The following is a 57,671-nucleotide window of genomic DNA, read 5'->3' on the forward strand; positions in this document are numbered from 1 at the left end:
CGCGACATAACCCAGCATGGTTGCCATATTCGGCTTGATCATGCCGGCACCTTTTGAGATACCGGTTATGGTCACCACTTTGCCCTGCAGATTGAGCTGTACGGAAGCGCCTTTTGCCCGGGTATCCGTGGTCATGATGCCAACCGCCGCATCAGCCCAACCGGACTCCGACAGCCTGTTGATGGCATCGGGTATGCCCGCAACCACGCGGTCCACAGGCAAGGGCTCACCAATGACGCCAGTGGAAAAAGGGAAAATGTGATTCACCGGAACGGAAACCTGCTCCGCTAAATGCTGGCATACCGATTCGGCGTTGGCCATTCCCTGCGTGCCGGTTCCTGCATTGGCATAGCCCGTGTTGGTGATCAGAAACACGTTTTGCTGCGCGGCGCCACCCAGTGACATTAAATTACGTTTGCAAACAGTAACCGGTGCTGCACAAAACGCATTGAGTGTGAACGTACCCGCGATGGTACTGCCTGCCAAGGCTTCCATCATCACTAGATCCCGTCGGTCCGGCTTTTTAATTCCAGCTTTGGTAGCGCCCAGGCGAAAGCCTTTTACCGGGTGCATTTCGGGAAACGTGTCTGCTCCGACCGCCATGATTGTTCTCCTGATGTGAATTGAAAAAGGGGCTGATACAGCCCCTTAATATTATTTTGAAAAGCCGGCTTGGTGCTTATTCTAACTGGCCGTGACAGTGTTTGTATTTCTTGCCAGAGCCACAGGGACAAGGCTCATTACGCCCTACTTTACGATCCTGGCGCTGAAACGGCGTATGGGAGGGATCAGCAACCTCTGGCGGTTCTTCCGTTGCCGAGGCGTCCGCATGCTGTAGCTTTATGTCACGTTCAGCAGCAGCGCGCCGTTGTCGCTCCAATTCTTCCACTTCTTCCTGACGCCGCAGTTCCACCGTGGTGAGGATACGTATCACCTCCAGCTTAACGTTCTCCAGAAACATCTGAAATAGCTCAAACGCTTCCCGCTTATACTCCTGTTTCGGATTCTTTTGTGCATAACCGCGCAGATGAATGCCCTGACGCAGGTGATCCATATTGGATAAGTGTTCTTTCCACAATCGATCCAGGGTCGCCAACATCACATGTTTTTCAAGCTGACGCATGACATGGGCTTCATCACCCAGATTGGCTTCTTTGGTCGCGTACGCCTGCTCCAGAATGTCGATAATTTTCTGGCGCAGGCTTTCTTCGTGTAGCGTCTTGTCTTCGTCAAGCCAACTTTGGATGGGCATTGGAACCCGGAAATCAGATTCCAGTGCTTTTTCCAGCTCAGCCACTTCCCACTGTTCTTCCATGCTCTGAGGCGGTATGTATCCACTGATAAAATCGTTGACGACATCCACCCGAATGGCTTTGATGTTTTCAGATAAATCCTCTGCATGCAGAATATCATTACGCTGTTCGTACACAACTCGGCGCTGATCGTTGGCAACATCGTCGTATTCAAGCAGCGATTTACGAATATCAAAATTGCGCCCTTCCACTTTCTTCTGCGCATTCTCGATAGATTTTGTCACCCAACGGTGCTCTATTGCTTCGCCTTTTTCCATTCCCAATGATTGCATCAGGCCTTTGACTTTGTCCGACGCGAAAATGCGCATCAGATTATCTTCCAGCGACAGGAAGAAGCGGGTGGACCCCGGGTCGCCCTGCCGACCGGAACGGCCGCGCAACTGGTTATCTATTCGGCGGGATTCATGACGCTCCGTGCCAATTATATGCAACCCCCCCGCGTCTTTTACTGCCTGGTTACGATCCTTCCAGGCCTGCTTGGCGGCCGCAATGTCCTGCTCGGTGGGAGACGCCATCGCGTCCACTTCTACCTGCCAGTTACCGCCCAGAACAATATCCGTTCCACGTCCGGCCATATTGGTTGCAATCGTAATCGACCCGGCACGACCTGCTTGCGAAATAATTTCGGCTTCCTGAGCATGAAATTTCGCGTTCAAAACCTTGTGGGGGATTTTTTGCTTGGTCAGAACCTTCGACAAATACTCAGAACTCTCAATTGACGCGGTACCCACCAGCACTGGTCGATTCTCCTCGACAACGCCTTTGATATCTTCAATGATCGCGTCGTATTTTTCTTCAACGCTCATATAGATCAAATCGTTCTCGTCCTTTCGCACCATGGGTTTATTGGTGGGAATAACGATCACATCCAAACCATAGATTTGGTGAAATTCAAATGCTTCGGTATCAGCAGTACCGGTCATACCCGATAGCTTGTTATACAAACGGAAGTAATTCTGGAAAGTGGTTGAAGCCAGCGTTTGATTTTCCGATTGAATATTCACGCCTTCTTTTGCTTCTACGGCCTGGTGGATACCATCAGACCAGCGGCGCCCCGCCATTGTGCGCCCAGTGTGTTCGTCCACAATGACGATCTGGTTATTCTGAACGATATAATCAACATCACGTTGAAACAAACTGTGTGCTTTTAATGCCGCGTGTACATGATGCAGTAGATTCAAATTATTGGGGGCATATAAACTTTCCCCGTCGTTCAATAAGTTGTATTCAATCAGCAAATCTTCTACATATTGATGGCCTTCTTCTGTCAGTTCTACCTGACGGTTTTTTTCATCAATAGTAAAATGCCCCGACGGGCCTTCTTCCGGATTGCCGTCCGGGTTCTCTTCATACCCGCGTTGCAGCTTAGGTATTAATACATTGATCTTCTTATAGAGCTCCGAGCTGTCTTCACTGGGCCCGGAGATGATCAATGGCGTACGTGCCTCATCTATGAGTATGGAGTCGACTTCGTCTACTACAGCGAACGCCAGTGGCCCCTGAGCCCGGTCCTCCAGGGTGAAGGCCATGTTGTCACGCAGGTAATCAAATCCAAATTCATTATTGGTACCGTAGGTAATATCACATGCGTAGGCTGCTCGCTTCGATTCTGAATCCTGCTGGGATAAGATCACCCCGACCGATAAGCCCAGAAACTCATACAACGGCCGCATCCAATCCGCATCCCGCTGAGCCAAATAATCGTTGACCGTTACAACGTGAACGCTGGTTTCAGGTAGCGCATTCAAATAAACAGCCAGGGTCGCAGTCAGGGTTTTACCCTCACCGGTGCGCATTTCAGCGATCTTGCCTTCGTGCAGCGTGATGCCCCCGATCATTTGACAATCAAAGTGACGCATCCCCATGACACGGCTACTCGCCTCTCTAACCGTGGCAAAGGCTTCAGGTAACAAAGCATCCAGGGTTTCGCCCTGCTCCAGACGGGCACGAAATTCCGTTGTTTTAGCCTTCAACTGCTCGTCGGAGAGGGTTTTTATCTCCTCCTCCAGGGCTGAGATCTCAACAACCAGTTTTCCCATGCGCTTGAGCTCACGCTCATTCTTGCTACCAAAAATCTTGCGAAACAGTGGTCGTAACATAGGTTTTCACTTCTTTGAACGGAGGCTTTGTTCCCTAACCTTACGGGTTGGGTCTAACCTAAACCAGCAGACCCAGCACTTTACAGGGAATAAAATTTAAGGCAGCAATTCTAACGTTATTTTCCCTGCAGGATAAAGCGTTTACATGGGGGAATAATGAAAAGGCGCACGTATTAGGTGCGCCTTCTTGACTATTTTAGCGGATTCGGGAGTATTTATGTGCGCTTCCGCAGCACGTAACGGGAGGGGTCAACCGCTTTGCCGTTTTTACGCACTTCAAAGTGCACATGAGGGCCTGTGGAACGGCCAGTGCTACCCATTTTTGCCAAAACCTGACCCTGCTTCACAATATCGCCAACTTGCACTTCAATTTCTTTTGCATGGGCGTAACGCGTGGCATAACCACCGCCGTGGCTGACTTCAACCATCAGGCCGTATCCGTATCTTTCACCCGCCCAGGTCACCACCCCACCACCGACGGAGACGATATCAGATCCATCTTTGCCAGCGAAATCCACGCCGGAATGCCAGGCTACCCGCCCGGTAAAAGGATCATTCCGACGCCCGAAACGTGATGACAACCAGCCCCAGGTAATAGGTCTGCCGGCAAGGGCGACTTCTTTTTGAATCTTGCGGTTTTCAAGCAAACTTTCCAGCACTTCCAGCTGACGTTCACGGGTTTCTACATCCGATGCCAATTGGTCCAGATCCTTCAGAAAGCTGGGCCGTTCCACTTCAATTCCCATTTCACCTTCTTCAGGCCCCCCGACTGCGGGGACCTCGGAAAACTCGAACTCCCCGCCCTTCAGGTTGGCGACATCAACCAAGCGCTCGCCCAGGGCATCCAGGCGCATCAGGCGCGCCTGCAGTTCAGCCATGCGCACCGTCATTGCTGATACATGACCTTCTGCCGATTGCTGTGCTTGTTTGATGCTTTCTGCGTTATTGGCGATATCCTGCTTCAACAAGATCGTCAAATCACCATCGGATGCAACAACATTCCCTTTCAGGAAGTAACCTGCTGCCACACCACCAGCGGCAGTGACAGCCAGTAAAAGGACCACTGCCAGCATCAACACAGCCGCAGGGAAACGAACGGGGCGAGAGTGACCCGTCTTCTGATCAAAAAGAATTACATTCATTACTACGTCTCTAGAGTTCAATGGCCTTTTGCTTCACAATTAGAAGAAATCAAAAGCCCTACTACTCAACTCTCTGAGCATTTTGTGATTTCTTATGGCAATGGATCAAACCATAAAAAATATAAGGGAAATCATGCGCCACAACAAGGACGTGATGTCACTTGCTGAAAACGCCGTCCAACTTCTTGAGCTGAATCACATTTTTAAACAATTACTACCCAGCAAGCTGGCTAATTTTTGTCAAATCCGCAGTTACCGCAACGGAGCGATGGTTTTAGAGACCAGCACTGGTTCCGCAGCAACGCAACTCCGGTTTATGCAACCTCAGCTACTCACAAAACTCAAAAAGAGCACTAAATTCAGCGCCGTGCAAACTATCGACATCAAAATTGCTGAGCAACCTATAAAGATGGATCGCAGTTATACCCGTACCGCAAAACCTGTATCAGCCGGAAACAGACAGGCTCTCAAGGATGCGGCGGCGGAGATAAAAGACGACGCTCTGGCGATGTCGATGATCAGGCTCGCTGACACTCTAGAGAAATATGGCAAAGATTAAGAAAATTGCCATTAAATCCGACTAAATTGTCGGATTTAATGGCAGAAAGGGGGGATTGTGTAACGGTTTTTTGACTACTCTGCTGCCAACACAGGATTGGTGTAGGAAATTGGCGCAGTTTTGGCGTCATCGAAGGTGACCATTTCCCAGGCATCTTCTTGTACCAATAACTCTCTCAAAAGCTGATTATTCAGGGCGTGTCCGGACTTATAACCCTGAAACTCGCCAATCAGGCTTTTGCCTAACAAATACAGGTCGCCAATTGCATCCAATACTTTGTGTTTTACGAACTCGTCGTCGTACCGAAGACCGTCTTCGTTCAGAATCCGGTAATCGTCTACCACGATTGCGTTTTCGACACTGCCACCAAGCGCTAGATTACGCTCACGCAGGTACTCAATATCGCGCATAAAACCAAAGGTACGGGCCCGGCTGACCTCACGCACAAACGATGTGCTGGAAAAATCCAGTGAAATTGTCTGACTACGCGCTTTAATCACAGGGTGATCGAAGTCGATCTCAAAACCCACTTTAAACCCGTTAAAAGGCAGGAATGTCGCTGACTTATCTCCGTCCGTCACAGTCACGCGGCGCTTGATGCGGATGAATTTCTTCAACGCACCTTGCTCTTCAATACCTGCGGATTGCAACAGAAACACGAAGGGACCGGCACTGCCATCCATGATCGGGACTTCAGAAGCACTCAAATCAACGTAAGCATTGTCGATACCAAGACCTGCAAACGCCGACATCAAATGCTCAACAGTGGACACTCGAACGTCCCCGTTCTCCAATGTAGTTGATAACGTAGTATCTCCTACATTAAGGGTGTCCGCGTGGATGGTTACCACGGGATCCAGGTCGGTTCGACAGAATACAATGCCTGTGTTTACCGGCGCAGGCCGCAAAGTGAGGTACACTTTATCGCCTGTATGCAGACCGATACCGGTTGCACGGATTGTATTTTTTAATGTGCGTTGTCTAATCATCTCATTCCACACAATTTAAGGTTTAAAATTCGGGGCACAAAGCGGAAATTTGGCGTAATACTAGCAGCATTCGTCAAGATCACCAAATAAATCACCGCAAACCGTATGTTTTTTGACCAAATTAATCGGCCTGGCGTCTCAAAAACGTTGGAATATCAAGATATTCCCGGTTCACATCCGTCTCCATTACTGGACGCCTGCGTGATTCGGACTGGGGTTGAGGCTGATGTCGCCGCACCCTTTCCACCGCTGGCTTATCAAAACGTCCATAGTCTGAGACCGCTTCCTGAGCAGACCGTTTAGTCACAGATTCAACTGAACGAACCGGCGTGGTTTGCTCACCCACCGCGCCGAGCCCCGTCGCCACCACAGTGACGCGAAGATCATCGCCCATGCTGGGATCAATTACTGTGCCCACAACAACGGTCGCATTGTCTGAAGCGAACTCTTCGACCGTGTCGCCTACTTCAGAGAACTCACCCAGCGACAAACTTTCGCCCGCAGTGATATTCACTAGAATACCGCGCGCACCTTCCAGGTTCACATCTTCCAGCAACGGACTGCGGATCGCTTTCTCTGCAGCTTCACGGGCACGACTTTCACCACTTGCGAAGCCGGTTCCCATCATCGCCATGCCCATCTCAGACATAACGGTGCGAACGTCTGCAAAGTCGACGTTGATCATACCGGGGCGGATAATCAGATCGGCTATCCCCTGCACCGCACCCAATAACACATCATTCGCCGCTTTAAATGCGTCGAGCAAACTGGTTTTGGGACCAAGTACTGCCAGCAGTTTTTCATTCGGAATCGTAATCAATGAATCCACGTTGTCGGACAGCTCTTTCATGCCCTCCAACGCAATTTGCATACGCTTACGACCTTCGAAAGGAAAGGGCTTAGTGACGACCGCGACGGTAAGAATGCCCATCTCTTTCGCTATTTCAGCCACGATAGGCGCACCACCTGTGCCTGTTCCGCCACCCATGCCTGCGGTAATAAAAACCATGTCAGCGCCTTCCAGCACTTCACGGATGCGTTCTCGATCTTCAAGAGCGGCATCCCGGCCTACATGAGGGTTCGCACCCGCACCCAAACCCTTAGTGACTGCCCCACCGAGTTGCAGCAGGGTTTTGGAGTTCATATTTTTCAACGCCTGGGCATCCGTGTTAGCGCAGATGAAATCCACACCGTCCACCTGATTTGAAAGCATGTGTTCAACGGCATTACCACCACCGCCTCCGACACCGACGACTTTTATTACTGCGTTCTGAGGTACGTTGTCAACGAGTTCAAACATATCTATCTCCCCTTTCCTTCCTTCGCTATGGTTTCTCTTGGTTGAGAACTGATTAAATAGTTATTTGTAACCTGTCAAAAATTGCCTTTTATCCAGGTTTTCATTTTCGATACAAAGCTTTCTTCTATGATCTGAGGTGTTGGGTGTTGTGCGATTCCCGCCTCTACTTGTTTTTGTCCATATTTCAGTAAACCGACTCCGGTGGCATATATTGGGTTTTTCACCATTTCAGTTAAACCCTGAATACTGTGAGGTGAAGCCAATCGCACCGGCATGTGGAAAATTTCTTCTGCCAACTCTACCGCACCTTCCATTTTCGATGAGCCTCCGGTAAGTACAATACCCGCCGCTATCAGATCTTCGTAACCTGAGCGACGAAGTTCCGCCTGCACCAGAGAAAACAATTCGTCGTAACGAGGCTCTACTACTTCGGCCAACGCCTGCCTGGAAAGTTCACGAGAAGGTCGATCACCAACACTTGCCACCCGAATTGTTTCCTGCGGGCCAGCCAACTGAGTCAAACAGCACGCGTACTTGATTTTAATCTCGTTGGCATGCTCTGTTGGCGTTCGCAACGCCATGGCGATGTCGTTTGTTACCTGATCGCCTGCTATTGGTATAACCGCTGTATGACGAATTGAGCCTTCAGTGAAAACCGCTATATCGGTTGTACCGCCACCGATATCCACCATACATACACCTAATTCTTTTTCATCGTCTGTCAGCACTGCATAGGCTGACGCCAGCTGCTCCAGAATAATATCTTCTACTTCTAATCCGCATCGGCGCACACAACGTTCAATATTCTGTGCTGCATTCACGGCACAGGTGACCAAATGAACTTTTGACTCCAGGCGCACACCGGACATGCCCATCGGCTCTTTGATGCCCTCCTGGGAATCAATGATGTATTCCTGCGGCAAAATATGCAGCACTTTCTGATCTGCCGGGATGGGCACAGCCTGAGCGGCATCAATGACCCGCTCCAGATCTGCCCGGTTCACCTCGCGATCTTTGATAGCGACGATCCCGTGACTGTTAAGGCTACGAATATGGCTACCGGCAATGCCTACATAGACCGAATGGATCTGACACCCGGCCATCAGCTCTGCTTCTTCGATCGCTCGTTGGATCGATTGCACTGTGGACTCAATATCGACCACCACGCCCTTTTTCAGACCACGTGAAGGGCATGATCCGATGCCGATAATTTCGATATGACCATCGCCTTTCAACTGGCCCACAATGGTAACTACTTTTGTGGTGCCTATATCGAGCCCTACTATCATCCGGCTACCCATATTACTCACAACTCCACTGGACCGTTCTTGTGTACTCACCGGATGGGAGTCCCCCAATCCGAACATATTACGCAGCGTCTGTGTCACCATCGTTCTTCTTCCACTTGATTGCCAGCCCGTTTTCGTAGCGCAAATCAACTTTTGAAAGCTGTTGCTTCTGTTGGTCGGTGAAAAGTGTGTACAGCTGAACAAAACGTTTTAATTTTTCCAAGCTGTTTTGTTCATCGACTACCAGAACCAATCCATTGTTAAGTTGCGCTTTCCAAGAGACCCTGTCTTCCAATTCAAGCTTTTTCACAGACAGCCCGATCTCACTTAAAATTTTCTGCATTTTTGTGAATCGTTCTGCAATAACGGGCGCTTGTTCTTGTCTGCCTATAAAAGTAGGCAAGTTTGGATCAGGCTGCACGTGTTCTGCAGAAAATATTTCACCTTTTTGACTTAAAAATTCATTACCACCCCAATTCGCTACCGGAATGCGTTCATGAAGCAATACAACCAACGTATCCGGCCATTCTTTTTTTGCATCGGCATAATCAATCCAGGCTAAAGATTCCGCTGTGCTTTTCACTTTTTCTAAATTAACAGTGAAGAAATTGTCCGCAACATAGGGAGCTAACGCGGCTTTTAACCTGTCCTGATCAACGTGGTGAAGATCGCCCACCACGTTAATTTGCTGAATCGGATTTTGCTCCAACCAATTATGCAATGATTGCCGCACCACCAAACCTGCCGCAATCAAAACCAGTAATAATACAATCAACAACAGACGAATCCGCCCCAACCCGGGCACTTGCGCAGCAGACTGCTGATTGCGCTGAGCTGATTTCACTGTTGCCTGGTTCTGTCCTTTCACTTATTCGCCCTTTTGTCCTAATACAATGGCTTCCACCAATGCGGCAAAATCCAAACCTTTCGCCTTTGCCGCCATGGGTACCAGGCTGTGGTCGGTCATACCCGGCACGGTATTCACCTCCAGCAACCAGAAATCCCCGTTCTTATCCATCATTGCGTCTACGCGCCCCCAGCCACTGCAGCCCAGGGCATCGAACGCTCTTAGCGACAGCGCTTGCAACGCCTGTTCCTGCTGAGGCTCCAGCCCTGCAGGAATCAAGTACTCGGTAGTATTTGACTCGTACTTTGCATCGAAGTCATAAAACTGGTGTGGCGTTTTGAGCCGGATTACCGGTAATGCCACACCATTTAATATTGCGCAGGTAAACTCCGCACCATTAATCCAACGTTCGATCAACACGTCCTTGTCGTGTTTCAACGCGATTTCAACTGCGGCCGTCAACTCTGTTTCAGTTTCAGCACGAGACATACCGATGCTGGAACCTTCGTGGGGCGGCTTCACAATGACGGCCCCACCCATATCCGACAACAACCCATCAAGCTCTTGAGTGCTTCTGACCGAACGAAACTCCGGTGTGGGCAATCCCAGTCCAGCCCAAAGCCATTTGCTTCGTAGCTTATCCATGGCGAGAGCCGATGCTGCGACCCCGCTTCCGGTATAGGGAATTTTCATGACTTCCAGCAATCCCTGGATAACGCCGTCCTCACCACCGCGTCCGTGCAGCGCAATGAATGCCATATCAATACCGGATAGCTGATCAAACAAGCGCTTATTAAATTGAACATCAATTCCAATCACTTCGGCCTGCCGATTCTGTAGTGCAGCCAATACGGCTTCACCACTGCGCAGCGAAATCACCCGCTCCGCAGATTCGCCGCCATATAGAACTCCGATTTTTCCTACACTCGATAGCTGGCTCATATTACTTTCACTTCACCTCGGTTAACCGGCTGCTGGCCAGTCCGGTGGCAATGGCACCCACATTGCCTGCCCCTTGAGTTACTAGAATATCGTTTGGTTTTAACACGTCTCGTAAAATCTGTGGCAAACGCTGAATATCGTCGACAAATACCGGGTCCACTGCGCCACGCTGACGAATGCTACGGGCCAAGCTGCGACCGTCAGCCCCGGAAATAACGTCTTCACCCGCTGAATACACATCCATCAACAGCAACATATCCACATCGGATAATACACTGACAAAATCTTCATAGAGGTCGCGTGTGCGGCTGTAACGGTGTGGCTGATACAGCATAACGACGCGCCGGTCCGGCCAAGCACCGCGGGCGGCATTGAGAGTGGCGGCTACTTCAGTGGGATGATGGCCATAATCATCAACCATTGTGACCGTCCCATCTTCAATCGGCAGATCCGGATACACTTCAAAGCGACGCCCTACACCCTGAAATTTTTCGAGCGCAGAGACGATAGCACTATCTTCTATTCCTTCATCGGTGGCGACCGCAATCGCAGCCAATGCATTCAAAACATTGTGGTGGCCCGGAATATTCAACTTTACTCGCAAAATATCCGAGTGATCTCGGCGCACCACATCGAAATGTGACTGCGTACCCTGCATCACTATATTTTGTGCCCGGATATCAGCCTCTTCCGACACACCATAAGTCACCAGCGGTCGCGACACCACCGGCAGCAACGAAACGACTACCGGGTCGTCCGCACACATGACCGCTAACCCATAAAAAGGCAAGTTGTGCAAAAACTGGATGAAGGTATCTTTAAGGCGGTTGAAATCGCCGCCGTAAGTTGCCATGTGATCAGCTTCAATATTGGTGATCACAGAGATCATCGGTTGCAGATGCAAAAAAGAAGCATCACTTTCATCGGCTTCCGCCACGAAGTAACGACTCGCACCCAAGCGTGCGTTGGTGCCCGCGCTATTCAACAGTCCGCCGATGACGAAAGTCGGGTCCAAACCGCCTTCTGCAAGGATTGAAGCAATCAGGCTGGTCGTGGTGGTCTTACCATGAGTGCCAGCAACGGCTATACCATGGCGGTACCGCATCAATTCACCCAACATCTCCGCTCTGGGCACCACCGGAATCCGTGATTCACCGGCTGCTACCAATTCCGGATTATCTTGTTTTACCGCAGACGACACGACAACCACACTCGCGGATTCTATATTCCCGGCGTCATGCCCGATATAGATGTGAGCACCCAGGGATTTCAGCCGGTCTGTCACCAACCCTGCTTTTATATCACTACCGGTCACCCGATAGCCCTGATTCAGTAGTACTTCCGCGATACCGCACATGCCTGCACCGCCGATACCGACAAAATGCACCGTTCGAATGCGGCGCATTTCCGGTATTTCAATCATTCTTGCAATGGATTTCTTAGTGTCCACCGGCCACCTCCATGCATCGCTGTACTAATTTTTCGGTGGCGCCCTGCATCGCAAGGGAGCGCGCTATACTAGCCATCGCAGATAAACTATCTCTATTCATTAATTTTTTTCTTAGTAACTCCGCCAGTCCTGTTTCGTTCAAATCTTTTTGCTGTACCAATAACGCCGCACCAGCCGAACTCAGGTATTCACCATTGCGGGTTTGATGATCATCCACCGCGAAGGGGTATGGAATCAGCAACGATGCTACACCCGCTGCAGCCAACTCACTTACTGTGAGCGCACCGGAACGACACACGACCAAGTCGGCCCACTCATATGCGGCCGCCATATCGTCAATAAACGGCAACACCTCGGCTTCCACTGCTTCAGCCCGATAGAGCTTTTGGGCATCACCCAGATTATTCGCGCCGGCTTGATGTTTTATCTGGAAATCAACGTCATTTCCGAGAATTGCCAGGGCCTTGGGAACGATCTGATTTAATGCCACCGCACCCTGACTACCCCCCAATATTAAAACCCGGATCGGGCCGCTACGTTGTGCGTACCTTTGGGCGGGATCACCTAACCCGACGATTTCAGCGCGGACCGGATTGCCGGTTGTTTCCACTTTAGCCGAAGCCTCGAACGCGCCGGGGAAGGCTTGAAACACCTTTTTCGCTATCCGAGCCAATAATTTGTTAGTGAATCCCGCAATTGCATTTTGTTCATGTACAAAGACGGGACGACGGCTCAACCACATGCCCAATCCGGTGGGTCCGGTAACAAAACCACCCATTCCTAACACCAGATCCGGATTAAACCGGCGCACCACTCCCATCACTTGCAGGACCGCTTTTGACACTTTGATGGGGGCTGTGATCAAGCGCATTACGCCCTGTCCACGCACACCGGCGATATCCAGATATTCGATATCAATTTCGTTGGCGGGAACAATTTTCGACTCAATGCCCTGGCGAGTGCCAACCCAGCGCACCTCAATACCTCGTTGCTGAAACACTTTCGCTGCGGCCAGAGCAGGAAATACATGACCGCCCGTTCCACCGGCTGTCACCAGCACGCGTTTGATCTGTTTAGGTTGACTCATACTGCGGCCCCCCTAAGTCTTGAGGGCTTATTTCGGGTGGATTTGGCGGCCTTGGCGGATGGCCGTTTTTTATCTTGCAATTCAGCGCTTGCATGATCATTTTCGTAATCCGCCCGCATCACCAATGCCATCATCAGAAATGTTATGATCAGGCTGCTTCCGCCGTAGCTTATAAAAGGTAACGTGAGGCCTTTAGTGGGCAGCAGCCCGCTACTGACACCAACATTAATCATCGCCTGCAAACCAATCAATATGCTAATGCCATAGACCAGATACGCGTTAAACGCTTTACCCAACAGCTCGGCCCTACGCCCGATACTCATGGCGATGAAGACCAACATGATATAAAGCGCAATCACAAATAAATTACCGACAAAACCAAACTCTTCTGCAAGGATGGCAAACACAAAATCGGTGTGCGCCTCGGGCAGATAGAACAGTTTTTGTATGCTATTGCCCAAACCGAGCCCAAACCACTCACCACGACCAAACGCGATCAGACTCTGAACCAGCTGATATCCGGAAGAGTATTGGTCAGCCCACGGGTCGAAATACCCGATCACCCGATTCATCCGATATTCTGAAGTGAACACCACCAGCGACGCGGCACCCACGCTGCCAAGAATCACCATCAGAAACTGCGATAATTTAACGCCTGCCAAAAACAGCATGGCGAACACGGAAGTCATGATAACCACGACAGCACCGAAGTCCGGTTGCTTCAGCAGTAGGAGAACCATCACGGAAAGCACGATGACCGGCTTCATGAACCCCCAAAAGCTCTTGCGGATTTCGTCGACTCGTCGCACCAGGTAACCCGCCACGTAAATCATGGCGCAGACCTTCACAATCTCCGAAATCTGGATATTGATAGGGCCGAAATTAATCCAGCGAGTGCTTCCGTTTACGGACTTACCGACACCTGGAATCAGCACCAGCACTAGCAACAAATAGGACACCACTAACAGCGCTCCGCCGCTACGCTCCCAGATTGCCATAGGCACCTGATAAACCAGTAGAGCCACTATCATGCCCGTGAGCATGAAGATGCCATGCCGTTTGGCATAGAAAAAGGGTGCCTCGTTATCGATCGAAGCAATATCCATCGAGGCGGAAGTCACGATGACAATTCCACAAAACGCCAGAGCGGCAATGATAATGAGAAGCCACTGGCGTGAGGCTAATGTGAAAGCCAGCTGTTGAGCGGGATTAAGGCTATTCATGGTCTGATGCCTCCCGCTTGACTAGCTTGATAAACTGCTCGCCACGATCTTCATAATTTTTAAATTGATCGAACGAAGCGCAGGCAGGTGACAGCAAAACCACATCACCTGCTTCCGCATGACGCTTGGCCAACAAGACAGCCTGCTGCAATGTTTCCACTTTTTCTACGGAGACCTCGCCTTGCAACGCGCTACTTAGGACCTCCGCATCTTTTCCATACAGGATGGCTAGCCCAACCGCCGCCGCAACGGGTTGCACCAATTCGCTGAAATCAGCACCTTTGCCTTCCCCTCCGGCCAGCCAGATTAGTTTGCCAGTCACCATACCGGCTAAACCCGTAATGGCAGAAATAGCAGCCCCTACATTGGTGCCCTTGGAATCGTTGTACCAATTTACACCGTGGATATTGGCAACCCATTGGCAGCGGTGTCGCAATCCCGGATACTGCTTGAGTGTTTCGAGGCAGCTTTGATAGTCCACTCCGAATTCAGTCAGGATGGCGAGCACCGCTGCAATATTGAGCCAATTATGAGCACCGCTGAGTTTGAGATCCTCAACACTCATTACCTTTTTGCTGCCATCCATAATGTAGTTCGTTTCGGGTACAGTCTGAAAGGTTTCTACATGGAACCGACCATGCACTACCTTACTGCCTCCGAACGGTCTCATAGCACCGATGGCATGAATGGGTTTAGTACGGTGATCATCAAGCCAATAAACCGCCGACTCACACCCCTCAAAAATTCGCTGTTTGGCCATGGCGTAATCGTCCAGCGAATCGTAGCGGTCCATATGGTCTTCGGAAACATTTAGATTCACTGCCACCTTGGCTCGCAGACTTTGGGTGGTTTCCAATTGAAAACTGGACAACTCTAATACCCAAACATCGACCTCTTCAGCCGATGACAAAGCATCCAGCACCGGCAACCCGATGTTGCCGGCGACGCAGACTTCGTAGCCCGCGGCTTCGAGCGCTTTACCCACCAGCGTGACCACGGTGCTTTTTCCGTTTGAGCCAGTTACGGCGATAACGGGCGCAGCCACTGAGCGGGCAAATAGTTCGACATCGCCCGCGATTGGGACGCCGGCATTAATGGCTTTTTTGATCGCGGCAGAACGAATAGAAATGCCGGGACTAACGATGAGTTCTTGCGCCGATGTCAGGTCAAATTGCTTTAAATCCCCAGTCAATAAGGGGACATGCGGCAACTCTGAGACAAGATCTGTTTTACCTGGCGGCTCATTCCGGGTGTCAATCACGACCACATCGCAACCCAATCTCGTCAAAAAGCGCGCACAGGATAGCCCGGTCTTCCCGAGTCCAATCACTACATGCTTGCCTTTCAATTGAGTCACTTTGCTTTCCTTTTCTGTGCTTAACGTAATTTCAGGGTGGCCAAACCGATCAACACCAGAATCACGGTGATAATCCAAAAACGAACAATCACTTTCGGTTCAGCCCAACCTTTAAGTTCAAAATGGTGGTGGATGGGCGCCATCCGGAAAATTCTGCGGCCGGTTAATTTATAGGAGCCAACCTGCAGAATCACCGACACCGTCTCCATGACAAAAACGCCGCCCATAATAAATAAAACTATTTCCTGCCGGGTTATAAGCGCAATAACACCGAGTACAGCACCCAGTGATAAGGCACCGACGTCACCCATAAAAACCTGCGCAGGATAGGTATTAAACCAAAGAAATCCAAGTCCTGCGCCGACCAGAGATCCGCAAATTATGATGAGTTCTCCGGCACCGGACAGATACGGATATTGGAGGTACTGCGCAAACTGAAAGTGTCCGGTCACATAAGCAAACACGCCCAACGCCCCCCCCACCATCACGGTAGGCAGAATGGCTAAGCCATCCAAACCATCAGTCAGATTCACCGCATTGGACGTACCAACAATCACAAAATAACCCAGCACAACATAGAACCAACCGAGGTCGATCTGAATGTCTTTAAAAAAAGGCACCATCAGTTGGGTCTCGGCCGGGGTTTCTGCTGTGCAATACAAAAATAATGCCGCGCCCAGGCCCCCCACTGATTGCCAGAAATATTTCCACTTGGCAGGCAACCCTTTGGAGTTGCGCCGCACGACCTTGCGGTAATCGTCTACCCAGCCGACAGCGCCAAAAATAAACGTCACAGCCATTACGACCCAAACATAACGGTTTGATAGATCAGCCCACAACAAAGTGCTGACAAAAATTGCGACCAGGATTAAGGCGCCTCCCATAGTTGGGGTACCAGCCTTGCTCAGGTGGGATTGGGGACCGTCATCCCGAACCGATTGGCCAATCTGGTGATAGCTGAGCCGTTCAATCATTTTTGGCCCTATTATAAAGGCTATCAACAGCGAAGTAAGGACGCCCAAAATCCCTCTTAATGTGAGATATTGGAACACATTAAATACGGATGCGTACTGCTGTAAATATTCAGCGACCCATAGCAACATTAATTTGAGCCCTCACTGGTTGCGTTGAGCTCTTTCATTTTCTGAATTACTTTTTCCATTGCAGAACTGCGTGACCCTTTTATTAGAATTGTCTCACCGGAATGACGTTCCATTAAATCCTGTGCTAGCAATTGGTGCGAGGTGCCCATCACAAACGCGCCCTGCTCAGGTAAATTACTCAAGTACCCTTCACGGTAGTAGGCTGCTAGATCGCCCAATCCATAAACGGTTTCAATGCCCTTTTCTGCGGCATAGGCACCAACTTGCTTGTGCATTCTGGGGGCGTCCTGGCCTAACTCCGCCATCACACCCAATACCAGGCAACGCTTTCCGTTCAGCTCACTCAACACGTCAATCGCAGAACATACTGAATCCGGGTTGGCGTTGTAGCTATCATCAATAACAACATGAGAGTGGATGGCTTCGACTGGAAACAATCGCCCGGGTATGGTTTTCAATGAAGCCAAGCCCTTTGCAATTACCTCATGACTACAACCCAGCTCGTGGCAAATTGCTATCGCGGCCAGCGCATTCGTCACATTATGAGAACCGATTAACTTCAACTCCACGCTAACTTCATCGCGGTCCACGGCCGCAACGAAAGAATACTGGCCCTTATTGTTGGCTTCAGCAGAAATCAAATGCACAGTCGCCTGGGCATTCGCTCTTGAAAACGTGACTTGTTTGCAATGCGCTGTTTGTTCCAGAAATTGTCCGGCATAAGCGTCATCCAAATTGACAACGGCGGTTCCACCGGCAACCAACCCGCTGTAGATTTCAGACTTGGCTAACGCAATATTATCGACAGACCCAAAGCCCTCGAGATGCGCGGAGCCTACATTGTTGACCAGCGCAATATCGGGCTCTACCAGCCCGCTGGTATACGCAATCTCACCGACATGGTTTGCTCCCATTTCAATCACAGCGAAACGATGCTCTTGGCGCACCCGGCACAGGGTCAGTGGCACTCCGATATCATTATTGAAGTTGCCTTTGGTGGCTAAGGTCGGGCCTTGCAGCGTCAAAATGGCAGCCACCATTTCCTTGACCGATGTTTTGCCGCTACTACCGGTAATTGCTACTTTTTTAACAGGGAATTGATTCAACCAGCACTTTGCCAATGCACCCAGCCCGAGACGGGTATCTCGCACATGCAGCAGGGGAAAATCAACCGCCACCGGATCTGCCACCATCGCGGCGATTGCACCTTGCTCAAACGCTTTGTCTAAAAAGCGATGTGCGTCATAGTTATCGCCTTTTAGCGCAATAAAAAAATCACCGGGGGCAATAGCGCGAGTATCTGTGGATATTTTTTGGAAACTGACATCGGCCCCGGTATGGCGTGCACCGATTTCCCTGGCCAACTGGGATATCATCATGGGTTTCCCTCCATCGCGGGTCCAGCACGCATAGACAGAGCTTGTTCGGCGCACGCCATGTCGCTGTGAGGGTATTTAACGCCCATCACGTCCTGATAGTTTTCGTGCCCTTTACCTGCCACCACCACTACATCCTCGCTTGTGGCATTTCGTACAGCGTGCATCACCGCCTGACGTCGATCCTCGATTAATACGTACGCTTTCTCGTCAGGAATACCTTTTACCATTGTCGAAAAAATATCGCTCAATTTCTCGCTGCGGGGGTTATCTGCCGTAAGCACAATCTCGTCAGCAAATTGGCTCGCCATCGCCGCCATCAACGGTCTTTTGCCCGCATCTCGATCACCGCCACAACCGAACACGCACCACAATTTTCCAACGCAATGTCGGCGTGCCGCAAGCAACGCTTTTTCTAGCGCGTCCGGCGTATGCGCAAAGTCAACGATAACGAGGGGACTATTGGATACAGAGGGCACTTTTTGCATCCGCCCGGGTACCGCTGCAACCGTGCTTAACCCGGCACACACGCGATCCAAAGAAACCCCCATCGCGACCAGCGTGGTCGCGGCTGCGAGTAAATTCGATGCGTTAAAATCACCGACCATAGGGCTTTTGATCTCGCCCGACGCGCCCTGACAAGTCAGTTTTATATCGATACCAGCTTGGTGAAATTGAATCGCTTCAGCACAAACATCTGCGCGGGTTGCGCTTTTCGTCGAAAACGTTAGAACCTGAGTTGAAGGTGAAGCCATCGAGGCCATACTCAACACTTGATTATCGTCCGCGTTTAATACCAAACCCCGAAGGCGTGCGTTTTTGGCCAACAACGCTTTCGCTTCACGATAAGCTTCCATTGAACCGTGATAATCCAAGTGATCCCGGCTGATATTCGTAATGACGCCGAACGCCACATTGAGTCCATCAAGCCGACCTTGAACCAGCCCGTGGGACGATGCTTCCATCACCGCATATTCTGCACCGGCATCCAGCATTTCCTTTAACAGTCGATTGTTTTCCACTACACCGGGTGTCGTATTGCCGGTTTCATTTAAAACTTGGCCAGGAAATCCGCTGCCTAATGTGCCAATTACACCACAGCGATGGCCTGCGTTTTCCAACCCTTGTGCAATCAACTGGCTAACACTGGTCTTTCCATTGGTGCCCGTAACCGCGCACAAACTAAGCATCTCCGAAGGCGCCTGATAAAATGCCGAAGCAATCTGGCCAAGGTGCTGACGCAGCCCTTTGACCTTGACGACCGGAATGGCCAACTCCGCTGGCCCCTGTTGATTGTCGACGTCACCATCAAAATCAATCAAGGCGCAGCTGGCACCTGCGTTTTCCGCAGACAACAGAAAAGCGCGTCCATCCGCATGGTCGCCCCGGTAGGCAATAAAGCAATCGCCTGCCCTTACTTTTCTGCTATCAACTGCCAACCCTGTAACCATTGTTTGCTGCCATTGCGCATCAAGATTTAAAAACGGGACAATATCTTTTAAATAGCGCCCCTTCGAAATTGAACTGTTCATGTGTTGGGTGGAACCGGTTTCGGCAAACCCACCAGCGTTTCCACCGCTTTATCAGGTGGAATATTTTTCACCCTCAACAAGCCGGCCATGACCCTTGAAAAAACCGGTGCTGCAACCTGGCCACCGTAGTACACACCACCTTTGGGATCGTCGATCACCACTACCAATGCAATGGCAGGATCCTCCACCGGTGCAACCCCGGCGAACATAGCCAGATACTGATGATCCTGGTATCCATTGCTACTAACTTTATGCACGGTGCCGGTTTTGCCCGCCACACGGTAGCCCGGAACACGGGCTTTGCGTGCAGTGCCACGCTCGTCAACAACCCCTTCCATCATGTGCAACACCGCATTCGCCACGGTTTCATCCAGCACCCGCTCACCCTTAACGTCGCCGTCTACTTTCAGCAAACTAATCTGTCGTTTGATGCCCCCAGAACCTAGCACTGCATAAGCTTGCGCCATCTGTAAAGCGGTAACGGAAAGTCCATAACCATACGACAATGTAGCGACCTCAATCGGACGCCAACGCGAACGCGCCGGAAGCATTCCGACGCTTTCACCGGGGAAACCGACCCCTGTCGCTTCACCCAGGCCAATCCGGTGGAAAAACGCGCTTAGCGCACCGGACTCCATGGACAGTGCAAGCTTGCTGGCACCTACATTGCTGGACTTTGCGATGACTTTTCCCAGGTCAATCACCCCGTAATTCGCCATGTCGCGGATGGATTTACTACCAACCCGCAAATATCCGGGGGACGTATCTAATTTACTGTGCACCTGCCATTTGCCACTTTCCAGCGCCGCAGCCACGGTGAACGGTTTTACTGTCGATCCCGGCTCAAAAACATCTGTAACGGCTCGATTACGAAAGTTTTCAACGTCCTTACGGGTGCGATTGTTCGGGTTATACGACGGGTGATTCACCAGCGCCAAGACTTCACCGGTCTTAATATCGATAGCTACGGCACTCCCGGAGGTTGCCTTATATTCCGTAACAGCGGAAAGCAATTCGCGGTAGGCCAGATACTGCGCTCGCAAATCGATACTCAGGGTAATATTGCTGCCCGGTGCAGGAGCGTTGATTAATCCGACATCTTTGATGATACGATGTCGCAAGTCTTTGATTACGCGTTTCTTGCCCGCCTCTCCCTGCAAATATTGATCAAAAGACAATTCAATGCCTTCCTGACCTTCTTCATCTATATTAGAAAAACCAACCAGATGACTGGTCACTTCTCCAGCGGGATAATAGCGACGGTGCTCCTCAACTCCGTAAACACCCGGGATGCTCAGGCTGAGAATGCTTTCCGCCTTGGAAGGATTCATGTGACGGCGCAAATAAATGAACTGTTTATTTTGATTTCTCAAAATACGATCGCGCAATCTGGCTTCTGTGTAACCGGTTTTTTCTGCCAGAAAACCCCAGGCGTACTGGGCATCAATCAATTCTTTGGGATTCGCCCAAATGGATTTAACGGGCGTACTAACCGCTAAAGGTTCACCGTTCCGATCCTCAATTATGCCGCGATAGGCCGGGATTTTTTCTATGCGAACCACACGACGGTCACCCTGGTCCTGTAAAAAGCCCTGTGATTCAATCTGCAAATATAACAATCGGCCAACAACAGTCATAGCAAGCAGCACGAAAAGCACCAGTACAGCACCATAGCGCCAACTGAACGCCAGTTTTCCCTGAGCCGTACTCATCGTTCCACCATGATTATCTCGCTGGGCGAAGGCACCCGCATCCTTAATTTTGAACCTGCCAGTTGCTCGACGCGGTTATAGGAACCCCAAGTGCTCTGCTCCAGCAATAACTGCCCCCACTCCACTTGCATGGAATTGTTTTTCTTCTGCAAAAATTGGTGCTTGGCTACCAGGCGCCGGGTTTCAAAACTGGAATAAATGACCGCTATACAGGATACAAGCACGGCCATAAACGCGATCACTACTAGCATCCATGCTTTACTGGAATTGGCCGGACAGGCAATCATGATAACTTCTCCGCGACTCGCATAATGGCGCTTCGTGCGCGAACATTCCGGGCCACTTCCTCGTCACTGGCTTTAATCGCTTTGCCCAGACTGCGTAATTCCCGCTGCACCATCTCATCACGAACCGGCAGATGCCGGGGGAGCGGTTCGCCTTTTTCTTTGCGTTGAATAAACCTTTTAACAATCCGGTCTTCTAGCGAATGGAAACTGATAACGACTAAGTGGCCACCCTGCTTTAACACAGCCAGGCATTGATCCAGCGTGTCGGCCAAGTCGTCAAGTTCACGATTGATATAAATCCGGATAGCCTGAAAAGATCGGGTTGCCGGATGCTTGCCTTTTTCTCGGGAAGGGCTCGCCTTGGCAATAACTCCAGCTAACTGAGCTGTGGTCGTCAGTGGCTGCTGGTCTCGGTATTCGACAATGGCCCGGGCAATCCGCCTAGAGAAACGCTCCTCACCGAACTCTTTCAATATTGTGGCGATCTCGTCAGCGCCTGCTACGTTCAACCAGTCCGCCGCTGTTCTTCCGGCCTGGTTATTCATGCGCATATCCAGCGGGCCGTCGTTCATAAAGCTAAAACCACGCTCCGGATCATCCAACTGCGGCGAGGAAACGCCCAGGTCCAACAAAACGCCGTCAATCTGTCCCGTCAACCCGCGCTGAGCAATGACCTGCTCCAGATCAGCAAAAGAGGTGTGGACGATATTAAAACGGGCATCCGATTCGGCCAGTTTCGTACCGGCCCGAATGGCCTCGGGATCTTTATCCAAACCAATAAGACCACCGTCTGCGGACAAGCGTGCCAACACCTGAAATGAGTGGCCGCCTCGACCGAAAGTTGCGTCAATGTATACACCAGACAGGTTTGTCACTAGAGCCTCTACCGCTTCGTCAAGGAGTACGGTTTCGTGTTTCAATTCTCGGACTTCCATCACAGCACCAAAGATTGTGCGAATTCGGGAAGTTCCTCAAGATTGACAGGACCTTCATCCACCCAGCCCTGATAACTATCTGACCATTTGTTTTCAGACCAGATTTCGAATTTTTTACCTACGCCCACAAGCATGATTTTTTTATCCAGATCGACTTTATCCCGCAGTAATTGCGGCAGGCTGACGCGGCCATTACTATCCATTTCAACTTCGGTGGCATAGCCGAATATTAAGCGCTGCAAACGACGGGTCGATGAGTTTAGCGAGGGCATAGATAGAAGCTTTTGTTCGATTTCCTGCCAATCCGGCAGGGGATGCATGGTGAGGCAGTGACCTTCGAAATCCACGGTGACGACCAGCTTTCCTTCACAATATTCAGACAACGCTTCACGAAAGCGGCTTGGCATCACCATCCGGCCTTTCGCATCAACACTTAGCGCGCTTGGTCCTCTGAATAACACGTCTTATATTACCTATATGAAGCTAGACGTTCCGTAGCTTTCGACACCCATCGACATGGAGGCTCAGAACCGACCCGAACACACCATTTTAAACCACTACATCCCACAAACTTCCACAATGTGACACCTTAAGCACACTATAGGGAGCGGTACGGGTTATTGTCAAGCCGAAAGGACAGTCAAAAACGTGAATTTGATACGGAAAAACAAAGACTTAGGACGACAAGGATATCCTGCAGTGCGCACAAAGCGAACAAAAAAATAAGTCAAAACAGTCAGATAGAAGCCACTCTTAATGTGGCTTCAAGCGACAGAGAACATTTCGAGATATAAGGCAGGGAATTTTTAGAACAATGGTTATTACACCGGGGGCGGATTGAGCGTCAGGGGCTCAATCCGGGCAAAAAATATAGAGTCAGCCGATAAGCCGGGTTCTGTCGTGGACAGTCATTCCTCTGGGACGCGCGTCACCGTGCGCCTCTAGCAACCTACCCGAATCCAGCGCGGGTCACGCCAATGGATTCCTATTTGGTCTTGCTCCGGGTGGGGTTTTCCATCGCCACGATCTGTTACCAGTCGCGCGGTGCGCTCTTACCGCACCTTTTCAACCTTACCGGCCAGCGAACTGGCTTAGGCGGTATACTTTCTGCTGCACTTTCCGTCGGTTTTCACCGCCCAGGCGTTACCTGGCACCTTACCCTATGGAGCCCGGACTTTCCTCCCCCGACCAGGACAAACCTGATCAAGAGCGACTGCCTGGCTGACTCTAGTTGAGCAAAATACGCCTAAGGGGTTAAGGAATCAAGCAATTATTCATTGCTGTTTGCAATTGCGGCCTCATAAAGCGCGTTTTTTGCCACTCCACTTAATTCGGAAACCAAAGCACAGGCTTTCTTCAAGGGCATACTTTGATGTGCCAGGTTCAACGCCCGCAATACAGAAGGGTCAATACTAGGCACCCGCCCTGCATCCTGCACCCCCTCTATTAAAACCACGAATTCGCCTTTACGGTGGGCATCACTTTCAAGCAGCCAATCCCTCAATTGTCGACCCGTACCCGTCCTGACTGTTTCAAAGGTTTTCGTGATTTCTTTTACCAGCGCCATCGTCCTGTCTTCACCCAAAACCAGCTCGGCATCCGCGATACAATCTAAAATGCGCTTGGGTGATTCATATAAAACCAACGTCGCCCGCTCATTAACAAATTGCTCCAGCTGTGCCCGGCGCGCCTGCTGCTTTGCCGACAAAAAGCCGACAAACAGAAACCGGTCGGTGGGCAACCCCGCAATAGAAAGTGCCGCTATTGCAGCACAAGGCCCTGGAATAGCTACAACGCTGCCCCCCTGCTCACGCACACCGCGAACCAGACGATAACCCGGGTCACTGATCAAGGGAGTACCCGCATCCGAGATTAACGCTATCGACTGTCCTTGATTGAGCACATCGAGCAACGCGGTTATTTTGTCTGCTTCATTATGATCGTGCACGGCCATCATTTTCGTAGCGATCCCGTAATGATCAAGCAACTTACGACTATGGCGTGTGTCTTCCGCTGCAATTATGTCGACTTGTTTCAAAACATCCACAGCGCGATACGTGATATCCTTGAGATTCCCTATGGGTGTTGCGACAATATACAAACTTCCAGTCGACATAGCGTTACGAGCCTAATACCAGTATGAATTCACGTCATTTAACACAGCTTACCACAGTTGCGCTAACCCTTTGGTGCTTGCTACTGGCGGCTTGTACACCTAGCCCCCCAATCGGTCAACAAGATCCTGTAACAGAAACATCGCAAACGAACGCTATCAATCAAATGCTCAAACGAGCAAAAACGCTTTCATCACCAGAATCGGAAAAGCTGTTAATCGAAGCCTCCTCCTTGTTACTGGAACAAAGTAAAACTGCAAAGGCCAAACGCATACTCAGCACCATCAATCCAGCTAACCTGGATGACTCCAGCAAAGCCAGGCTGGTGCTGGCTCTGTCCAAGGTCGCAATTGCTGAAGGCGATTACCCGCTTGCAGAAGAACTGCTCACGACCGATAAGCTGGGCCTGATTACCGCTTCCAACCACCTGGACACAGAGCTTCTAAACGAGATCAGCCTACTCCGCGCCCAAACCTGGGAGCTGACCGGTAACTTTCTTGCCGCGGCCAGAGAACGAATTTTTGTCAGCCCCATGCTCGCGGAAGTTGAAATTGCAGAACAAAACCACGAGCAAATCTGGAGCGACCTTGTCAATGTTCCAGTAGAAACGCTTGAACAACTATCGAAAACCGTCGCAGTGCCTGAAATTCAAGGCTGGCTGGAGTTAGCGTGGGTATACAAAGGCCTGCAGGACGACCTTGACCGCCAACTCGATGCATTGAATTCCTGGCAACAACGATATCCGGTTCACCCCGCTGCTACCAACCTCCCGGGCGCCTTGAAAGTTGTCCAGGAGCTGAGCGCTAATCGCCCTACGCAAGTGGCCATTTTGCTACCGATGCAAGGAAAATATCGTTTAGCGGCAGAGGCAATACTTAACGGATTTATGACCGCTCACTTCCGCAACCGGCCCAGCAGTCCGGAGAGCAAACAGGACTTAACCATTCGTGTCTATGACACTCACGATGTGAATCAATTTTCCCAAATTTACCAGCGCGCGGTTTCTGAAGGTGCCGACATTATTCTGGGGCCGCTACAAAAAGAAAACCTACGCACACTAACGCAAAGCCCGGATGAGTTACCGATTACCACCATCGCACTGAATCAGGAGCTGGGGAATGCAGAAACACCTCATAACCTTTACCAGTTTGGCCTTTCGCCTGAGGACGACGCAGTACAGGTCGCCGATCATGCAAGAAAATACAATTTCAGCCGTGCGGCCGTCTTATACCAGGACAACCCCTGGTGGAGTCGAGCCTACGCCGCCTTTACAAAACAATGGATGACGGCTGAGGGTGAAATTACAAGCGCAGCCAGCTTTGAAAGCCAGGACAAAATGGCAAACGCAATCAAGCAAATGCTACTGGTTCATCAAAGTGAGTTGCGGGCGCAACAACTGAAGCGAATGATAGGCAAAGATTTTGAGTTTCAACCACGAAGACGCCAGGATATTGATTTCATTTTCCTGATCGCCTCTCCGGAGCAAGCGCGCCAGATACGACCGCTGCTCGACTTCTACTACGCACAAGATATCCCCGTCATAGCCGGCTCACAGATTTACAGCGGGGAGCCCTCCCCCCAAAATGATCGCGACTTAAATGGCATTGAATTTTGCGACATTCCCTGGTTACTTGAAAAACCAGACGCTTTGCATACGGCGATGTACAAAGCCTGGCCAAAAGCGGATCACCGTTACTTCAGGCTGAACGCGATGGGGGTGGACGCCTACAGACTGCAATCCAGACTGCAACTTCTCACGCAGATACCGGATGCCGGCTTGTTCGGCGCGACCGGAAACTTAACGGTAGGCCTTGATAAACGAGTACACAGGGAGTTAAGTTGGGCCGTTATAAAAAAGGGTCGACCACAACTTCTTCCTAAAATCGTTGATACGGAAGTTATGGAAAGCACGCCGGTCATACCAAGAGCACAAGGACGATATGCCCCGACCAGTCAAAACACCCCCACTGCCGAAGCCTCTGACAGAGAAAAAGCGCACGGGAAACCAAGCTGAAAATCTAGCCCGTCAACACCTCACCAAAGCCGGGCTGAATTTTTGCGTCGCAAACTTTCAGTGCAAAACCGGCGAAATTGATCTGGTAATGAAGGATGACTCAACACTGGTGTTCGTCGAGGTCCGTTATCGTGCGGATACGGAACTGGGCTCTCCGCTGGAAACAGTGACCTCGAGTAAGCAACGCAAACTGATACGCACAGCCAGTTTTTTCCTACAACAACACTTTGGGGACCGGTGGCCATCTTGCCGGTTTGATGTAGTAGGAATAAGCGGCCCTCTGGATGGCGCCCCCACCATAGACTGGGTTAAAGCTGCGTTTTATGGTTAACACACAGAATTAAGGAACTCGCAATGACGCTTGTTGATCGCATACACGATCTATTTGATGACAACATCAACACTCAACTCAAATGCCGGGACGAACTCCCCCCCCTCATTGCCAGCGCCAGTGAAACCATAGTTCAATGCTTACTAAGCGATCACAAAGTGCTGGCGTGCGGGAACGGAGGCTCCGCCAATATAGCCCAGCAATTTTCCACTAAGATGCTGAACCGCTTCGAACGAGAACGTCCTGCACTGCCAGCTATCGCCCTGTCAACGGACTCCTCGACGATCACATCCATATCCAACGACTATAGCTACAACGAAATATTCTCCAAACAAATCCGCGCCATCGGCCATGAAGGCGACATCCTGTTAGCGCTCACTAGTAGTGGAAATTCAGCTAATATCGTTCAGGCGATACAAGCCGCCCACGACCGGGGCATGCTCGTTATTTCATTGACAGGAAAGGATGGGGGGGATTGCGCGCGACTCATGCAGCGAGATGATATTGAGATTCGTGTGCCCTCAAATTCAACACCCCGCATACAAGAAAGCCACCTGTTTGCGATACACCTATTTTGTGACCTGATTGATCGCGAAATATTCGGGACCGATATTTAACAGAGAATTATTTAACCACCTTGAGGGAGGGCTTTCCGCTTGGTTTGGTGGAGTCCTCATCTTTAGATTTAGTGCGCTCCCGTCGATTCTCCGGGGGCGGAATTTCGTCTTCATCAAAGAACATGCCTTTGCCATTTTCTTTGGCATAAATGGCGAGAATAGAACCAATCGGGACGTAAAGGTTGCGCGCTTTGCCACCGAAGCGGGCCGAAAACTCAACCTCTTCATTGCCCATGTGCAAATTTCTGATAGCCGTAGGGGCCAGATTCAGAATGATCCGGCCTTCGCTTATGAACTCACTGGGCACTTGAACCAGGGGATAACCTGCATTCACCAACAGATAAGGAGTGAATTCGTTATCCAGAATCCACTCGTAAACTGCACGTATAAAATAAGGGCGACTTGGTGTCATTGTACACTCATAGAAGCACCCGTCACACTGCCGGAGAAACAGCAGCATGGCAGATGTATAGCTTTAGAGACGCAATTCCCGCTCAGCATCAGACAAACTAGCCTGGAACGATTCGCGAGCAAACAAACGATCCGCGTACGTAATTAGATTACCCGCCTTAGACTTCTGCAGCTCAATTCCCATGGAAGGCAGGCGCCATAAAATAGGAGCCACACAACAATCAACCAGCGTGAAGTCATCACTCATAAAGAACGGCTTTTCCGAGAATATCCCGTCTATGGCAACCAAATTATCCGTCAGTTCCTTGCGGTGCTTGTTAAGAACAGCTTCTTTTTCAGAACCGGCAATCAGAGCATCCACAGAATCACACCAATCACGATGAATTCGATGCATCAGCAAGCGGCTGCGGGCTCGCTCGACCGGATACACTGGCAGTAACGGAGGATGAGGAAAACGCTCATCCAGGTACTCCATCATGATATTCGGCTCATAGAGCGTCAGCTCCCGGTCCACGAGTGTAGGCAGCTCGTTATAAGGATTCAGAGACGCCAAATCCTCCGGTTTTTCTGCGGGATCCACGTCTAAAACATCTACCGCCACCCCTTTTTCAGCCAAAACGATGCGCACCCGGTGACAATAATGGTCGCTACCATCCGAGAAAAAAGTCATCGAAGAACGTTTTGCAATGACACCCATTTATATTCACTCCAACGCTTGTATCAGTTTGATCATGAGCCACAAGCCCGTCATGCCGCTTGCAACCCATTGAAGGGACAGAAAAGGAGAAGGGGCGGAAGCCTTTCGACTTAACCGCCCCACTCCCGAGTTTTCTTAATTAGTGTATATCTTTCCAATATTCCCGATTCAGGAAATAGACCGGAATAAATAATATTGCCAGAAAAATCAGCACATACACACCAATGCGTTCACGATCCGCTCGAGCCGGTTCAGCCATATAAACCATGTAGTTAGTCAGATCAGCCATCGACGATTTGAAAGCCTTTTCGCCTAACTCTTCTTCCATGCGCGACAGCACATGGGGCATGCCGACATCCGGAAACACGTGGTTATTAACATTCCACGGACGTGATTCATCGGGATAAAAGTTTGTCAGGTAAGAATACACCCAATCCGCGCCGCGCACACGTGCTATCAGCGTCAGATCCGGCGGTACCGTTCCAAACCATTTCTTCGACAAATCCTTGGGAATCGCAGAGTGCATTACTTCACCAATACGATCCGTGGTGAACATCAGGTTTGCCATCATGATATCTGAAGGAATTTCCAAATCCTCAGACACCCGCTCATAACGCATATACTGAGCAGAGTGACAGCCCAGGCAATTATTGACAAAAATCTGGGCTCCACGCTGGAGAGACACCTTGTCATCCATATTGATTGGCGCTGCAACAATATGCTCGTTATGACCACCACCGGCAGCCATCACCGTCACAGGCATACACAAAACGATAATAAGACAAATTAACTTATTCATTAGTGTGTCATCCTCACTCGCTCAGGCACAGGTTTGCATTTTTCCATCGTCGTCCAAAAGGGCATCAATATGAAATACGCAAAGTAAAATGCAGTAGTTATTTGCCCCATGACCCGATAAGTCATTTCAAAGGGAACAAACTCTACATGAGCATCCGGCGATTTCACTCCACACACGCCCAGAATAATGAAGGTGATTACGAACAGGGTCATCATGATCTTACTGATTGAACCCTTGTAACGGATAGACTTAACTGGACTACGATCCAGCCACGGAAGCACGAACAGCACTGCAATGGAGGCGCCCATTGCGACAACGCCCAGCAATTTATCCGGTATCGCCCTCAAAATGGCGTAGAACGGCGTGAAGTACCAGACTGGAGCAATGTGATCCGGTGTTTTCAATGGATTAGCGGGTTCAAAGTTTGGCTTTTCGAGGAAGTAGCCTCCACCATCGGGGAAAAAGAACACAATAGTGAGAAACACAAAGAGAAAGACCACCACACCCACCAGATCATGGACACTGTAGTAGGGGTGGAAAGGTATGCCGTCTAACGGAACGCCGTTTTCGTCTTTCAGTTTCTTGATTTCAATGCCGTCCGGGTTATTGGACCCCACTTCATGCAGCGCAATAATATGCAACACAACCAGCGCCAAAATAACAATAGGCAAAGCAACCACGTGCAGAGCGAAGAAGCGGTTCAGAGTGATGCCTGAGATCAGATAGTCACCGCGAATCCATTCGGTCAGTGCATCACCTACCCAGGGAATAGCACCAAACAAGGAAATGATGACCTGCGCACCCCAATAGGACATTTGCCCCCAGGGTAGCAAATAGCCCATAAAACCTTCTGCCATAAGTGCAAGATAGATGGTCATACCGAATATCCACACCAGCTCACGCGGCGCACGGTACGAGCCATACATCATACCCCGGAACATATGCAAATAGACCACGACAAAAAATGCCGATGCGCCGGTAGAATGCAGATAACGCAGCATCCAGCCGTAATCCACATCTCGCATCATATTCAACTCAACCGAGGTAAACGCGCCTTCACCACTGGGGTTATAGAGCATGGTTAACCAGATGCCTGTCAGCAGCTGGTTAACCAGCACCAACATCGCAAGGGAGCCAAAGAAATACCAGACATTGAAGTTCTTGGGAGCATAATATTTGCTCATGTGATCTTCGAACATTTTGGTCGCCGGGAAACGGGCGTCAACCCACCCCATTAGGCTTTGAAACATACTCATCAGGCAGCCTCCCCATCTTCACCAATTTTAATGAGTGACTCGCTCATGTAGTAATACGGCGGCACTTCCAGGTTGAGTGGTGCAGGCACCGACTTGAACACCCGACCAGACAAGTCGAATTTTGAACCATGGCAGGGGCAGAAGAATCCGCCATACCAGTCAGGCCCAAGATCCTCAGGCGCAACTTCAGGCCGATAAAGAGGGGCGCACCCCAAATGCGTGCAAAGCCCGACCAGCACAATGATATTTTCATGGTCCTGGCGTGCGCGGCTGACTCCGGCCACATATTCCGGTTGCTTGGATTCGGCTGATTCAGGGTCACGCAAATTGTCTTTATGAGTCTCCAAGCCTTCCATTACTTCAGGTGAGCGGCGTAATATCCAAACGGGTTTCCCCCGCCACTCCACAGTCATACGTTGCCCCACTTCAAGCTTGCTGATATCTGCGACTACAGGTGCACCCGCAGTTTTTGCCTTCGCGCTAGGTTGCCAAGACCGCACAAAGGGTACGGCGGCGCCGACGGCTCCCACTGCACCAACTGCTGAAGTAGCTCCAATCAGGAAGCGTCTCCGCCCCTCATTTACGCCCTCAGTACTCATTCAGTTTATCTCCCCGATTACTATTACCGAAGCCGGCTAGCCTTTTTGAAGACACACCGACCCCTAGCCCATATTTTTAATCGCGGAAATAGTAATTAAATTGCTGTTGAGTTACAAGGAAAGCTTTAAAAAGCGCGCATACAGATTCGAGACAAGCATAGGAAATATAAAACAAAAAACGCCTGACTTCTCAGCCAGGCGTTTTTTGTAAACGAATCTGGAATACAGATTAACGTTTCGAGAATTGCGGACGCTTACGTGCTTTACGCAGACCCACTTTCTTACGCTCAACCTCACGGGCGTCACGTGTAACAAAGCCCGCTTTTCGCAATGAAGCACGCAATGTTTCATCGTATTCCATCAACGCCCGGGTAATACCATGTCGAATTGCGCCGGCCTGACCGCTTCCGCCGCCACCTTTCACCGTCACAAACACATCAAACTTATCTACCGCTTCCACCAGCTCAAGCGGCTGACGCACTACCATACGGGCAGTCTCGCGACCAAAATAAGTATCCAATGTACGACCATTAATATTGATATTGCCAGAGCCTGGCTTCAAAAAGACCCGGGCTGCTGCCGTTTTACGTCGGCCTGTACCGTAGTTCATATCCACTAGCATGCCTTCCTATTACAGTGCCAATTCTTTGGGTTGTTGTGCTGTATGAGGATGTTCGGCACCAGCATATACTTTCAGCTTACCAAACATAGCCCGCCCTAAAGGGTTTCGGGGCAACATACCTTTCACTGCACCTTGAATCACCATTTCCGGCTTACGGGCAATCAACTTATCGAAGCTGATTTCCTTGATACCACCGGGGTATTCGGTATGGCGATAGTACATTTTGTCCGTTCGTTTGTTACCTGTTACATGCACTTTCTCTGCATTGATAACAACGATGTAATCCCCAGTATCAACGTGAGGAGTATAAGTTGGTTTGTGTTTGCCACGCAGACGAAGGGCGATTTCTGTCGCCAGACGACCTAAAGTCTTGCCGGTTGCATCCACAACGTACCAGTCACGTTCTACCGATTCTGGTTTTGCGCTAAACGTTTTCATTGAATCTGCCCTAGAACACTAATCCGAGGTGTGCCCGTCAAAATTTAAAGAGCGCGAATACTACCCAAGCCGTCTCCGGTTTACAAGCGTTTTCGGAGACACTCCTTGTGCAGCGCCCCTATTTTGCGAGCTCTGTATAAGTTTTCAGCAGTGCAGCCATCATTGTTTGCATCTTAACAATGTTGAGCCTTTTGCTACGACAGTAACGGGGTGAAGAACTATAACAGATAATTAATAATAGGCCAGCCCGACAGTGTCGTTTATTTGCTATCAGCGCCGGGTTAGTAATGCCTGCCTCCGGACCCGCCTGCTCCCATCTTCGACCAGAAGGCATAAACTCAATCAATATCAATAATTTATATTGAAAAGTCAGGGTTTATGAGGGCGCGACAGATATTCTACGCTCTGCATTTCCAAAAGCCGGCTCCGAGTACGCTGAAACTCAAAATCCAAGCGCCCACCACTGTATAAAGCATCAATCGGTGCAGCACCAGACATAATCAACTTAACGTTACGGTCGTAAAATTCATCGACCATATTCACAAAACGGCGGGCCATATCGTCCTGTGCAGCCCCCATCACCGGCACGCCGGAAACCACCACTGCGTGATAAATCCGGGCCAATTCAATATAGTCATTCTGGCTACGCGGACCATCGCACAGTGCCATAAAATCACACCAGATAACGTCATCAGCCTCAAAGCGTGCTGCAATCATCCTGCCGTTTATATCCACCTGAACATCCGCCTTGGCCAGCTCAGGCGCCAGAGAGTCAAAGCTGCTTTTCAAGCTGGCTTCCGCTTTCTCCCCTAATGGGCTATGGAAAATTTCTGCTTGCTCCAGCGCTCTTAAGCGATAATCAATACCGCTGTCCACATTCACAATATGGGTATATTTGTTGATGAGCTCAATGGCGGGCAGGAAGCGCGCCCGCTGCAGCCCATCCTTATATAGTTGATCGGGCACTATGTTGGAAGTCGCCACCAGTGTGACACCTTTGGCAAAAAGCTTCTCCATCAGCCCACCCAGGATCATCGCATCGGTAATATCGGTAACGAAAAACTCGTCGAAACACAGCACCCGCGCCTCTTCAGAAAGCGTTTCGGCTACCGTATCCAGTGGATTTTTTTCGCCCTGCAAAGCGCGAAGTTCGGTATGTACACGCTGCATAAAGCGATGAAAGTGAATACGTAATTTACGGCGGAACGGCAGGCATTCGAAAAATGTATCGACCATATAGGTCTTACCACGACCCACGCCGCCCCAGAAATACAGCCCCATGCATGGTTCTTTTTCCTGAGCTCGCACTCCCGGAGCAATTCGCGCCCAGAGGCTTTTGGGCCGATTTTCATAGCGATCAATCAGATCGTGATAAAGCCGGTCCAACTGTTCAATGGCAAATTGTTGGGCCGGGTCAAAACTAAAATCTTCTCGCGTCAGGTCTTGGCGATACTTCTCTAAGGGGGTCATAACGGTCTCACCATTCGCTTAATGCTGACAGGTAGCGGATTGAACGGGCCACACTCTAATACAGCGCTCCACAATCTGTCCATGGCCTGCACCCTGCTCTTGCTTAGACGCCGGCCTCGTTACTGAGGATGGATTTCACTTCCGTTAAGCGCCCGTGAAAAAAGTGACCTGCACCAGGCAGACAGTAAATTTGCTTCGGTGACTGCACATTGCCAGCCCACTGCGCCATCGCTTCGCTACTTACCACCTCATCCGCATCACCGTAAACCACCGATAATGGGCACGGGAATCGGTTCAATATATCAAAAGCAAAATTTTCGACCGCTGGCGCAATCAAGAGCAAATGCCGAATGGGGTCACCTCGCTTAACTGCTCGCAGGCAGCCGGCCGCCGCGACATAGGAACCGAAAGAAAATCCGGATAGATAGATATTGTCATCCGGGCGCACTTGGCGCACCCAATCAATCACCGCCAGCAAATCCTCTTGTTCGCCCACTCCGTTAGCAAACGCACCCTGACTTTTTTCCACTCCCCGAAAATTGAATCTAATCACTCGATGCCCCATATCCCGACGTGCACGTGCGACGGTATGCACTACCTTGTTGTTCATCGTGCCTCCCATCAATGAATGGGGATGACAAGCGATCGTGACGTTTCCCGGGCCATCCGGATCGCTTTTCGGACCAGTCGTTACAGCCTCGAGGTCGCCCTCCGGTCCGGGAATGATAAGTGCGCTTTCACCCTCAGGGAAATGGTCCATAGTCTGCTCCGAAATCGTATTAACCGATATTTTACTTGTCTTTATTCCAGTTGTAATTTCATGTGACGCTAAACACTGTCATCCGCGCCCGGTTCCTTGTAGTATCAAGGCATAGTATCAACATATTGAAAAAGATAAATTTGTTTGGAGAGCGAGTATGGAATCCGTTACGTTAATTGCATTTCTGGCCGGGCTGGTATTAGGCGCGCTTGGTTGCTTCCTGATAATGAATAAAGCTAAAGCACAATCCAATATCGAACAACAATTGCGGGAATTGCAGGAAGAATTCACTGCCTATCGGGAAAATGTGAATACCCATTTCAATTCCACAGCGGAAATGGTTAATACGCTCACGCAAAATTACCTCGCAGTGCAAAAACACCTGGAAACCGCGGCCGATTCATTTGCCGAGCCCCCCAAAAGCTTTAAGCTGGACACACCCAATAAGTTGCCGCGTAAGAAAACCGAGTTCATTTCCCTGGAAGCAAAACCCAAAGAATCCCTACCGGAAGAAGCTGACGCCGAGTTTAATGCTGAAGATACCGTCCAAGCCCCCAGGGATTATGCCCCGAAGAGCAACACGGCCGATAAAGGCACCCTTTCCGAAGACTACGGTCTACACGATTCTCAAGCAAAAACAACGCCTTAAGCCCAGCTTGAATTCCCAAAAAATGAACCCAGTTGGGGCTTGCCCTGATGGGTTCAAGCCAAGGCAAAATATACTTTTTTTTCTCTTGAAACCGCCTTCCCTGCTCCCAATTTATTAATCAACGGGCACTAACGCCCCGACACAACATAAACTGGGAGAACCCACAATGAGCATCGCAACTCTTAACCCTTGGCAAGTATTAGATCAACTGCATAATGACAACCTACGTCGATATGGCAAACGCAATTGGCAACCAGTGGTCGACATTGCAGAAAGTGCAAACGACTATCAGATAAGCCTTGAACTTCCGGGCGTTAAGCCGGAACAGGTCCAGGTAGAGCTTGAGAACAAAGTCCTGAAAATTTCGGGCGATAAAAACCGCCTCGAACAGGAAGGCACAGCTTACCGGTACCGTGAACGTGCAGTCGGCACATTTAGCCGAAGCTTCCGTTTACCGGAAGATGCCGATAAAAACAGCGTTCAGGCCAAATTTGAACTCGGTTTATTGAATGTCACCATCCAGAAGCAAGAACAACTTCAGCCACGCAAAATTGAGATTCAGGTTCAATCGTAATAGGTAGCATCGCCTTCAGGCACTGAAACAAATGCTTGCAAAAAAGCAAGCTACAACTAGAGAACATAAAGCCGGCCTGCTTTTGCGAAGCCGGCTTTATGTTTTACCCAATGCCCTGCATTGGGTTTAGCCTAAAAGTCGGGGAATTCTGTTTCTACTTTTCAAGATCTTCCAGGCTCTTCCAGGACCGAATAACAAGCCTGTGCGGTTCCATCCCCTGGGGCCGGTTGATGCTGATCAGCCTGAACCTGACCAACGTAAAGCGTCAATCTTTGAAGGGGATACACCCTGTATACAAAAATCGGAATAAGTAAACTAAGTTTAATTGGAGAGTCATTAATTTCGAACGCATAGGCGGGCTCAGTTGGTTCACCAGCAAAATGAATAGCCTGCCTAATAGTTAAATCCCCAAATTAAGAGCACCAATCAATTGCAAAAATTGGTATTATGGTCATATCAAACCTAGCCCAAAGAACCAAATTGACTTTAGAGAAACACAATGATTAAACCTCATGGATCCGACCAGTTAACCCCCCTGTTTGTTTACGATGACGAAAAACGCAGCGCGCTGCTTGCAAAAGCGGAAAGCCTGCCTTCAATCTTGATCAGCTCTGCCGCGGCGGCAAACGCCGTGATGCTCGGGGCTGGATACTTCACCCCGTTAACTGGCTATATGAATTTGGCGGATGCTCGCAGCGTGTCCAAAGAATTGAAAACGACTGATGGATTGTTTTGGCCTGTCCCCATTGTGAATGTTGTTCCCAGTGCGGACGGTGTTGAAGTGGGTCAGCGCATCGCGCTGAAAGACCCCAACGTGGAAGGCAACCCGGTCATCGCAGTAATGGATGTAGAGGGTATTGATGTTGCTAGTGATGATGAAATCTCCGAGATGGCCGAGCAAATATTCGGAACTCTCGATAAGGAGCATCCCGGCGTAGCAGCTTTTTATGCTTTGGGTAACGTGTTTTTATCCGGGCCTATTCAAGTCTTGAACTTTTCTTACTTCGAAAAGGATTTTCCGGATACTTTCCGCACTGCAGTTGAGATTCGTGATTCGATAGCCGAAAGCGGCTGGGAAAAAGTGGTTGCGTTCCAAACCCGTAATCCTATGCACCGAGCACATGAAGAACTGTGCCGTATGGCGATGAAGGATTTAAATGCAGATGGCATCCTTATCCATATGCTGCTAGGCAAGCTGAAGCCAGGCGATATACCTGCGCACGTACGTGATGCGTCGATTCGTAAGATGGTAGACGCCTATTTCCCGCCCAACACCGTTAAAATCACTGGATACGGCTTCGATATGTTATATGCTGGCCCCCGCGAAGCTGTGCTTCACGCGGTGTTCAGACAGAATTGTGGATGCACTCACCTAATCGTTGGCCGGGATCATGCTGGTGTTGGCGATTACTATGGTGCTTTTGATGCGCAAACCATTTTTGATACAAGTGTTCCTAAAGGTGCGCTGGAAATACAAATTTATCGCGCAGATCATACCGCCTGGTCAAACAAACTTAATCGTGTCGTCATGATGCGAGATGCACCAGACCATACACCGGAAGATTTCGTTTTGTTGTCAGGAACCAAGGTCCGCAAGATGCTTGGTGAGGGGATTGCTCCACCGCCCGAGTTTTCTCGCCCTGAAGTCGCACAAATCTTAATGGACTACTATCAAAGCCTGGATGGCTAGAGCCCTTATAAATTTAAGCGCTTGTATAACTTAACAAAACCCGCATTTGCGGGTTTTGTCTTTTAAAAACCGCCTCTCACTCAAGTGCTACGATTCCTCAAAACGGATTTTGCGGACATTTAATTTGAGGTAGACATTCCACATTTGCCCGCAAATTCAAGCCGGGTTACCAATATCAATAAATTTATGATTTAACTGGAATTTTGCTTCCAGGTGCTCACCAACCGCTTTTGCCCCATAGCGTTCGGTCGCATGATGACCTGCACTGTAATAATGAATCCCGCACTCACGGGCAATGTGGGTGGTCTGCTCTGAAATCTCACCGCTGATATAGGCATCGACGCCTTGCGCCACTGCCTTTTCAATGTAACCCTGTGCCCCTCCGGTACACCAGGCCACCCGTTTGACCGGGTGGGTACCGCCGCTAACCAGAATAGGCTTTCTATTTAGTGCAGTTTTGATTGAATCGGCAAATTGCTGCGCCGTGCACGCGTGCTGCAAATAACCCACATTGCCTATCGGGTGTTTTTCGGAAGTATCCAGCCCCCCATCCACGGTTATACCAAGACGGGCAGCAAGCTGGGCATTGTTGCCCAGCTCAGAGTGGGCATCCAATGGCAAATGGTAAGCAAACAAATTGATCCCGTTCTCGATCAATGCACGAACTCTCTGGTATTTCATTCCGGTCAGACTGGGGTCTTCCCCCCGCCAAAAGTAGCCGTGGTGTACAAACAGGGCGTCGGCGTCCAGCTCAATAGCCGCATCAATCAATGCCTTAGTCGCGCTTACCCCGCTGACCAGGGTTCGAATCTCCTGCCTGCCTTCTACCTGCAGCCCATTAGGGGCATAATCCCGAAACAACTCCGGTTGTAACAGGGTGTTCAGATACTCTAATAATGCCTGTCGGCCGGTCATATTCTTACTGCTCCCCTGGTTTTTGCGGTGGTGGTTCGATTCTATCCATGCTAAGTTTCGGGGTTTTGCTATACCGATCCCGCCTGGTGCCTAGCGGCGACTATTTTAGCGCGGATTATTTTAAAAACTGCAATGGGTTTTCCAGTCTCATTATGATTTCAGTCTTCCGCTCCCTGGCATTACCTGTTCTTTTTGGCTTGGTCATCGCATTGGGCTATATCGTTCTGGCTGACGGTAATCCTACCCGCATCCGGCATGAAGTAGTCATGCTTGAAAAACAAGTGATGCCTGAGCAGCAACAGAGCACTGTCACTATTTCCGATCCGATATCTTACGCGGATGCGGTTAGTAAAACACAACCAGCGGTTGTGAACATCTCCGCAGATAAATTAGTCACTGAGAGAGCCCACCCGCTCTACGAGGACCCGGTATTTCGACGTTTTTTCGGCATGCATCAGCCCAAATTACGGCAGCGCATGCTGAAAAGCCGGGGCTCCGGCGTCATAATCAGCCCGTCTGGCTATATCCTGACAAACAACCATGTGATAGCTCAGGCGGACACGGTCCGTGTGGCCCTGGCGGATGGCCGCAATACCGTCGCCACCGTGGTAGGCACTGACCCTGAAACCGATCTTGCCTTACTCTATGTAGAGCTCCCGGACCTGCCCACCATCACCTTAGCCAATACCGACAACCTGAGGGTGGGGGATGTGGTACTGGCCATGGGCAACCCCTTTAATGTGGGCCAGACCGTGACAAAAGGCATAGTCAGTGCCATCGGCCGCCATCAATCCGATCTTGCGACATTCGTGGATTTCATTCAGACCGACGCCGCGATCAATCCCGGCAATTCCGGTGGCGCTTTAGTAAACGCCTATGGCGACCTGGTGGGTATCAACACTGCCATGTTGTCCGGTTCCGGTGGTTCCCAAGGCATCGGCTTCGCTATTCCAATTACAACGGCCAAGGAAGTGGTAAAACAGCTTTTGGAGCATGGCCAGGTCATTCGCGGATGGGTCGGCATTGAACCGCAGGCACTTAACACCGCGTTATCCACTGCGCTGGACCTTCCCAATGTCAACGGACTTTTGGTGATGGGGGTAGTGCGTGATGGTCCTGCGCACCGCTCCGGTATCAGCCCCGGCGACATTATCACGCACATGAACGGCAACCCGATCAGCGACCCGAAATTCGCAATGGATATGATCACTGATATGTCACCAGGGGCGAAGGTTACCATTCGTGTGATCAGGAAAAACCAGCCTCTGGATATCCTGGTGGTCGTTGGTGCACGACCCACTCCGAACGCATCTTGAGATCTGTGGTCAATACCTATACAGATTAACTTCCATCCGATGAGGCCACGCTATGTTAAAAAGCCTTTTAGACTGGTTCAATCCGAACGAAAATCCGGAACAGCAAGCCATTTCCCCCAATCTGGCCGCAGCGGCGTTGTTGGTTGAAGTCATGGCGGCAGACGATAATTGGAAAAGCGAAGAAGAAGAGACCATCAAAACATTGTTGGTGGACTCTTTGACGACCAGCTCAGCCGAAGCTGATGACCTTATGCAGACCGCGAAGCAACAGCAAAAAAACGCGACTGACCTGTATGAAATGACCAAACAGCTCAATAGCCACTATTCCATGGAACAAAAATATAAGCTGATATTTGCCATGTGGAAGGTGGCTTTTGCGGACGGTGAGCTGGATCGCTATGAAGACCATATTATCCGCAAAGTATCGGAGCTTTTATACCTACCGCATGAGCAATTCATTCACGCCAAACTACAGGCGAAGCCGGACTAACCGACGCTATTCGCTCATCGCTGCGTGCAGTGCCTGTAACATAAGCCGGTTTTCATCTGCGGTTCCTACAGTAAAGCGCAGACAATCTTTTAATTGCGGGTGGGCGCCGTCCGCGCACTTAATCAGAACACCCGCGTCCCGCAATTGATCCGCGATGAAGCGGGCCTTTCCTGGCGGAGTTCGCGCGAGGATAAAGTTGGCCTGACTCGGCCAGATTTTCTCAAAGGGAAGTTGATGCAGGGCCTTAACCAACTGAGTGCGGTTCTCTTTGATTTCCTGGGTCTGCGCCTTCATTACATCGAAGTGCATAAGGGCAAACTTGGCGGACGCTTCGGTCAATACATTAATGTTGTAGGGCAAGCGTACTTTTTCAAACTGTTCCACCCAGGCTTTGGATCCAAACAGCATACCTAACCGCAGCCCAGCCAGACCCATTTTAGACAGTGTGCGCATGATTACGACATTATCGAATTCATCCATTAAAGCCAGGTGGTGACGATCTGAAAACGCCAGGTAGGCTTCATCAATAACCACCAAACCTGGCGCCTGTTGGCAAACGCTTCTGACAGGCTCTAACTCAAATAAATTGCCGGTGGGATTGTTTGGCTGCGCAAGAAAAACCAGTGCGGGTTGGTGCTCTTCAATAGCCGCCAGCATTGCATCCAAATCCAGTACAAAATCTTCACCCAGGGGCACTCCCACGTAATCCATACCGCAAAACGTCGCTATCATCTTGTACATCACAAAACTGGGCTCCGGTGCCATCACCACTCGCCCGGGCATCGCCAATGCCATCGCCACTATTTGTATCAGCTCATCAGAACCATTACCCAATATCACCTGGTATTTAGGGTCAACGTCCATCAGCAGCTTTAGGTCTTCTTTTAATTCTGCAGACACCGGATCAGGATAGCGATTAACGTGAATATCACGCAGTATACCCAGCCACTCCTCTACCATGGCTTTCGGCCAGTGATAGGGGTTTTCCATTGCATCCAACTTCACCATGCCAGCTGAAGGTGCGACATGGTACGCACTGAGCGCCTGGATTTCAGGTCGTATCCATTGCTTAACTGGGTTGGTCATTCTATTGCTCGCTTATTCCATCTCAATCTTTAATGCGGTATTCAGCAGAACGGGCATGGGCAGTGAGGCTTTCACCTCTTGCTAACACAGACGCTACCTTGCCCAGCTCTGATGCCTTTTCGGCGGTACACATAATTAACGAACTGCGCTTTTGGAAGTCGTATACACCCAATGGTGACGAGTAACGTGCCGTGCCGGAGGTCGGCAACACATGATTAGGACCTGCGCAATAATCACCTAACGCCTCGGCAGTGTATCGCCCCATGAAAATCGCTCCAGCATGACGAACTTTTTCGATTATGGCTTCCGGGTCGTCCACTGATAATTCAAGATGCTCTGGAGCGATTCGGTTAATCACTTCCACCGCCTGATCTAGATCTGACACTTTAATCAATGCGCCACGATTTGCCAGTGAGACCTGTGCAATCGCAGAGCGTTCCAGTGTCGGCAGTAATGTTTCCAGGGAGGCCCGCACCCGTTCCAGAAAATCGGCGTCAGGCGACACCAGAATGGATTGGGCATCTTCATCGTGCTCGGCTTGAGAGAACATATCCATCGCCACCCAGTCAGGGTCTGTTTTGCCATCACAAACGACCAGGATCTCGGAAGGGCCAGCGATCATATCGATTCCCACCTGACCAAAGACCATCCGCTTCGCTGTCGCAACATAGATATTGCCCGGCCCGACGATCTTATCTACCCGGGGCACCGTTTCAGTACCATAAGCCAGAGCGGCAATGGCCTGTGCCCCACCGATGGTAATTACCGTGTCGACACCTGCAATGTGAGCTGCAGCCAAGACCATCTCGTTCAACTCGCCGCCGGGAGTAGGTACCACCATCACCACCTCGGCAACGCCGGCAACCTTGGCAGGAATGGCATTCATCAACACCGATGAGGGATAGGTTGCCTTGCCCCCTGGCACATAGAGTCCGGCCCGGTCCAGCGGCGTTACCTTTTGCCCGAGTAATGAGCCGTCTGCTTCCCGATAAGACCAGGATTCCGTTTTCTGGTGCTGGTGATAACTGCGCACCCTGTCTGCTGCAACCTGCAGAGCCTCACGCTGCGCCGCCGGTATGGTATTCCAGGCATGCTCCAAGCGATCTGCACTGACCACAAGATCAGCAACAGACGCCGCATCCACCCGATCAAAGCGCCGGGTGTATTCAAGCACAGCGGCATCCCCACGCTGCCGTACGCTTGTCACGATTTCCGCTACTGCTGTTTGCACACCCTGATCGGACACACTGTCCCACGCCAGCAGACCATTCAGGCGCTGCTCAAAATCACTTTGGTTTGCATCGAGCTGAGCAATTTCCAGAGTCATCTGTCATCTTCCTCAAATTGGGTAACCGGTTTCAGTTTAAACGGCCTTCATGCCTTGCGGTTTTGCTCAACGGCCTCTGACAATTGATCGATTAGATTCTGAATCAGGCTATGCTTCATTTTCATAGACGCTTTGTTCACGATCATTCGGGAACTGATGGTTGCGATTAACTCCGTTGGCTCTAATCCATTCGCACGCAACGTGTTGCCGGTATCGACAATATCGACAATACGATCGGCTAACCCCACCAGAGGCGCCAGCTCCATGGAGCCGTACAGCTTGATAATATCTACCTGCTCGCCTTTTTCCGCGTAGTAGCGTTTAGTCAAATTAACGAACTTCGTTGCTACCCGTAACCGGCCTTGCACGGGTTCAGCCTGGGACTTGGCCGCCACCATCAATTTACAACGGGAGATATCGAGATCAAGTGGTTCATAGACCCCTCTAGCACCGTGCTCCATCAGCACATCCTTACCCGCAACCCCCACATCCGCAGCGCCATGTTCAACAAATGTGGGCACATCCGTGGCACGAATAATAATGATTTCAACATTGGGATGACTGGTGGGAAAAATCAGTTTGCGACTTTTGGAAGGCTCTTCCAGAAGCTCAATTCCGGCTTTTTTCAGCAGCGGCAATGTCTCGTCCAGTATGCGCCCTTTTGATAAGGCAATGCGGATGTTAGCTGTCATGACTGTCTCTATCTTATGAGGGAATGCGGTGGATGGTAGCACCCAGCATTTGTAGCTTTTCTTCGATGCATTCATAACCGCGATCAATATGATAAATGCGGTCAACCAGAGTGTCACCATTTGCCACCAGCCCTGCCAGGACCAATCCGGCGGACGCCCTCAAATCCGTGGCCATGACCGGCGCTCCGGTTAATTGCTCGACGCCTTTGATAATCGCTGTGTTGCCTTCCAAAGAAATCTGCGCGCCCATCCGGTTCAGCTCAGACACATGCATAAAACGATTTTCGAACACCGTTTCGATTATCGTACCGGTCCCTTCAGCGACGGCATTCAAAGCAGTAAATTGCGCTTGCATGTCAGTCGGAAACGCCGGATAAGGTGCTGTGCGGACATTCACCGATCTGGGGCGATTGCCTTTCATATCCAGTTCTACCCAATCGTCGCCTGTCGCAATATGTGCACCGGCTTCTTCCAGCTTCAACAGCACCGCATCCAGAATATCGGGCCGGGTTTGCTTTAGCTTCACCTTACCCCGACTAATGGCACCCGCAACCAGGTAGGTACCCGTTTCGATGCGGTCAGGAATTACATTGTAATCGCAGCCGTGCAATCGATCCCGACCATTTATCACGATAGTATCGGTACCGGCCCCCTTTACATCCGCCCCCATTCGATTCAGGCATTCAGCGAGGTCTACCACCTCCGGCTCACGGGCCGCATTCTCCAGAATGGTCTGGCCTTCGGCTAATGCGGCCGCCATCATCAGGTTTTCTGTACCGGTTACCGTGACTGTTTCCAGTACAATTCTGGCACCTTTCAAGCGTCCCTTTACACTGGCGTGTATATAGCCGTTTTCAACTTCAATATCCGCTCCCATGGCCCGCAGCCCGTGAATATGCAAATCCACTGGCCGACTGCCAATAGCACAGCCCCCTGGTAACGAAACGTGGGCTTCCCCGAAGTGCGCCAGCATTGGCCCGAGCACGAGAATCGACGCCCGCATGGTTTTAACCAACTCATAGGGGGCGTGCAATTCTTTAATAGTATTCGCTTCTACCTCCAGATTGAGTTTGTCGTCGATGATGAGGTCCACCCCCATCTGCCCCAACAATTCAATCATGGTGGTAATGTCCTGAAGATGCGGCAGATTGCACACCCTCATTTTCTCGTCACACAACAAAGTCGCAGCCAACACCGGCAGTGCTGAGTTTTTTGACCCGGAAATGCGAATTTCACCGTTAAGGCTTGCACCCCCGGTGATAATCAGTTTATCCATGGTGAAGCCTCTAGAATCCGGGGATACCCAGCTTTTTCTGGGAGTCCCATTCGGACGGGGTGTAGGTATGCATGCTGACGGCATGTAGCTCGCCGCTGGAGATCATCTCATTTAGGCAGGCGTATACCATCTGTTGCTTTTTGATGGTGCGTAAACCTTCAAATTCCGTCGAGGCGACGGCTACCAGGCACTTGTTACCATCCAAACGAACCAATACTTCGGCAGTATCGATCCCACTCTCAATTTGCTGCTTGATATCTTCAGCCGTGATCATTGGGGTTTCTCATTAATATCGGAAGTGCGCTATTGTAAACAAGTTCGACACCAAAATCAGGAGGCAAAAGGAATTACTGAATCCAGACTGCTGACGCGGCTCACATCCAGCATATCGTCAGGTGCATTAACATACTGAAGCTCTTTTCCCAGCACCTGTGCCATACGCATCCAGCACAGCAATACCGAAATACCCACACTGCCGACTCTACCTACCTGAGCCAGGTCCACCACAATCCGGTCACCCATACCCGGTAGCAGCTTCTCGCCTTCACTACGCAACCAGGTTGCGGACGCAAATACCATATCACCGCTGATTTCCAGCTTATGGTCACTCACGCGGATGAGGCTCACGCCCAACGCAGAGATTTGATCAGGGCTCATCAGACGATACCCTGCCAACCAGAAACTTAGCGATCAAGTCTTCTAGCACCAGCGCAGACTGGGTGTTATATATCTCACTGCCATCTGCAAGATTGTCCAGTTCAGCACCCTGGATGATACCAATGTACTTTTCCCCCAGAATGCCGGCGGTTAGGATTGCAGCGCTGGAGTCGGACGAGAGATTATTCACATTTTTATATATCTCCATTTCCACTACCCCCACGAAATCTTCTCGATCCAGATAGATTCTGGTCACCCGACCAATGGTCACACCCGCCATCGTGACCTTCGCTCGTGCCGTGAGGCCGCCGATATTTTCGAATTTGGCCGTCACCCGATAGGTCTCCTCGCCGGATTTCAGAGATAACCCGCTGACCCGTAGGGCAAGAAAAATCAATGCCATAAGCCCTATTAATATAAATACACCCACCGTTAATTCCTGGGTACGCACTCGCATCAAATTTCTCCAAACATGACCGCAGTTAAAATAAAGTCCAAACCGAGCACCGCCAGCGACGCATAAACCACCGTACGGGTAGTCGCACGACTGATACCCTCCGAGGTCGGGACGGTGTCGTATCCCTGAAACACCGCAATCCACGTAACCACCACGCCAAACACAATGCTTTTAATGACACCATTCATAACATCGTCTGACCATTGCACGCTACTTTGCATATTGGCCCAGAACGAGCCTCCATCCACGCCCAGCCACACCACGCCAACCAAAAAGCCACCTAAAATGCCGACAGCAGAAAAAATCACAGCCAGCGTCGGCAAACAGATCAACCCGGCCCAGAAACGGGGAGCAATGATTCGGCGCAGCGGGTCAACCCCAATCATTTCCATACTCGCTAACTGCTCTGTGGTTTTCATCAGACCAATTTCCGCCGTTAACGCGGAGCCGGCGCGCCCGGCAAATAGCAACGCAGTGACCACCGGCCCCAGCTCACGTAACAGAGTCAATGCGACCATCTGTCCTAGCGCCTGCTCGCTGCCGTAGGTATTCAGAATGGTGTAACCCTGCAAAGCCAACACCATTCCGATGAAGGTACCCGAGACAATTATAATCACCATAGACAATACGCCCACGGAGTAAATTTGCTTGATTAGCAAAGGGAAATTGGTACGGAGATTGGGTAGCGCCCACAACGAATGGAACAGAAAAATTCCGGAACGTCCGAGTGCGCCTACTAATTCGAGGCCAAAGCGGCCCAGACCACTGATTCTATCCAGCACTACATGCTTCCCCGCAGAAAGTCTTCCTGTAATTCCATGGCCGGGAAATGGAACGGCACCGGCCCGTCCGGCAACCCCTGCATAAACTGGCGCACCCGCGGCAGATCCGAATTCAGCACTTCATCGGACTTGCCCTGGCCGATCACTACGCCATCGGCAATAACATAAATATAATCAGCAATGCTGGCAGTTTCCTGCACATCATGAGACACCACGACGCTGGTATGACCCAAGGCGTCGTTCAATAACCGGATCAACTGCACCACGACGCCCATTGCCATCGGGTCTTGCCCGGCAAAGGGCTCATCGTACAGCACTAATTCCGGGTCCAGGGCGATCGCACGAGCTAACGCTGCACGGCGTGCCATACCTCCGGACAGTTCGCTGGGCATCAGGTTTTTCGCCCCCCTCAGCCCCACCGCCTGTAACTTCATCAGGACAACATCCCGAATCATGTCTTCCGGTAGTTCGGTATGCACTCGCAGGGGGAATGCGACATTCTCAAAAACAGACAGATCCGTGAATAAAGCGCCACTTTGGAACAGCATCCCCATTTTGCTACGAACCTGGAATAACTCACTCCGGCCCAGCTCAGGAATATTATGGCCATCGACCAGGATGCTGCCGCTGTCGGGCTTCAATTGGCCACCGATGAGACGTAGCAAGGTGGTTTTACCGGTCCCGCTCGGGCCCATTATTGCCGTCACTTTACCTTTCGGGATAACCAAGTTGATATTGTCATAGATTACCCGGTTGCCGCGATTAAACGACAGGCCGGCGATTTCGACGTAATTCTGAGAGTCTGCTGACATGAAAGGCCTTTTTGGTTGCTCCCGGCAATTCCAAAAACAAGAGCTGAACTATATCATCTTGTGATTAAAAGGAAAAACTGGCCAATGCGCAAGCCCCTGGCTTGCATAGGGACAAGATAGCCATTACATTGCAGTGCTTGTTTTAATGTGGAATTGACACATGCTGGTTGCCCTCCTGGCCATTGTGGCCGGCTTAATTTTGCTGGTCTGGAGCTCAGACAAATTTGTCGACGGTGCAGTCGGCCTCGCTAGCGCCCTGGGCATGTCAAAAGCGATGATCGGGCTGACTATCGTTGCCCTCGGCACATCCGCCCCGGAAATCGTTGTTTCCATCATGTCAGCTTTGTCCGGAGCACCAGAGCTCGCCCTTGGCAACGCTATTGGCTCCAATATTGCCAATATTGGTTTGGTTCTGGGGGTAACAGCAATAATCGCTGCCCTTCCCATTCAATCCGGACTCCTTAAAGAAGACTTACCTGCCCTCATCGCCGTCACCGCAGGCGTCGGCTTCCTGTGTAGCGACAACCAGCTTACCCAAACCGATGCTTTTGTCATGATTGTCATGCTGATACTCCTGATGTATCTGTTATTTCGCTATAAAAGCGAACATCAGGACGAACTGATTGAGCAGACAACGCAAGACGACATCCAAGGCCCCAGCAAGGGGAAATCGACCTTTTGGTTTATTGTCGGCACTGTGGTTCTCATCGGATCTTCACGCTTATTGGTGTGGGGAGCAATTGAAATAGCCCGAGCCATGCAGATAAGCGAAGTGATCATCGGTCTTACGATTGTTGCTATCGGCACCAGCCTGCCGGAATTAGCCGCATCCATCGCCAGCGCGCTGCGAAAGCATCATGATATCGCGCTCGGAAACATCGTCGGTTCCAATATCCTGAATCTGCTGGCAGTGCTGTCCGCTGCGGCCGTGATCCATCCGATTGAAATCAGCTCTACCACGCTGATTCGTGATTATGGGGTTATGTGCGGTGTTACGCTGTTGCTGGCCTTGTTTATGTTTCTGCCAAGAAAAGCAAGGCAGCTCTCCAGAATCAAGGGCGGCATTCTACTGGCAGCCTATTTAGCCTATCTGGCGATACTCTATCAACAGACCATTACGGCCTCGGCTTGATTTGGTTTACACTGTGCCACATTGAAACTTCGAATTTAAGGCGATTGCTGAAATGAATACCAGACAAGACGGCGACGAGTTTATTCAATCCGGTCGCAGGGTTATAGAAATTGAGACAGCCGCCACCCATGCACTTCTGGCCAGGATCGATAAGAATTTTCAAAATGCCTGCGAGATTCTGATGCAATGCAAAGGCCGGGTCATCATCACAGGAATGGGGAAGTCCGGCCATATCGGCAACAAAATTGCGGCAACACTGGCCAGCACAGGCACCCCGTCTTTTTTTGTTCATCCGGGTGAAGCCAGTCACGGCGACCTGGGCATGATTACCGGCGAAGATGTAGTGATCGCCATTTCTAACTCGGGTAAAACCGAAGAAATTGTCAATATCGTACCGTTGATAAAGCGCAAAGGCGCCCCGCTCATCAGTATGGCAGGCGACAACCAATCACCGCTTGCAACCCAGGCCGATGTCCATCTTGATATCAGTGTTAAAGAAGAAGCCTGTCCGCTTGGACTGGCCCCCACAGCCAGCACTACCGCTACCCTGGTGATGGGCGATGCCATCGCAGTAGCGCTGCTGGAAGCCCGGGGATTTACCGCTGACGATTTTGCACTTTCTCACCCCGGCGGAAGTCTGGGAAGACGCCTACTACTATTAGTGGAAAACATTATGCACAGCGGTGATAAAATCCCGCTGGTTGCGAAAGCAGTGACCATCAGCGATGCACTGCTTGAAATGAGTAGCAAAGGGCTCGGCATGACCGGCATCGTCGATCACAATAATAAGTTGATCGGCGTATTTACTGACGGTGACTTACGCCGGATGCTGGATCAGGGGTTGAACACAAAAACCACCAGTATTGAAAAAGTGATGACCGCGAACCCTAAAACCATCAGCCCCCACATTCTGGCTGTGGAAGCGCTGAACATGATGGACAAAAGCAAAATCACCGCACTGATGGTCGTGGATAAAAGCGGCACCCCGATCGGCGCACTGAATATGCATGACCTGCTGCGTGCAGGGGTAATGTGAACGGAGTTTTTACCCGAGACCATAATGACTGAAGAATTACAAAGCAAAGCACGGAAAATAAAGTTGGTTGCGTTCGATGTCGATGGCGTGATGACCGATGGCAGGCTCTATTTCACTAGTCTCGGCGATGAGATAAAAGCCTTCAACGTGAAGGACGGTCTGGGTTTAAACCTGTTGCGCGAGACCGGCGTTGAAGTCGCCATCATTACCGGACGCACATCTGAACTGGTGCTCCGCCGAGCCAAAGACCTGAAAATTGACAACGTCATACAAGGCCGAGAGGACAAGCGACGCGCTTTGGCAGAGCTGCTATCTGAGCTGAACCTGACAGCAGAACAAGTGGCCTATATGGGGGACGATCTGCCAGACCTAGCTGCGATACAATTTGCCGGTATTGGCGTCACCGTGGCAGATGCATTGCCCATCATACGCCAGCATGCAGACATCATCACAGAGAAGAACGGGGGCGAAGGTGCGGTCAGAGAGCTTTGTGAGTGGTTGATGTCAGCTCAAGGTCACCTGGATGCGGTACAGCAACGCTTCTTGCTCGATAGTTCTGATCCTAAATCATGAAAAACCGCCAGCAAATTTTTATTTTTAATACCCTGCTTACGCTTGCAGTACTCGCGCTCTACACCTATCACAAATGGGACGCGTGGTTCGCGCCGCAAGATGTCATCAGTTCCGACGTTGACCTGCCCGACCTTACCGCCATCACGGTGAAGCAGGACAATTTCGACCAGGACGGGAACAAGGAATACGAGCTCAGGGCGGAATCGATGCTCCAGTATCTTGCGACTGACCGCAACTTAATGATCCGCCCTGATATCACCTTATTTCAGGAAACGGTCGCAACCTGGCAAACCAGTTCCGCCGAGGCCGTTTCAGATAACGAAGGTGAAGAACTGCACCTCACCGGCAATGTCGTAATTAAACAAATCAATTTTGCGGAAAAAGGGCTTAAAGAAGCCCCCACCCTGGAAACAGAGACGCTGCTGTTGAAACCGAAAGAGTCCTTCGCCACCACCGACGACCGCGTTATCATCCGGCAAAGTGGTATTTACATTGAAGCAACCGGATTGGAAGCAGATCTGAACACCAACCGCATTACCTTAAGAGAAAAAGTAACCAGCATTTATGAACCAGATAAATCTTAACCGTCTTCTGTGCCTACTTTGCCTGTGGCTATCCGCTCCCGCAATGGCACTGGACAGTGACCGCAATAAACCGCTAAAGATCGTTGCTGACACAGCACTGATTGATGAGAAAAGTGGCATGGCTGTCTACACCGGCAGCGTTGTCCTGATTCAGGGTACCCTCAAAATAGTCGCGGATAAATTAAGCATCCAGACCATTGAAGGTAAAGTGGATAAGGTCATGGCAGACGGTGCGCCGGCCCTCTTTTCCCAGGTGCCCGAACCCAACCAATCGGAAGTGATTGCCAAAGCAAAACGCATTGATTACATGGTGATCGATCAAAAATTACTGCTAAAAAGAAGCGCATCCATTGTCCAGGAAGATAATATTTTCCGCGGGGAGGAAATTCTTTACGAAATTCAAAGCCAGCGTTTGCAGGCGCAAGGCGAAACCAAAGACCACAAACCCGGTGATATAAAGCGTCGCGTTGAAATGATATTACCTGCTGCAGCCGAACCAACACCGGAAAAGAAATAAAGTAATGAGTAGATTAACCGCATCCAATCTGGCAAAAAGTTACAAAGGCCGTGCCGTAGTCGAAGATGTTTCGATCTCAATAGAAAGTGGACAAATTGTTGGTTTGCTAGGTCCAAATGGGGCCGGAAAAACCACCTGCTTTTATATGATTATCGGTATCGTGCCGCAAGACAAAGGGCGCATCGTAATAGACGACACCGAAATCACACATCTACCCATGCACGGCAGAGCGTCGAAAGGCATCGGCTATCTGCCTCAGGAAGCCTCCATTTTCCGGCGGCTTAAAGTAAAAGAAAACATCATGGCTATTCTGGAAACCCGCAAGGATTTGTCCCGAGCGGAACGAAAACAAAAGCTCGATCAGCTATTAAAAGAATTCCACATTGGCCATATCGCCGACTCTCTGGGCATGTCATTATCCGGTGGAGAAAGACGCCGTGTTGAAATTGCCCGAGCACTAGCAACCGACCCGGCTTTTATTCTGTTGGACGAGCCCTTCGCCGGTGTTGACCCCATTTCCGTGGCGGATATCAAACAGATCATAAGCCAATTGAGGGATCGTGGTCTCGGGGTCCTGATAACAGACCATAACGTGCGTGACACTCTGGATATTTGTGAGAATGCGTTCATAGTGAGTGAAGGACATATTATTGCCGAGGGAGAGCCCTCTCTCATTCTTCAAAACCAAAAAGTCAGAGAGGTTTATCTGGGAAATCAATTTCAGATGTAAATGTTCTAAGCATTTTCAGGCATGTAAATTGCTTTGCTGCGCGACACCTCTTACAATTAGTTAGAAGGACCTACAGTGCAATCCAGCTAAGCAATTGATATTTATAGCAATAATGATTGATAGCAGAATCCGGGTGAAAGCGCATTGGATGGTGGCTTTTCATCGTTCAAGCAGTTGATAGAAGTCGAAACGGGTATCAATGAAGCCAACTTTACAGCTAAAAATTGGTCAACACCTTACCATGACGCCGCAATTGCAGCAGGCTATCCGCTTGCTGCAATTGTCTACTCTTGACCTTCAGGCAGAAATCCAAGAAGCACTGGAAGCCAACCCACTGCTGGACGTCGAAGAATCCGGTGACGACAACAGCAATACTGAGACCGATAACAAGACAGAGAAAACCGACAACCTGGCTGAATCCGACAGCGTGCCGGATTTCACCCAGGCGAGCGAAGTCAAAAGCGAAAACAGCACTCAATCCGCTGAAGACGCATCCGTCGATCTCGAAGGTAAACAAATATCAGATGAGCTTCCTGTCGACAGCGACTGGGATACCATGTACGACAGTTCGGGCTCCACCCTCAGCGGCAGCAGCGGCAGTGGTGGAGACGACGATGATTTTGACTATGAAAGCCGAAACAGCGCACCGGAATCCATCTACGATTCACTAATGTGGCAACTCAATCTGACTACCATGTCCGATGTTGACCAGATGATAGCAATGGCGGTAATAGAAGCTGTAGACAACAAAGGCTACCTGACGCAATCCGTTGAAGATATCAGGGAAAGCGTGCTGGCACAAAAAGACGTTATATCCGACCTGATCCGCTTACAGCAGGAAGAACTCGACAACCTGGGCATTGTCTTGCAACCGGACGAAGACGACGAAGGCCAGCCGATATCGCTGGAAGAAGTTGTCGCCGTGTTACACCGTATCCAACAGTTTGATCCCCCGGGTGTGGCCGCGCGGGACCTACGTGAATGCCTGTTAATCCAGCTGAAGCAAATGGACAAATCCGAGCCCTCCCGGGATGACGCCATCCTGGTGGTTGATACTTACCTGGAAACCCTCGGCTCCAGGGACTTTGCAACCATCATGCGCAAAGGGAAGCTGTCTGAGGCGCGGTTGAAATCAGCGATCTCCCTGATTCAGTCACTCAACCCCTATCCTGGCAGCAGCATCGAAACCGATGATACGCAATACGTCATTCCCGATGTTATTGTCAGCAAGGACAAAGGACGCTGGCGGGTGGAACTCAACCCCGATGCCACTCCCCGGCTCAGGGTCAACGGCAACTATGCCTCCCTGATACAACGAGCCGATAACAGCAGCGATAACACCTTCCTTAAAAACAATCTGCAGGAAGCCCGCTGGTTTATCAAAAGCTTACAGAGCCGCAACGAAACATTGCTCAAGGTATCCACCAAAATAGTGGAACATCAGATCGGCTTCCTGGAGCAAGGCGAAGAAGCCATGAAGCCGCTAGTGCTACACGACATTGCCGAAGCCGTGGGCATGCATGAATCAACGATTTCCCGTGTGACCACGCAAAAGTTTATGCATACCCCCCGGGGTATTTTCGAGCTGAAATACTTTTTCTCCAGCCATTTGAGCACGAATTCCGGCGGTGAATGCTCGTCCACAGCAATCCGCGCTATTATCAAGAAACTGATTGCAGCCGAAAACCCCAAAAAACCGTTGAGTGATAGCAAAATTGCCAACATACTGGAAGAACAGGATATTAAGGTAGCACGGCGCACCATAGCGAAATACCGTGAGGCCATGATGATTCCGCCCTCCAACGAAAGGAAACGATTGGTCTGACCGCGTGTCGAAGTTTACAGGTTTTCCAAGCGATGTTTCGACGAAACACCGCTTAGTCCGAAACCGGATGCAACGGGAAAAGCCGCAACTAGGTGAGTTCAGTTCATACGGTTGTAGTAAAATCTAACCACGATAAAGGAGTGGCCTATGCAAATTAACATCAGCGGACATCACGTAGACGTAACGGATTCATTGAAAGACTACGTATCCGATAAAATGCAGAAACTCGAGCGCCATACCGACGACATTACTAGCATCCAAGCCATACTCAGTGTGGAAAAAAACCGACAAAAAGCAGAAGCGCGAATTCACGTGAAAGGTGCTGATTTGTTTGCCAACGCCGAATCTGAAGATATGTACGCGGCCATAGACATGCTGACAGATAAACTTGATCGTCAGGTGGTCAAGCATAAGGAAAAGATGAAAAGTTGGTAATTCTTTAACCTGGAATAAAGACTTAAATATGGAACTGGCTGAAATTATTAACCCGCAAAGAGTCTTTGAAGACGTCTCCGGCGGAAGTAAAAAGAAAGTTCTGGAAACCGCTGCCGGGCTAATCGCCCAGCAGTGCCCCGAGCTGGACCCGAACGAATTATTCGACAAATTAATTTCACGAGAAAAACTGGGCAGCACAGGATTGGGAAAAGGTATAGCCATTCCCCATTGCCGGGCGAGCCACTGCAACAACGCCATCGGCGCATTCATCAAACTGGAGTCCGGTGTTGATTTTGACTCCGTCGACCGGGAGCCGGTGGATATGCTTTTTTTTCTGCTGGTACCCGAAGATGCCCATGATGAGCATCTGAATTTACTCTCCAAAATCGCCACCTTGTTTAATGATGACAGCCGACGCCGTGAAATTCGTACCGCGCATTCCTCACAGTCTATTTACGATGCTCTGGTAACGCCGGTATGAAACTAGTGGTAATCAGTGGTCGCTCCGGCTCCGGAAAAACCACTGCATTACACGTACTGGAGGATATTGGTTATTACTGTGTGGATAATCTTCCCGTGACTTTATTGCGGGACCTGATCGTCGAACTGTCCTCCCGCAAATCCCCACAAATTAAAGAAGTGGCTATCGGTATCGATGCCCGCAACAGCGTCACACAACTTGAAATGTTGCCCAATGTTTTACGTGACCTCAGCGCGGAGGGCATCGACAGCGAAGTGATTTATCTGGACGCGATGGACTCTGTTTTAGTAAAGCGTTTCAGTGAAACCCGCCGCCGGCACCCCATCAGTAACGATACCAATACGCTCAATGAAGCTATCGAGCGCGAACGCGATATGCTGCATCCGGTCGCTTCCAGTGCCAGCCTGATTATCAATACCAGCAAGCTCAACCTTCACGAGCTACGTGACCTGATAAAAAAACGGGTCGGTGCAGGTAACGAAGGCATGGCCTTGCTGTTTCAATCCTTCGGCTTTAAGAACGGCGTTCCGGGTGATGCAGACCTGGTATTTGATGTCCGCTGTCTACCCAACCCCCACTGGATTCCTAATTTGCGCAGCCAAACCGGGCGCGATCCGGACGTCCAAACCTTTCTGCAGGGGCATGAGCAGGTTCAGGAAATGCTGGACGATATCAGCGCTTTTCTCGTTGCGTGGTTACCACGATTTGTTGCCAACAACCGCAGCTACATGACCATTGCTATCGGTTGTACCGGTGGACAGCACCGCTCGGTTTACATTACCGAAAAACTAACCGAACAATTCAAACCAGATTTCCCTAATGTGCAGGCTAGACACAGGGAGTTATAAGCTGGTTTAATCCTCTGGGTAAAGCCTATCACTACGCTAAATGTTTCCACCCGATTGCGACCCCGGACGTTGAGCCCTAATCCGGCTTTTTGTAACAAAACCCATTGGCCCAGTCACTTATTTCGTCTGCAAGCCTTTAACATTTATCTGGGTGTGTTTGAGCTGGATCAAGTGCGGTAATTTAGTATGGACCTGGAAAAAAAGATAACGATCATCAACAAATTGGGACTGCACGCCAGAGCAGCATCAAAACTGGTCGCCACGGCCTCCCGCTATGAAAGCCGCATTACGCTTAACCGCAACGGTCAGGAAGCCGATGCTAAAAGTATTATGTCGGTGCTCATGCTGGCGGCCAGCAAAGGCAGCGAACTCAAAGTTCAGGTATCCGGCAAAGACGCCGAAGACGCCCTGTCAGACATTGAATCACTGATCAACAACCGTTTCGACGAAGCCGAATAATTCGACCAGTAACGCCAAGGCACATTCCGATGCTGGTCAATTCACCGGGCATTCATTAGAATGTCGCCGCACCCCCACTGCAAACCTAACGATTCTTGAATTGTCACACTAGACTTGTAAAAAGAGCAGGCCCCCTATTCCACCACAGGAGATGATCAATGGCGATAAATCATTCCAGCCTTGAAATTCAAGATCATCTTCACACCTTTCTGGACGCCCTTGAAAGCGGTACGTTTGATGATGTCCGACGCATGTTACGGGGTATGTCTCCGGCAGAAATCGCCAAGCTCATCGAATCCTCTCCACCGCGGGAGCGGAATTTGCTGTGGCAGCTCATTGATAAAGATGATGAAGGGGAAATACTTCAGTATCTTAACGAAGAGATCGCAGCCTATTTCCTGCGACACCGAAATACAGAAGATATTATCAGTGCCGTAGAAGGTTTCGATACCGATGATTTCGCCGATCTGTTGCAGGAACTTCCGAAAACAGTAATGCGACGGATTCTCGAATCGCTCGACGATCAGAATCGCCACAGAATCGAAACTATTTTGTCTTACGCCGACGACACCGCCGGCGGCTTGATGAACATCGACATTATCACCATCCGGCCGGACATCACCCTCGATGTTGTTTTACGTTATTTACGCAGGCACGAAACTCTGCCGGATACCACCGACAATCTGCATGTCGTCAACCGCGCCGGTCAGTTCGTTGGTTTATTGCCATTAACCAAGTTATTGATCAAAGATCCCGGCATGCTGGTTCGCGAAGCCATGGATGAAGCCAAAGCAATAACCGCCGTAACCCCGGCAAAAGAAGTGGCGGCCATGTTTGAACGGGAAGATTGGGTAACGGCTCCGGTGGTCGATGACAATGGCGTGCTCTTGGGCCGGATCACCATCGATGACGTTGTTGACGTTATTCTGGAAGGTGCAGACCACTCCTTCATGAGTATGGCGGGGATGGATGAGTATGAAGACACGTTTGCACCTGTTTTAAAAACCGCCCGCCGTCGCGCCATCTGGCTGGGAATAAATTTGCTGACCGCCTTTCTCGCGTCCTGGGTCATCGGTCTCTTTGAAGGCACGCTGGAGAAAGTCGTCGCGCTGGCGGTTTTGATGCCCATTGTCGCCAGTATGGGTGGCATCGCCGGCAGCCAGACCCTCACCCTGGTGATCCGCGGTATGGCGTTGGGGCATGTCGGTTCGGCCAACGCCCGCTGGCTGTTGACCAAAGAAATGGCGGTGGGCTTTCTGAATGGCGTCACCTGGTCCGTCGTGGTGGGAGTAGTGGCCACGATCTGGTTCGACGATATGATGCTGGGGGCAGTGCTCAGCACGGCCATGATCATTAATATGGTGGTAGCGGCATTAGCCGGCGCATCGCTACCGATGATCTTACAGAAAATCGGGATCGATCCGGCCCTGTCCGGCAGTGTGATCCTCACCACAATCACCGACGTGGTCGGATTTTGTTCGTTTCTTGGCTTGGCAACGATCTACTACACCTAGCTCGTTGCACTCATAGTTAAATTCTATGGATTGATTAGTAAAATCAAATCTCTAAGGTGATAGGCCAACTGACAAACGAAGCGCAAATCTGCTAGAGTGTGGCCTCTATTGTAGAGAGAGAATCGGGCCTGTCCGCAGGCTCAC

The 57,671-nt window shown here is 50.4% G+C and carries 60 protein-coding genes and 1 other RNA gene (1 of these 61 only partly in view); 21 read left to right on the plus strand and 40 right to left on the minus strand.

Features of this window, described 5'->3' with window-relative positions:
* The 3 genes from argJ to FT643_RS03470 all read right to left on the minus strand — a co-directional run.
* Positions 1-603: the start of a bifunctional glutamate N-acetyltransferase/amino-acid acetyltransferase ArgJ gene (gene argJ / locus FT643_RS03460; RefSeq protein WP_156869265.1), read on the minus strand. It extends 630 nt beyond the left edge of the window; 603 of the gene's 1,233 nt are visible here — the first part of the coding sequence; its start codon is at positions 601-603; its stop codon lies off the left edge, out of view.
* Between the two features lie 76 nt (positions 604-679).
* Positions 680-3,412 (minus strand): preprotein translocase subunit SecA, encoded by a 2,733-nt coding sequence (gene secA / locus FT643_RS03465; protein WP_156869266.1) that lies wholly within the window; start codon positions 3,410-3,412, stop codon positions 680-682.
* Positions 3,413-3,627: 215 nt separating this feature from the next.
* The gene (locus tag FT643_RS03470) at positions 3,628-4,554 is read right to left on the minus strand and encodes a M23 family metallopeptidase (RefSeq protein WP_156869267.1); all 927 of its coding nucleotides are present in this window, start codon (positions 4,552-4,554) and stop codon (positions 3,628-3,630) included.
* Positions 4,555-4,648: 94 nt separating this feature from the next.
* Between FT643_RS03470 and FT643_RS03475 the strand changes: the two genes are divergently transcribed.
* A complete protein-coding gene (locus tag FT643_RS03475; RefSeq protein ID WP_156869268.1) occupies positions 4,649-5,113 on the plus strand; it encodes a DUF721 domain-containing protein in 465 nt (154 codons plus the stop codon).
* A 74-nt stretch (positions 5,114-5,187) separates the two neighbouring features.
* On the opposite strand, the gene lpxC is transcribed toward FT643_RS03475, so the two are convergent.
* From lpxC to rsmI, 18 genes are all read right to left on the minus strand, one after another.
* Entirely contained in the window at positions 5,188-6,102 is a 915-nt protein-coding gene (lpxC, locus tag FT643_RS03480; protein WP_156869269.1) for a UDP-3-O-acyl-N-acetylglucosamine deacetylase, read from the minus strand.
* 121 nt (positions 6,103-6,223) lie between these two features.
* A complete protein-coding gene (ftsZ, locus tag FT643_RS03485; RefSeq protein ID WP_156869270.1) occupies positions 6,224-7,402 on the minus strand; it encodes a cell division protein FtsZ in 1,179 nt (392 codons plus the stop codon).
* A 74-nt stretch (positions 7,403-7,476) separates the two neighbouring features.
* The gene (ftsA, locus tag FT643_RS03490; RefSeq protein ID WP_198043305.1) at positions 7,477-8,703 is read right to left on the minus strand and encodes a cell division protein FtsA; all 1,227 of its coding nucleotides are present in this window, start codon (positions 8,701-8,703) and stop codon (positions 7,477-7,479) included.
* 67 nt (positions 8,704-8,770) lie between these two features.
* Complete coding sequence (locus tag FT643_RS03495; protein WP_156869271.1) at positions 8,771-9,559, minus strand: cell division protein FtsQ/DivIB; 789 nt, start codon at positions 9,557-9,559, stop codon at positions 8,771-8,773.
* Positions 9,560-10,480: a D-alanine--D-alanine ligase gene (locus FT643_RS03500; protein ID WP_156869272.1), complete on the minus strand. Its 921-nt coding sequence runs from the start codon at positions 10,478-10,480 to the stop codon at positions 9,560-9,562.
* A 7-nt stretch (positions 10,481-10,487) separates the two neighbouring features.
* The gene (gene murC, locus FT643_RS03505; protein ID WP_156869455.1) at positions 10,488-11,903 is read right to left on the minus strand and encodes a UDP-N-acetylmuramate--L-alanine ligase; all 1,416 of its coding nucleotides are present in this window, start codon (positions 11,901-11,903) and stop codon (positions 10,488-10,490) included.
* 16 nt (positions 11,904-11,919) lie between these two features.
* On the minus strand, positions 11,920-13,017 hold the full coding sequence (murG, locus tag FT643_RS03510) for an undecaprenyldiphospho-muramoylpentapeptide beta-N-acetylglucosaminyltransferase (protein ID WP_156869273.1): 1,098 nt from the start codon (positions 13,015-13,017) through the stop codon (positions 11,920-11,922).
* Positions 13,014-14,240 carry a putative lipid II flippase FtsW gene (ftsW, locus tag FT643_RS03515; RefSeq protein ID WP_156869274.1) on the minus strand — a complete coding sequence of 409 codons (1,227 nt, stop codon included), beginning with the start codon at positions 14,238-14,240 and terminating at the stop codon, positions 13,014-13,016. Before ftsW ends, murG begins: the two co-directional genes overlap by 4 nt.
* Entirely contained in the window at positions 14,233-15,597 is a 1,365-nt protein-coding gene (gene murD / locus FT643_RS03520) for a UDP-N-acetylmuramoyl-L-alanine--D-glutamate ligase (RefSeq protein WP_198043285.1), read from the minus strand. The genes ftsW and murD overlap by 8 nt, the downstream gene beginning before the upstream one ends.
* Before the next feature lie 20 nt (positions 15,598-15,617).
* Positions 15,618-16,700 carry a phospho-N-acetylmuramoyl-pentapeptide-transferase gene (gene mraY / locus FT643_RS03525; protein ID WP_156869275.1) on the minus strand — a complete coding sequence of 361 codons (1,083 nt, stop codon included), beginning with the start codon at positions 16,698-16,700 and terminating at the stop codon, positions 15,618-15,620.
* Entirely contained in the window at positions 16,700-18,079 is a 1,380-nt protein-coding gene (locus FT643_RS03530; protein WP_156869276.1) for a UDP-N-acetylmuramoyl-tripeptide--D-alanyl-D-alanine ligase, read from the minus strand. The genes mraY and FT643_RS03530 overlap by 1 nt, the downstream gene beginning before the upstream one ends.
* Complete coding sequence (locus FT643_RS03535) at positions 18,076-19,608, minus strand: UDP-N-acetylmuramoyl-L-alanyl-D-glutamate--2,6-diaminopimelate ligase (RefSeq protein ID WP_156869277.1); 1,533 nt, start codon at positions 19,606-19,608, stop codon at positions 18,076-18,078. The genes FT643_RS03530 and FT643_RS03535 overlap by 4 nt, the downstream gene beginning before the upstream one ends.
* On the minus strand, positions 19,605-21,320 hold the full coding sequence (locus FT643_RS03540) for a peptidoglycan D,D-transpeptidase FtsI family protein (protein ID WP_156869278.1): 1,716 nt from the start codon (positions 21,318-21,320) through the stop codon (positions 19,605-19,607). Before FT643_RS03540 ends, FT643_RS03535 begins: the two co-directional genes overlap by 4 nt.
* Entirely contained in the window at positions 21,317-21,607 is a 291-nt protein-coding gene (gene ftsL, locus FT643_RS03545) for a cell division protein FtsL (protein WP_232339817.1), read from the minus strand. The genes FT643_RS03540 and ftsL overlap by 4 nt, the downstream gene beginning before the upstream one ends.
* The gene (gene rsmH / locus FT643_RS03550) at positions 21,604-22,542 is read right to left on the minus strand and encodes a 16S rRNA (cytosine(1402)-N(4))-methyltransferase RsmH (protein WP_156869279.1); all 939 of its coding nucleotides are present in this window, start codon (positions 22,540-22,542) and stop codon (positions 21,604-21,606) included. The genes ftsL and rsmH overlap by 4 nt, the downstream gene beginning before the upstream one ends.
* Positions 22,542-23,003 (minus strand): division/cell wall cluster transcriptional repressor MraZ, encoded by a 462-nt coding sequence (gene mraZ, locus FT643_RS03555; RefSeq protein WP_198043286.1) that lies wholly within the window; start codon positions 23,001-23,003, stop codon positions 22,542-22,544. Before mraZ ends, rsmH begins: the two co-directional genes overlap by 1 nt.
* A 407-nt stretch (positions 23,004-23,410) precedes the next feature.
* An RNA gene (gene rnpB, locus FT643_RS03560) (RNase P RNA component class A) lies at positions 23,411-23,771 on the minus strand.
* A gap of 41 nt (positions 23,772-23,812) precedes the next feature.
* Positions 23,813-24,658 carry a 16S rRNA (cytidine(1402)-2'-O)-methyltransferase gene (gene rsmI, locus FT643_RS03565; protein ID WP_156869280.1) on the minus strand — a complete coding sequence of 282 codons (846 nt, stop codon included), beginning with the start codon at positions 24,656-24,658 and terminating at the stop codon, positions 23,813-23,815.
* Between the two features lie 164 nt (positions 24,659-24,822).
* On the opposite strand from rsmI, the gene FT643_RS03570 reads away from it, so the two are divergent.
* From FT643_RS03570 to FT643_RS03580, 3 genes are read left to right on the plus strand one after another with little or no spacing between them, the layout of a single operon-like run.
* Positions 24,823-26,670, plus strand: a complete 1,848-nt coding sequence (locus FT643_RS03570) for a penicillin-binding protein activator (protein ID WP_198043287.1) — start codon at positions 24,823-24,825, stop codon at positions 26,668-26,670.
* Complete coding sequence (locus tag FT643_RS03575) at positions 26,597-27,001, plus strand: YraN family protein (RefSeq protein WP_198043288.1); 405 nt, start codon at positions 26,597-26,599, stop codon at positions 26,999-27,001. Before FT643_RS03570 ends, FT643_RS03575 begins: the two co-directional genes overlap by 74 nt.
* 23 nt (positions 27,002-27,024) lie before the next feature.
* Complete coding sequence (locus FT643_RS03580; RefSeq protein WP_156869282.1) at positions 27,025-27,618, plus strand: phosphoheptose isomerase; 594 nt, start codon at positions 27,025-27,027, stop codon at positions 27,616-27,618.
* Positions 27,619-27,625: 7 nt separating this feature from the next.
* Here FT643_RS03580 and FT643_RS03585 read toward each other — a convergent pair whose 3' ends face one another.
* The 9 genes from FT643_RS03585 to FT643_RS03625 all read right to left on the minus strand — a co-directional run bounded on the left by FT643_RS03585 (position 27,626) and on the right by FT643_RS03625 (position 34,670).
* Positions 27,626-28,030, minus strand: coding sequence for a ClpXP protease specificity-enhancing factor (locus FT643_RS03585; protein WP_156869283.1), 405 nt, complete (start codon positions 28,028-28,030; stop codon positions 27,626-27,628).
* Positions 28,031-28,093: 63 nt separating this feature from the next.
* Positions 28,094-28,717 carry a glutathione S-transferase N-terminal domain-containing protein gene (locus tag FT643_RS03590; RefSeq protein WP_411267796.1) on the minus strand — a complete coding sequence of 208 codons (624 nt, stop codon included), beginning with the start codon at positions 28,715-28,717 and terminating at the stop codon, positions 28,094-28,096.
* A 148-nt stretch (positions 28,718-28,865) separates the two neighbouring features.
* Positions 28,866-29,525, minus strand: a complete 660-nt coding sequence (locus tag FT643_RS03595) for a cytochrome c1 (RefSeq protein WP_156869285.1) — start codon at positions 29,523-29,525, stop codon at positions 28,866-28,868.
* Positions 29,525-30,760 (minus strand): cytochrome b, encoded by a 1,236-nt coding sequence (locus FT643_RS03600; protein ID WP_317621937.1) that lies wholly within the window; start codon positions 30,758-30,760, stop codon positions 29,525-29,527. The genes FT643_RS03595 and FT643_RS03600 overlap by 1 nt, the downstream gene beginning before the upstream one ends.
* Before the next feature lie 20 nt (positions 30,761-30,780).
* Positions 30,781-31,380, minus strand: a complete 600-nt coding sequence (gene petA / locus FT643_RS03605; protein WP_156869286.1) for a ubiquinol-cytochrome c reductase iron-sulfur subunit — start codon at positions 31,378-31,380, stop codon at positions 30,781-30,783.
* Positions 31,381-31,609: 229 nt separating this feature from the next.
* A complete protein-coding gene (gene rpsI, locus FT643_RS03610) occupies positions 31,610-32,002 on the minus strand; it encodes a 30S ribosomal protein S9 (RefSeq protein WP_156869287.1) in 393 nt (130 codons plus the stop codon).
* A 9-nt stretch (positions 32,003-32,011) separates the two neighbouring features.
* The gene (rplM, locus tag FT643_RS03615) at positions 32,012-32,440 is read right to left on the minus strand and encodes a 50S ribosomal protein L13 (RefSeq protein ID WP_156869288.1); all 429 of its coding nucleotides are present in this window, start codon (positions 32,438-32,440) and stop codon (positions 32,012-32,014) included.
* A gap of 369 nt (positions 32,441-32,809) precedes the next feature.
* Complete coding sequence (zapE, locus tag FT643_RS03620) at positions 32,810-33,910, minus strand: cell division protein ZapE (RefSeq protein WP_156869289.1); 1,101 nt, start codon at positions 33,908-33,910, stop codon at positions 32,810-32,812.
* A 103-nt stretch (positions 33,911-34,013) separates the two neighbouring features.
* Complete coding sequence (locus tag FT643_RS03625) at positions 34,014-34,670, minus strand: alpha/beta hydrolase (protein WP_156869290.1); 657 nt, start codon at positions 34,668-34,670, stop codon at positions 34,014-34,016.
* A 157-nt stretch (positions 34,671-34,827) separates the two neighbouring features.
* Between FT643_RS03625 and FT643_RS03630 the strand changes: the two genes are divergently transcribed.
* From FT643_RS03630 to sat, 3 genes are all read left to right on the plus strand, one after another.
* Positions 34,828-35,319: a Z-ring associated ZapG family protein gene (locus FT643_RS03630; protein ID WP_156869291.1), complete on the plus strand. Its 492-nt coding sequence runs from the start codon at positions 34,828-34,830 to the stop codon at positions 35,317-35,319.
* Positions 35,320-35,485: 166 nt separating this feature from the next.
* Positions 35,486-35,893: an Hsp20/alpha crystallin family protein gene (locus FT643_RS03635; protein ID WP_156869292.1), complete on the plus strand. Its 408-nt coding sequence runs from the start codon at positions 35,486-35,488 to the stop codon at positions 35,891-35,893.
* A 499-nt stretch (positions 35,894-36,392) separates the two neighbouring features.
* Positions 36,393-37,583, plus strand: a complete 1,191-nt coding sequence (gene sat / locus FT643_RS03640; RefSeq protein WP_156869293.1) for a sulfate adenylyltransferase — start codon at positions 36,393-36,395, stop codon at positions 37,581-37,583.
* A 156-nt stretch (positions 37,584-37,739) separates the two neighbouring features.
* Here the strand turns inward: sat and FT643_RS03645 are convergent, their stop codons facing one another.
* Positions 37,740-38,498 carry a Nif3-like dinuclear metal center hexameric protein gene (locus FT643_RS03645; protein WP_156869294.1) on the minus strand — a complete coding sequence of 253 codons (759 nt, stop codon included), beginning with the start codon at positions 38,496-38,498 and terminating at the stop codon, positions 37,740-37,742.
* A gap of 152 nt (positions 38,499-38,650) precedes the next feature.
* Between FT643_RS03645 and FT643_RS03650 the strand changes: the two genes are divergently transcribed.
* Both FT643_RS03650 and FT643_RS03655 read left to right on the plus strand, forming a co-directional pair.
* Positions 38,651-39,814 (plus strand): trypsin-like peptidase domain-containing protein, encoded by a 1,164-nt coding sequence (locus tag FT643_RS03650; protein ID WP_198043290.1) that lies wholly within the window; start codon positions 38,651-38,653, stop codon positions 39,812-39,814.
* Between the two features lie 52 nt (positions 39,815-39,866).
* Entirely contained in the window at positions 39,867-40,304 is a 438-nt protein-coding gene (locus FT643_RS03655; protein ID WP_156869295.1) for a tellurite resistance TerB family protein, read from the plus strand.
* A 6-nt stretch (positions 40,305-40,310) separates the two neighbouring features.
* On the opposite strand, the gene hisC is transcribed toward FT643_RS03655, so the two are convergent.
* The 9 genes from hisC to FT643_RS03700 are packed head-to-tail and all read right to left on the minus strand — an operon-like array spanning position 40,311 to position 47,393.
* Entirely contained in the window at positions 40,311-41,390 is a 1,080-nt protein-coding gene (gene hisC, locus FT643_RS03660; RefSeq protein WP_156869296.1) for a histidinol-phosphate transaminase, read from the minus strand.
* 22 nt (positions 41,391-41,412) lie between these two features.
* Positions 41,413-42,717 carry a histidinol dehydrogenase gene (gene hisD / locus FT643_RS03665; RefSeq protein WP_156869297.1) on the minus strand — a complete coding sequence of 435 codons (1,305 nt, stop codon included), beginning with the start codon at positions 42,715-42,717 and terminating at the stop codon, positions 41,413-41,415.
* A gap of 47 nt (positions 42,718-42,764) precedes the next feature.
* Positions 42,765-43,409, minus strand: a complete 645-nt coding sequence (hisG, locus tag FT643_RS03670) for an ATP phosphoribosyltransferase (RefSeq protein ID WP_156869298.1) — start codon at positions 43,407-43,409, stop codon at positions 42,765-42,767.
* Positions 43,410-43,422: 13 nt separating this feature from the next.
* Positions 43,423-44,685, minus strand: a complete 1,263-nt coding sequence (murA, locus tag FT643_RS03675) for a UDP-N-acetylglucosamine 1-carboxyvinyltransferase (RefSeq protein ID WP_156869299.1) — start codon at positions 44,683-44,685, stop codon at positions 43,423-43,425.
* 10 nt (positions 44,686-44,695) lie between these two features.
* Positions 44,696-44,959, minus strand: coding sequence for a BolA family protein (locus tag FT643_RS03680; RefSeq protein ID WP_156869300.1), 264 nt, complete (start codon positions 44,957-44,959; stop codon positions 44,696-44,698).
* 56 nt (positions 44,960-45,015) lie between these two features.
* The gene (locus FT643_RS03685) at positions 45,016-45,342 is read right to left on the minus strand and encodes an STAS domain-containing protein (RefSeq protein WP_156869301.1); all 327 of its coding nucleotides are present in this window, start codon (positions 45,340-45,342) and stop codon (positions 45,016-45,018) included.
* On the minus strand, positions 45,332-45,799 hold the full coding sequence (gene mlaD, locus FT643_RS03690; protein WP_156869302.1) for an outer membrane lipid asymmetry maintenance protein MlaD: 468 nt from the start codon (positions 45,797-45,799) through the stop codon (positions 45,332-45,334). The genes FT643_RS03685 and mlaD overlap by 11 nt, the downstream gene beginning before the upstream one ends.
* On the minus strand, positions 45,799-46,581 hold the full coding sequence (gene mlaE / locus FT643_RS03695) for a lipid asymmetry maintenance ABC transporter permease subunit MlaE (RefSeq protein WP_317621921.1): 783 nt from the start codon (positions 46,579-46,581) through the stop codon (positions 45,799-45,801). The genes mlaD and mlaE overlap by 1 nt, the downstream gene beginning before the upstream one ends.
* Positions 46,581-47,393, minus strand: a complete 813-nt coding sequence (locus FT643_RS03700; RefSeq protein WP_156869303.1) for an ATP-binding cassette domain-containing protein — start codon at positions 47,391-47,393, stop codon at positions 46,581-46,583. The genes mlaE and FT643_RS03700 overlap by 1 nt, the downstream gene beginning before the upstream one ends.
* Before the next feature lie 160 nt (positions 47,394-47,553).
* Between FT643_RS03700 and FT643_RS03705 the strand changes: the two genes are divergently transcribed.
* The 12 genes from FT643_RS03705 (at position 47,554) to mgtE (ending at position 57,527) form a co-directional block, all read left to right on the plus strand.
* A complete protein-coding gene (locus FT643_RS03705; RefSeq protein WP_156869304.1) occupies positions 47,554-48,525 on the plus strand; it encodes a calcium/sodium antiporter in 972 nt (323 codons plus the stop codon).
* A gap of 52 nt (positions 48,526-48,577) precedes the next feature.
* Entirely contained in the window at positions 48,578-49,561 is a 984-nt protein-coding gene (locus FT643_RS03710) for a KpsF/GutQ family sugar-phosphate isomerase (protein WP_156869305.1), read from the plus strand.
* Between the two features lie 24 nt (positions 49,562-49,585).
* A complete protein-coding gene (locus FT643_RS03715) occupies positions 49,586-50,134 on the plus strand; it encodes a KdsC family phosphatase (RefSeq protein WP_156869306.1) in 549 nt (182 codons plus the stop codon).
* Positions 50,131-50,718: an LPS export ABC transporter periplasmic protein LptC gene (gene lptC / locus FT643_RS03720; protein ID WP_156869307.1), complete on the plus strand. Its 588-nt coding sequence runs from the start codon at positions 50,131-50,133 to the stop codon at positions 50,716-50,718. The genes FT643_RS03715 and lptC overlap by 4 nt, the downstream gene beginning before the upstream one ends.
* Positions 50,699-51,235 (plus strand): lipopolysaccharide transport periplasmic protein LptA, encoded by a 537-nt coding sequence (gene lptA / locus FT643_RS03725; protein ID WP_156869308.1) that lies wholly within the window; start codon positions 50,699-50,701, stop codon positions 51,233-51,235. Before lptC ends, lptA begins: the two co-directional genes overlap by 20 nt.
* A gap of 4 nt (positions 51,236-51,239) precedes the next feature.
* On the plus strand, positions 51,240-51,965 hold the full coding sequence (lptB, locus tag FT643_RS03730) for an LPS export ABC transporter ATP-binding protein (protein WP_156869309.1): 726 nt from the start codon (positions 51,240-51,242) through the stop codon (positions 51,963-51,965).
* A gap of 199 nt (positions 51,966-52,164) precedes the next feature.
* Positions 52,165-53,790 carry an RNA polymerase factor sigma-54 gene (locus FT643_RS03735; RefSeq protein WP_156869310.1) on the plus strand — a complete coding sequence of 542 codons (1,626 nt, stop codon included), beginning with the start codon at positions 52,165-52,167 and terminating at the stop codon, positions 53,788-53,790.
* A 147-nt stretch (positions 53,791-53,937) separates the two neighbouring features.
* Positions 53,938-54,225 (plus strand): ribosome hibernation-promoting factor, HPF/YfiA family, encoded by a 288-nt coding sequence (gene hpf, locus FT643_RS03740; protein WP_156869311.1) that lies wholly within the window; start codon positions 53,938-53,940, stop codon positions 54,223-54,225.
* A gap of 28 nt (positions 54,226-54,253) precedes the next feature.
* Positions 54,254-54,706 carry a PTS IIA-like nitrogen regulatory protein PtsN gene (gene ptsN, locus FT643_RS03745; protein WP_156869312.1) on the plus strand — a complete coding sequence of 151 codons (453 nt, stop codon included), beginning with the start codon at positions 54,254-54,256 and terminating at the stop codon, positions 54,704-54,706.
* Entirely contained in the window at positions 54,703-55,554 is an 852-nt protein-coding gene (rapZ, locus tag FT643_RS03750; protein WP_156869313.1) for an RNase adapter RapZ, read from the plus strand. The genes ptsN and rapZ overlap by 4 nt, the downstream gene beginning before the upstream one ends.
* Positions 55,555-55,740: 186 nt before the next feature.
* Positions 55,741-56,013 carry an HPr family phosphocarrier protein gene (locus FT643_RS03755; RefSeq protein ID WP_156869314.1) on the plus strand — a complete coding sequence of 91 codons (273 nt, stop codon included), beginning with the start codon at positions 55,741-55,743 and terminating at the stop codon, positions 56,011-56,013.
* A gap of 158 nt (positions 56,014-56,171) precedes the next feature.
* A complete protein-coding gene (gene mgtE / locus FT643_RS03760; protein WP_156869315.1) occupies positions 56,172-57,527 on the plus strand; it encodes a magnesium transporter in 1,356 nt (451 codons plus the stop codon).
* The last annotated feature ends 144 nt before the right edge of the window (positions 57,528-57,671 follow it).

It is taken from the genome of Ketobacter sp. MCCC 1A13808, from assembly GCF_009746715.1.
In the GTDB taxonomy this organism is placed as follows: Bacteria; Pseudomonadota; Gammaproteobacteria; order Pseudomonadales; family Ketobacteraceae; genus Ketobacter.

Coding starts and splice junctions, on each gene's coding strand:
- FT643_RS03535 (WP_156869277.1), bottom strand. CDS start 19,608: ATGAACAGTTCAATTTCGAAGGGGCGCTATTTAAAAGATATTGTCCCG.
- FT643_RS03575 (WP_198043288.1), top strand. CDS start 26,597: ATGCCCCGACCAGTCAAAACACCCCCACTGCCGAAGCCTCTGACAGAG.
- FT643_RS03475 (WP_156869268.1), top strand. CDS start 4,649: ATGGCAATGGATCAAACCATAAAAAATATAAGGGAAATCATGCGCCAC.
- murA (WP_156869299.1), bottom strand. CDS start 44,685: ATGGATAAACTGATTATCACCGGGGGTGCAAGCCTTAACGGTGAAATT.
- FT643_RS03595 (WP_156869285.1), bottom strand. CDS start 29,525: ATGAATAAGTTAATTTGTCTTATTATCGTTTTGTGTATGCCTGTGACG.
- zapE (WP_156869289.1), bottom strand. CDS start 33,910: ATGACCCCCTTAGAGAAGTATCGCCAAGACCTGACGCGAGAAGATTTT.
- mgtE (WP_156869315.1), top strand. CDS start 56,172: ATGGCGATAAATCATTCCAGCCTTGAAATTCAAGATCATCTTCACACC.
- rplM (WP_156869288.1), bottom strand. CDS start 32,440: ATGAAAACGTTTAGCGCAAAACCAGAATCGGTAGAACGTGACTGGTAC.
- FT643_RS03755 (WP_156869314.1), top strand. CDS start 55,741: ATGGACCTGGAAAAAAAGATAACGATCATCAACAAATTGGGACTGCAC.
- FT643_RS03570 (WP_198043287.1), top strand. CDS start 24,823: ATGCTCAAACGAGCAAAAACGCTTTCATCACCAGAATCGGAAAAGCTG.
- FT643_RS03470 (WP_156869267.1), bottom strand. CDS start 4,554: ATGAATGTAATTCTTTTTGATCAGAAGACGGGTCACTCTCGCCCCGTT.
- secA (WP_156869266.1), bottom strand. CDS start 3,412: ATGTTACGACCACTGTTTCGCAAGATTTTTGGTAGCAAGAATGAGCGT.
- ftsA (WP_198043305.1), bottom strand. CDS start 8,703: ATGGGTAGCCGGATGATAGTAGGGCTCGATATAGGCACCACAAAAGTA.
- FT643_RS03705 (WP_156869304.1), top strand. CDS start 47,554: ATGCTGGTTGCCCTCCTGGCCATTGTGGCCGGCTTAATTTTGCTGGTC.
- FT643_RS03715 (WP_156869306.1), top strand. CDS start 49,586: ATGACTGAAGAATTACAAAGCAAAGCACGGAAAATAAAGTTGGTTGCG.
- FT643_RS03645 (WP_156869294.1), bottom strand. CDS start 38,498: ATGACCGGCCGACAGGCATTATTAGAGTATCTGAACACCCTGTTACAA.
- ftsW (WP_156869274.1), bottom strand. CDS start 14,240: ATGAATAGCCTTAATCCCGCTCAACAGCTGGCTTTCACATTAGCCTCA.
- ftsL (WP_232339817.1), bottom strand. CDS start 21,607: ATGATTGCCTGTCCGGCCAATTCCAGTAAAGCATGGATGCTAGTAGTG.
- rsmH (WP_156869279.1), bottom strand. CDS start 22,542: ATGGAAGTCCGAGAATTGAAACACGAAACCGTACTCCTTGACGAAGCG.
- FT643_RS03625 (WP_156869290.1), bottom strand. CDS start 34,670: ATGGACCATTTCCCTGAGGGTGAAAGCGCACTTATCATTCCCGGACCG.
- sat (WP_156869293.1), top strand. CDS start 36,393: ATGATTAAACCTCATGGATCCGACCAGTTAACCCCCCTGTTTGTTTAC.
- lptB (WP_156869309.1), top strand. CDS start 51,240: ATGAGTAGATTAACCGCATCCAATCTGGCAAAAAGTTACAAAGGCCGT.
- ftsZ (WP_156869270.1), bottom strand. CDS start 7,402: ATGTTTGAACTCGTTGACAACGTACCTCAGAACGCAGTAATAAAAGTC.
- FT643_RS03600 (WP_317621937.1), bottom strand. CDS start 30,760: ATGGGGTGGGTTGACGCCCGTTTCCCGGCGACCAAAATGTTCGAAGAT.
- lptA (WP_156869308.1), top strand. CDS start 50,699: ATGAACCAGATAAATCTTAACCGTCTTCTGTGCCTACTTTGCCTGTGG.
- FT643_RS03655 (WP_156869295.1), top strand. CDS start 39,867: ATGTTAAAAAGCCTTTTAGACTGGTTCAATCCGAACGAAAATCCGGAA.
- FT643_RS03680 (WP_156869300.1), bottom strand. CDS start 44,959: ATGATCACGGCTGAAGATATCAAGCAGCAAATTGAGAGTGGGATCGAT.
- hisG (WP_156869298.1), bottom strand. CDS start 43,409: ATGACAGCTAACATCCGCATTGCCTTATCAAAAGGGCGCATACTGGAC.
- hisD (WP_156869297.1), bottom strand. CDS start 42,717: ATGACTCTGGAAATTGCTCAGCTCGATGCAAACCAAAGTGATTTTGAG.
- FT643_RS03540 (WP_156869278.1), bottom strand. CDS start 21,320: ATGAGTACGGCTCAGGGAAAACTGGCGTTCAGTTGGCGCTATGGTGCT.
- hpf (WP_156869311.1), top strand. CDS start 53,938: ATGCAAATTAACATCAGCGGACATCACGTAGACGTAACGGATTCATTG.
- petA (WP_156869286.1), bottom strand. CDS start 31,380: ATGAGTACTGAGGGCGTAAATGAGGGGCGGAGACGCTTCCTGATTGGA.
- rpsI (WP_156869287.1), bottom strand. CDS start 32,002: ATGCTAGTGGATATGAACTACGGTACAGGCCGACGTAAAACGGCAGCA.
- FT643_RS03635 (WP_156869292.1), top strand. CDS start 35,486: ATGAGCATCGCAACTCTTAACCCTTGGCAAGTATTAGATCAACTGCAT.
- rapZ (WP_156869313.1), top strand. CDS start 54,703: ATGAAACTAGTGGTAATCAGTGGTCGCTCCGGCTCCGGAAAAACCACT.
- mraY (WP_156869275.1), bottom strand. CDS start 16,700: ATGTTGCTATGGGTCGCTGAATATTTACAGCAGTACGCATCCGTATTT.
- murC (WP_156869455.1), bottom strand. CDS start 11,903: ATGATTGAAATACCGGAAATGCGCCGCATTCGAACGGTGCATTTTGTC.
- FT643_RS03530 (WP_156869276.1), bottom strand. CDS start 18,079: ATGATGATATCCCAGTTGGCCAGGGAAATCGGTGCACGCCATACCGGG.
- mlaD (WP_156869302.1), bottom strand. CDS start 45,799: ATGCGAGTGCGTACCCAGGAATTAACGGTGGGTGTATTTATATTAATA.
- lpxC (WP_156869269.1), bottom strand. CDS start 6,102: ATGATTAGACAACGCACATTAAAAAATACAATCCGTGCAACCGGTATC.
- ptsN (WP_156869312.1), top strand. CDS start 54,254: ATGGAACTGGCTGAAATTATTAACCCGCAAAGAGTCTTTGAAGACGTC.
- lptC (WP_156869307.1), top strand. CDS start 50,131: ATGAAAAACCGCCAGCAAATTTTTATTTTTAATACCCTGCTTACGCTT.
- FT643_RS03500 (WP_156869272.1), bottom strand. CDS start 10,480: ATGAGCCAGCTATCGAGTGTAGGAAAAATCGGAGTTCTATATGGCGGC.
- FT643_RS03650 (WP_198043290.1), top strand. CDS start 38,651: ATGATTTCAGTCTTCCGCTCCCTGGCATTACCTGTTCTTTTTGGCTTG.
- FT643_RS03630 (WP_156869291.1), top strand. CDS start 34,828: ATGGAATCCGTTACGTTAATTGCATTTCTGGCCGGGCTGGTATTAGGC.
- FT643_RS03585 (WP_156869283.1), bottom strand. CDS start 28,030: ATGACACCAAGTCGCCCTTATTTTATACGTGCAGTTTACGAGTGGATT.
- rsmI (WP_156869280.1), bottom strand. CDS start 24,658: ATGTCGACTGGAAGTTTGTATATTGTCGCAACACCCATAGGGAATCTC.
- murG (WP_156869273.1), bottom strand. CDS start 13,017: ATGAGTCAACCTAAACAGATCAAACGCGTGCTGGTGACAGCCGGTGGA.
- FT643_RS03700 (WP_156869303.1), bottom strand. CDS start 47,393: ATGTCAGCAGACTCTCAGAATTACGTCGAAATCGCCGGCCTGTCGTTT.
- FT643_RS03735 (WP_156869310.1), top strand. CDS start 52,165: ATGAAGCCAACTTTACAGCTAAAAATTGGTCAACACCTTACCATGACG.
- FT643_RS03580 (WP_156869282.1), top strand. CDS start 27,025: ATGACGCTTGTTGATCGCATACACGATCTATTTGATGACAACATCAAC.
- hisC (WP_156869296.1), bottom strand. CDS start 41,390: ATGACCAACCCAGTTAAGCAATGGATACGACCTGAAATCCAGGCGCTC.
- FT643_RS03685 (WP_156869301.1), bottom strand. CDS start 45,342: ATGAGCCCTGATCAAATCTCTGCGTTGGGCGTGAGCCTCATCCGCGTG.
- FT643_RS03710 (WP_156869305.1), top strand. CDS start 48,578: ATGAATACCAGACAAGACGGCGACGAGTTTATTCAATCCGGTCGCAGG.